Below are 53,934 nucleotides of genomic sequence, written 5' to 3' on the forward strand. Positions count from 1 at the left end.
GGTGTATTCGTTAGGCGCGAGATAATGGCTACGCCCTCGGCCGACGTGTCCAGACTGATTTTTTTACGGTAATTCCAATCATCATTCCACCACGCATGACCGGTGATGGGTAGCAATAATGTTGTCAACAACAATAAATACAGTATCAATGTTGGCTTTTGGGCTCTGTTCATCATTTAAACCACTTTTTTCATTGAAAAGTTTATTGGCAGTCTGCAACCTAATTGTTACAGGAGTTTTACAATGAGGGTGTATTGCATACGCTGTTACTCGATGTTCAAGTTTTTTAATTTAGTTCACTTAATGATGGCGAAAAAATTATCCGAATCATTTCAGTACGACACGCGAATCCAAAAGAGAGGGGCAATTATGAAAGATATTGAACAACGCGCCAGATTCGACGATTTCGAGCTGGAAGACCATTATGATTTTAGTGACGGTATTCGCGGACGTTTTTATGTCTTAAGAAAAAAAGCCTGTGACCTCGGTGCTTACGAACGATTACAAAACGTAACCCTACCTAATGACATGATAGCGGTGATGAATTTTCTGTCTGCACAAGTCGCCAATGGCTCAATCATAGGCATCGGCAACCCAAGCGTTGCGGCGGGCAAGCTGGATGCGTTAAAAAACCAGCTCTACCTGCCGCCCTGTATGGCATCCACAATAAAATAGATGGCTTATGCACCCCATTAACGCAAACCCTCAGACATATAGACACGGACAATACGCCAGATGGCAACGATTATGTGACTGGCACGGCGACGGGGAAATTAGCCAGTCAAATTAGTGCCTTACGCACTGAATGGCAATGTAAGTGAGATGCCCCGCAAGTTTAGCCAATGGGTAGCGATGCCTGATTGAAAGCTGTGGACGTGTTTTTTTTGGGGTGGGTACAAAACCAGTGCGTAGGCTGGGATGACGTAAGGACTCGAAGAGCACGATAGCGAATCCCAGCCTATTGGTCTGCTATTACCGGGATTACGCTATTGCTTCATCCCGGCCTACGGGCTTACCAACTTTACCAACTATTCCGCCATAAACAGCAACATCTCATCAGTACGGGTGTAATCGCTGGTTTTATAAATCAAATGGTCATCCGCATCGGCAATGATAAAAAATGGCAGGCCGACTTTTAATTCGGGATAACGCTTGTCGTTTTGGTACTGTTTAAACTCAGGATCGTTGTCGTAAATCTTCAGCAGGACAACTTTTTTCAGGCCATCAATCAATTCGCGGTCAGTTTCGGTCAGATGCTCAAATTCTTTGCAGTTGGCGCACCAGTAAGCGAAAAAATCCACAAAAATCGGTTTGCCTTGTTCGCGGGCGGCTGTTACGGCATCTTCGCGGTTTAGATACCAAGTCAACTCGCCCTTAGTTTCAGTCACAGGAGCCGAAGCCAGGTTTGTTGACGTATGGATTGTTGCCGTCGCGGATGGGGTGAGGACGCCTTGCGCCAAAACCAGGCCACCAACCAGCGCAAACAGTGCGAACAATGATTTTTCCATGCGCCGGAAACCGTGCATGTGTTCGCCTTCCCACAAATGGTAGAGCGAAAACAGCAATAACAAGGCGCCGAAAAACACCAACTGGATATGTTCAGGCTTGAAACCATAACCGGACAAGGCTTTTTCCAAATAGGTGTAGGCGAAATACAAGATCAACGCACCCAAGGCCCATTGCACATATTTCATCCAGGAACCGGATTTGGGCAGGCGGACGCCGAACAAGCCAATCAGTAAGAAAGGAACGCCCAGCCCTAATCCGAACGCCAGCATTTTCAAGGCAGCGGTGAGCGTGGCGAAAAAACTCAGGCCATCGGTTTGGCTGGCAATCCCGACCAAAATACCGACCACAAAAGGGCCGACGCACGACGAGGACAACAATCCTGCCCCCATGCCCATCATAAAAGTTCCGGCAAGCCCTGGCGTTTTGTCGCCGATACCATTACCGCTGAACAATGAAACATGCAGAAAACCCGCGGTCGCCAAAGCCAGCATCAGAAATAATAACGCCAGCATCAAATTGGTGATGGGCAGGCGCAACACATCGTTGAACGCACCGCCAGTCGCTGCGGCAATTAAGCCAAATAAAAAGTAAATGCTGGCAAGCCCGACATAGTAAACCGACGGATGCAAGGCGCGAGGCGCATCGCCCTGTGAACGTCCGGCGATAATGCTGGCGGTGATGGGGTACAAGGGATAGACGCACGGTAACAGGCTGGCGAGCAAACCACCCAACATGAGAAAAATATAGGCGGACAGGGATGACTGGTTCGATGCCAGTTGGCCTTCAACCCATGCGTTCATGCCGGTCAGGGAGTTTTCCGCGTGGGCAATACCGGTTGTCAGTATCAGTAAAGTAGCGGTGGCGACAACGGTGGAGACAATGATTGGTTTCATACACAGTTCTCAAGGGTGATGGTGCTTATCAAACCACGCCGGAGTGGAAGCAACGGCAGGACAGTAGTTCGTTACGTTGAAAATATAAAAAAATGGTGATGGTTGCAGTACAACTATTTTAGTCAAAGCCCGACATTCCTACCTACCTGAAAATGGAGTGCCGAGCCGTATACCACCAAGTGAACCCCGTCTACAAAGGCGCACCCAAATTGAAGGACAGCCTTCAATCAACCACCACCAAAAAAGTTATGGGCATCTTTTTTCCTTAGCTTTTGACTTGGGAAAGCATATAAAACATTTCCCGCCCAATTTGTTGGGTGCGCTCATCGTAAAGCGCGGTTTCGTTCGGCAAGTTATCGGCCACTTTAGGGTCTTCGTAATGGATGGGAATCCGCAACGTGCTGCCTTCGACGACCGGACAGTTTTTGTCCGCCTGTGAGCAGGTCATCAATGCCGCATAATTGTCTTTGGGATTGCCATCGGCATTGTAGCGTTTGGAGAAAGCGCGGATTTCCGGTTTGGTTTCCGAATACTTGACCAGATAAACCGGATTTTTGCCACCCGTGCTGTCTGTTAACGTAAAACCAACCCGACGCAGGGCATCAACGGCCCGTATATTCATCGCCGTGGCTTCGGTGCCGCCCGAATAAGTTTGTACGCCAGCAACACCATAAAAGGCGGCGGCGGTTTGCGCCCAAATCTGCCCCAAATGGCTACGGCGGGAATTGTGGGTGCAGATAAATGTCAGTTGCGCCGTCTCACCCGCCTGGATTTTAGAACGGATGAACATCGCCGCTTTTTTCAACTGCTTTTGGCGTCCGGCAGGAATCTGCTGAAACTCTTGGGTAAGCTTGGCGATAGATGGGCGAATGCTTGGCAAAACATCGTCTTCACTGGCATTTGCCGTACAAATGAAGCCGAAAAAAATCACGGCGGCAAAGCATGGCAACAAACGGTTTTTTAACATCATAAAATCCTCGGCTGATTAGGTTTGCGTGGGTAACGCCGACAAACCTAGCGGCCAGTAGCGGATTGATAAACCACTTGCGGACACTCTGCCAGATTATCGGTGTAGCGTTGAAGGATAGTGGAACGTGTTTGTAAATCTTCGGCGAAACACGGAAATTCATCGGAGCGGGCCTGCAAACAATGCAAATTTGCCAACAGCACCGGATGGACAGGCACAGGCAAGCTGTAAACCATCCAAACCCCTTCCCTCCGCACCCAAACAATCCCAAGCTTTTTCATGTATTGCAATTGCTTGGAAATTTTGACCTGGGTTTCCCCCAAAATCTCTTGGATGTGGCATACGCACAACGGGCCTTCCTTAAGCAAGTTAAGTATCCGCAAGCGTTGCACATCACAGAGGCATTTATATAGGCTAACTAATTCCATTTTCCACATATCCTTTCATGTGCATATATTATAAATCGAATATTAAATTTTGATTACAATTATCTCACTAAATTTTAGTGCATAGCCTGCGATGAACGTTATGGAGCACCTCGTTCGGATAAATAGGCGACTAAATATTTAATGCTTTTTTGGTAGCGGTTGTGATTTGACTGTTGCGGAGTACAAACCCAGGTTTGAGGGTATAGTTGCAAAAGTCATTGACTGCGTGTTCCAAGCTTGTTTTTTGCCAGACAATCGTTATATAGTTAATTACATAAATTTGTTAATCGCCAAACAAGCCACAATCGAAATTAATAGGATCGGGCGTCAACCTAAGCCTTTCCAGGAATTAGCGGCGATTGACGAAGGGCTTACATTTTCTTCCATCCTTGAAAAAAAAGACTTGGCAGAGTATGGTTATAACCTAAGCTCCATAAGCATTTTGCCTATGGGTTAGTTCACCAAGCCGCAGGCGAGGATTTTTCGTGCAGACCAAGCCCCTTTTGAACAACCCGCTTTTGAACAACCCAAAGACGTCTTTAAGCAACAAACCGTTGTCACCGATGTTGGTGGAAGGCGACATACGCTTGATAGGCGGTTTAGGCGGGCGGCTGTTCCGTTTGCTCGCTGCCATTGACAAATCCGGTTCCATCAACCAAGCCGCCAAGGATGTGGGCTTGACTTACAAGGGCGCGTGGGAAATGATAGAACGCGCCAATAATTTATCCCCCAAGATATTGGTTTCCACGGCAATTGGCGGGCGACTGGGAGGCGGCACACGCTTGACACCCGCCGGAAAAAGTTTGCTGCAATTATTTATCGAAATTCAGGCGGAACATAATCTCTTCCTGGAGCAAATCAACCAACGCCTGGCAAACAACCAGGATATTGTCTTTTTATTTAAGAGGTTAATCATGAAAGCAAGTGCGCGTAACCAATTTTTTGGCAAAATCACCGATGTCGCTATCGGAGCGGTGAATGTCACTGTTGTGGTCGGTTTGAAAGGAGGCGAAAGCATCGTCTCTTCCATTACTAAAGAATCGGCTGAATCCCTGGGTGTTAAAGCGGGCGTGGATGTCGTGGCCTTGGTCAAAGCCCCCAATATCATCGTCATCACCGATTTTGGCGGTTATCGCCTTTCGGCCCGCAACCAGTTACAAGGCACGGTGTCCCGTATCCAAAAAGGTGCGGTCAATTCGGAAGTGGTGATTGAGCTGGCCGGCGGCGATTCCATCACGTCGACCATCACCAATGAAAGCATCGAAACCCTGAATTTAACGCCCGGTTGCACGGCCACCGCAGCGTTTAAAGCGGGTGCGGTCATTCTTGGCGTGGCTGCCTGATCAAAACCAGCAATTCAGTAACATACATCGTGTCGCCCATGCCACTCGACGCATGGGCGACAAAAAAATGCCAACTTATTGCACCATTTCACAGCGTCCTCAAAAACAAAATCAAATCCAGCCGTTCCCGATTATCCAGGCCAAGCTGGAAACGTCTGTCGTAAAAATCCACGACATCCCCCAGCTCTTTGGCCATGCCATTATGGAAATAAGGCGCCCGCGCGGCAAGCCCGCGCAGGGTCGGGATTTTAAAGCGGCCTACATCCTGCCATTGTCCGGTAATGAGGGCACGGCCCGGATCAGTCGTTTTTAACATTTCAGCCGTCATTTTATTGCGCAGGGTATAAAGCGGCATATCCGCCGTGCGTCGCACCTCGTCGCTGATGCCGATATTCAAAAACCGGGCTACAGAATGGCTGCCTGCATTGGGTGATTCATGGCAAGTGCTACAAGTACCACGGATAACGCTCAAATTGCCCAGTTCCGACACCTCGTTAAGCCCCGAAACGCCAGAAATGGCAATAGGCCGGGTGTTAAAAAGCCGTTGCCCACGGGCTATCGCCGCCCGGATGTCAGCCGGTGCCGTAACGATCAAACCATTCCAGACATCGTACAAATTGAAGACTAGCGGGTCGCTGGGCAAGCCCGTTTTGCTGTCACCCAAAAAATCATTGATGCCAGGGCAAAAACCTTGTTTCGATAAGCTGACCGGCCCGCCTTCCGCGCCCAAGACATTGAGTGCTTTGGCATCTTTATCGTAGACTTGCGCGGTAAACAAGGCGGTTTCAAAGTCAACGATATGTTGGCGTTGCAGAGGAGTCAAAGGTAATCCCTGCGCGTGCCCTGTCGTGGCGTTATTGGCTTGCTTGCCCAAATCATAGCGCATGGACCGCCCGGAAACGGTCTCGCGTCCATCCCACATAACGGTGCTTAAAAATTTTAAATTGCTTGCCGGAAGTGGGCGACGGAATAAAGACAGCTCAAATGACGGGGTAATATCTTTTGCCGTGGCAAATCCATAAGGGTCGCTAATATCAAGCAATTCAAACTCAGCTTCATCAGGAACCTTTAGGCCAATCCGAATCACCCCTTTATTTAGCAACAAGCTATAGGCAATGCGGCGGGCTTGGAGTGTCGAAACTTTCGCTTTAGGTGAATTGCTACCATCATTGGTACGGAAAATCGGCGCAGTCCCACCCGTATCATTGAAGCGTTGCTGTACACCTGCGGGGGTGATGCTCCATCCCTCTTCAGGCAAATGGCAGGTCGAACAAGCCCTGCCATTGCTTCCCAAGGATTGGAAAAATTCGTTGTTCAAATCAATGCTGCCTTGCTTGCTGAACGTCGCGCTTAATCCCGAAGGATTGAGGAAGGTCGTGTTGTTTTCGATGGCTTTTTCGATGACCGATGCCGCATCAACGGTATCCAACAACAGCAAAGGAATAATCCAAACCATCGCCCAACCTAAGCAATGGTTCCTTTTCCCCAATCTGGATATTGGCGGATGTTGCTGGGTTTTAGGCGGCTGAAGTGTTGATTGCATGATGCGGTCTCCTTTGATATTGAAAGTAACGCCCGGCAGATATTGCTGGCCGGGCGTTTCAGGTTTTGCCGCTAGGGAGCTGAACGGACTGCAATGTTGTTCAGATGGAACACGTCGCGTCCACCCGCCTTGTCACCAGGCATCACCAGTTTCACCGCACCTTCGGTATCATCCAAAGGTACTATTGCCCCAGTTGCATCAACTGTCGCAAACGCCACCATAGCCTGTTCGCCACCAAACGAAGGCACGATTTCCGCAACAGCAACAATCACTTGGTAACAATCCGTGGCGTTGATGAGCAGGTATTTTCTGAGCATGTCATTTTTACGTGTTGAATCGGTTTTTATCACCGCTTCTGTAACCAAGTCATACAAAGGCACGCCGATGAAGGTTTTGGTGACCAATCCGGCACTACCGGAAAAATAAGTCACTGTCATTTTTGAAGTTTGGTATCCCGCCAAGATTGCCGGTGTGAATGATTTAGGGTTGTTGACCGCCCCACCCAATCTAAATCCTGTTGAAGGCCCGCCAAGGCAGCTTGGTGCTGCTTGGCCCAATGAGGCAAAGCCAAGGGCAAGAATAAAGATTAATACTACTTGTTGGAAAATTCGTGTTGTCATGTTTTGCTCCAAATCGTTATTTACTAGAGGTAATATCGTATAGCGACCCCAGCAAAAATGTCAACTTAAAACACTTCAAAACAGGCTCGGAAAAAAGCAAGATACAAAATACAAATTCCTTTTGTAGCAATGACTTATGTCATATTTATAACAATTGTTGTATTTCCAACAAAACACATGTGGCTATGAGCTTACACAAAGCTTGCCTTATACTTATTTATATAGTCAAATACATAGCGAATGCAGTTGGCATCATAGCTGCATTACAAGCCCTGTTACCGCTCACTGGCTTGTAACCACATCCCAATCCGGGGTTGTCTTAACTTTTGAAGGAAGGCTTATATGAAAAAACTCAACACACTCGCCGCAACCGTTGCCTTGCTCATCGGTTCACAAAGCGCGGACGCCCTGACACCTTGGGTGGATAAAACACCTGATGTCGGCATCTTCCTTTCGGGGGCCGTTGCCTTGAACAACGCCTATACTGCGGTTGTCACCAATACTTTGGCGGCGGCGGGCAGCGTGGACACGTTTAACGATGTTGACCCGGTCACCTTGTCCAAAGGTTCGCGCTGGACAGCCCACTACTTTACCGGAAATGCCAATCTGGGCACCGGGCTTGCCGGCAAGAAAATACTGTTGGTCAGGCGCACTGCCGGAGGCTCGGGCTATGGCGTCATCCCGCTAAACAGCAATATTGCCCTGGAGCATCTCAATATCGTAGGCACAAACCAGGCAGCTTGGGTTGCCGACGGGGCCAAGACATGGAAACAAACCATCAGTGCCACCAATGCCAGCAAATACCTCATCAAACGGATTTCTGATGGCGGTTCCATTGCAGTTGACCCTTTCATATTGTTAAAGCCGGGTACGGAGAATTATCCAGACCAACAAAACGAACTGATGACAGGCTTGCCTGAACCTGGCTGGCCCTTGAACACGACCCAAATACCAACGACTGGCAGCAATCCTTTTACGATCATACCGACGGGCGGACTGGTTTATGGTGTCGCCGTGACGCTGGATTTATATAAAGTGTTGCAAGCCGCCCAAAAACGCGCGGGCTCCTTGCCAAGCAGCACGGTTATCGGCAACTACAGCGAAGCGGGTATGCCGAACCTCAACCGCTTTATGGTCGCCTCCTTGTTGTCGGGCAAAATCGGTGCTTGGGATCAAATCAAAATAGTCGATAAAACGGACGGCAACAAAGTGAAAAGTTTGCTGGACCCCGGCATTTTGGCTTCTGCCGGCGTGGTGGCGCCGTACAAAGAATCGACCACCGGCAAAAACCTGACGCCAGTGGCACTGGGTTTACGCAATAACGGCGCGGCAACCAGCGTGATTGCCTACTCGGTGTTCATGAATTACCCAGGCACGAAAAACGCGTTTAAACCGGCATCTAAAACCGCCGACAATGCCGTCGATGAAGATGCTGCATTGCCTATCGTCAAGCAACCGATCATTGTTTCCGACACCGGGACTTTGCTCAAAGACTGGCAAAACGGCACCAATGTACTGGGCTTTAACAATGTCCTTGATGGCTTGAAGCCTGCCAAACGCTGGGGCATTGCCCTCAATACCGGCGACCGGAATAATGCCGTTACCGCTGCTGGTACGGGTGGTGATCCTTGGCGTTACATCAAGATTGACGGCTACGCACCCACCCTGGAAAATGTAGCGGCAGGAACCTACACTTACTGGGCGGAAGGCGTCGTACTTTACCGGACGAACAAAGCATCCGATCCCAAATGGGCGCTTAGAACCAAAGTGCTGAAAACCCTGGCGGACAATTTGGGCAGTCCGGTGATAATTGGCCCGGTCACCACCACCCAGGCCTGGGGCAAAACCGGTGCCTTTGCAACGACCGCCGACCCGCGCGGCTTCAAGGCAAGCCTTCCGTTCAACCCCGCCAATCCGGTCGTGCCTTTCACGCACAAAAATAATGGGGTGCACACGGAAATCGTCCCGGTCGCCGATTCAAATGCAACTGGCGGCCTTGTAGTCCAGATGAAATAAGCCCCAAACTGTTGCTGCATCAACATGAAATCAACATCAACTGTTGATACAGCAACACGTTTACGCCAGCTCTTTAAAGCAATAGCTAATAAAATCAATTAAATACATAATGGCATATTATTTGCTTTTATGCTTACATATCAACACACGATAAGCAATCCCACCGCACAAACCTCTTGACATTTTTATTGAAAAATAGCCAATAAGTATTCTGGTCTTATGAAGCAATTAGTACGATACGCATTGATAAGCACCAGCGCGTTGCTTTTTTCGCCTTATACATGGGCGGAAAATCCGCCAAACAGCACAACGGCACAATCCCCTGAAGCCCTGCCAAAATTCGACATGCTGGAAATGCAGGTCGATGGCAACACCGTGCTGGACCGGCAGTTGGTGGAAAAAACCCTGTATCCGTTTATGGGGCCGGGCAAAACCGTCGATGACGTGGAAAAAGCCCGGCAAACCCTGGAAGCCGTTTACAAGGAAAAAGGTTATCCGACCGTGCTGGTGGACATACCCGAACAAGATGTCGTGGACGGCCTGGTGCGCCTGCGTATCGTCGAAGGTGCGGTCGAGCGTTTGAAAGTCACCGGTTCACGGTATTTTTTCCTCGGCAAAATCAGGGACAAAGTCCCCGCGCTGGCGGCGGGCCAGGTGCCGTACATGCCAAAAGTGCAGGAACAAGTCGCCGAATTGGGCAAGGAGTCGGCTGACCGCCAAGTCACGCCGATTTTCCGGGCCGGTTCAACGCCGGGGAAAACCGAAGTGGAACTGCGCGTCAAAGACACCCTGCCCTTGCACGGCAGTTTGGAGATGAACGGGCGCAACTCGGAACATACCTCCCGTTCCCGTTTGATCGGCTCCCTGCGTTACGACAATCTCTGGCAAAGCTTCCACAGCGCGTCGCTGTCATACCAAGTGTCGCCGGAAAATGCTGACGAGGTGGATGTCTGGTCAGGCACTTATGTGTTGCCCACAGGGTGGGCCGACACCCGCCTGGCGATGTACGGCATCGGCATCAGCTCCAACACCCAACTGGGCGCGAGTATCGGCAGCTTGTCGGTGGTCGGGACCGGGGCGATTTATGGTGCGCGTTTGATCAAGCCCTTGTCTGGACTCAACGCGTACACCCACAGCTTGAGCTTCGGCTTTGACTACAAAAGCTTTAACCAAGGTGTCACCCAACAAGGCCAAGACCAACAAACTTCACCCATCAGCTACTTCCCTTTTTTAATCGGCTATGACGCGGCTTGGCGTTATCCGGGCGTGTCCACCTCGCTCAGTTCCGCGCTGCATTTCTCGCTGGACGGGCTAGGCAACGACCAACAGGAATTTGAAAACCGCCGCTTCAAAGCCAAAGCGGGGTTTGCTTACCTCACTTCCGAACTCAAACACCTGCGCGAACTGCCCAGGGACATGCGCTTGGCGGCCCGCGCTTCCGGGCAGATCACCAACACGCCGCTGATCAGCAACGAACAGTTCGCCGCTGGCGGCCCGCAAAGCGTGCGCGGCTATTTCCAAACCCAACAACTCGGCGATGACGGCGTCAATTTGTCCGTGGAACTGCAAAGCCCGATGCTAAAGCAAAACTGGGATTTCGCGCAGAACCTGCGTCTGCATGTCTTTTTCGATTACGCCTATTTGTGGATAGAACATGCCATCGCGCCTAACCCTGATTATTACCTGTTAGCCGGAACGGGTGCTGGTTTGCGCTTGCAATTCTTCAAACATTGGCTGGGCGAATTTGACTGGGCTTACCCTTTGGAAAAACAAGGCACGGTTGATGTCGGTAACCAACGGGTGGATTTCCGCCTGGCGTATGAGTTTTAGGGCATTGCCATGAATAAGAAAACGTTTTTCACAACGACGGACAGTGACCGTGGCTTCCAAACCAAGCCATTAGTTTTAGCCATCCGCGCCCTAATCGCCAGCGGTTTGGCAATCGGCGGTGGGCTGCCGCCCGCTTATGCCGAACTGCCCGTGCCATCCACCCCGGTCACGCTGTCCAACACCCCCGTCGATATTGCCGCCCAAGGCCACGCGGCGGCAGCGGTGTCCGGCAACGCGATGACCATCAAGCAAACCACCGACAAGGCCAGCATAGACTGGCAAAGCTTTAATATCGACGCGGGCAATAGCGTCCGTTTCGACCAACCAAGCTCCACCTCGGTGGCCCTGAACAACATCCACCAGGCCGATGCCAGCCGCATCATGGGTTCCTTGACCGCCAACGGCCAAGTTTATCTGGTCAACCAAAACGGCTTTGTGTTCGGCCAGAATGCGCAAATCAATGTCAACTCGCTAGTCGCCACCACCTTGGGCATCAGCGAAACCGCCTTTCAAAAAGGCCTGACCAAAGCCTTCGAGGATAACGGCGAGGCCGCGCTACAAGGCAATGGCGAAGTCTATCTCAAAGACAAGCAAGGCAACTTGGTTCACGACCAGAACGGGCAAAAAATCAAGATCCAGATATTTATCGAGCAAGGCGCAAAGATCAAAACCAATGCCTCTGGCGGCCGCGTCATTATCGCCGCGCCCGTGGTCAACAACGCCGGAACCATAGAAACGCCCGACGGGCAAACCCTGCTCGTGGCGGCTAAGGACAAGGTATATTTGCAGGAAGCGGGCGGTGATTCGGACATACGCGGCCTGCTGGTCGAAGTCGGCACGGGCGGTGTAGCCACTAACACGGGAAAAATCTTGGCGGAGCGCGGCAACGCCAGCCTGATGGGTTTTGCCGTCAACCAACAAGGCAAGGTTTCGGCGACCACCTCGGTCAACCTCAACGGCTCGGTCAGGCTGCTCGCCCGCGAAGGCATACAAGACCCATCCGGCACCGGCGGCAAGCTGCTGCCCAAATCCACCGTCAGGACGACAGCCCTTGATGACGGCCTGGGCACTAAAGCCACCGTGCATCTGGCTAGCGGCAGTGTGACCAGCGTGGATTTGGATGCCGACAAATCCGCCACGGCGATAGACGCCCAGGCACAAAACCGCTCAAACATAGAAATCAGCGGGCATGACGTTTATCTGCACAACCAATCCACGGTACAGGCAAAATCAGGAAATATTGGCATCACCGCCGTGGATGACCCGACTGACAGCAGCGTCAAAGGCAATGCACGGATTTTTCTGGAATCGGGCAGCGTGGTCGATGCGTCCGGCGTTAAAGACGTGAAAGTGGCGATGGAACGCAATGTCCTGACCGTGGAATTTCGTAAAAATGAGCTGCGGGACGCACCCTTGCAACGCGACGGCGTGCTTTACGGCAAAAAAGTCAATGTGGATATCCGTGACGCCAGCGTAAAGTACGATGCCGACGGCAAACTGGTTTCCGCCACCATCCCCGTCGCCGACATCAAAGGCGCGGTGGAGCGTATCGCCCGCAATATCGACGAACGCAGCACCAGCGGCGGCACGGTAAGCCTTAAATCCAGCGGCGATGCCATCACCCAATCGGGCAGCAAGATTGATTTTTCCGGTGGCTCGGTGGCGTACCAGGACGGCTACATCGAAACCACCAAGCTGCTTGCCGACGGACGGATTTATGACATTTCCGCCGCCGATGCCAACCGCCATTACGACAGCATCCTGGGCTTGGTGTCCGATAGCCATCCGAAATGGGGCGTGACCGAAACGTGGACGATCCCGGGTCTCGGAACCAGGCGTTTTGAATCCGCTTATATCGAAGGCAAAGCGGGCGGCGCCTTGACTATCGCCGCTTACGAAACCTCGTTGAACGGTACGCTGGACGGTTCCACCATCGCCGGAACCCTGCAAAGGACAAGCGGGCAACGCGCGGCGGGCGGCAGCTTGGCGATTGATTTAAACAACGGTTTTTTACTTAGCAAACAAGATGTTGTGTTCAACAAAAGCGAGAACCTGATCAATAAAGGGCTGGACATCGGTTTCAATGATGCCTTGCCAAGAAACGCGGACGGCTCCGGTGACGTGGCGGCATTAAACCTGGACGCCGGTTTGTTCAACCGCTCCGGCATCACCCATGCCAGCATCAAAACCAACGGCATGGTCAGCTTACAGAAAGGGGTCCGCTTGGACTTGCCTGTTAATGGCAGCCTGAACTTAGCGGCAACGGGCTTTAATATACGAGGCTCAATCATCGCGCCATCTGGCGACATCAGCCTGAAACCCGTCACGGTGGGCGATACGCTATTGCCCACTAAAATCACGCTGGGCGGTTCGGCACTGATAGATGTTGCCGGACTGTGGGCCAATGATGTCCTGGACAGCAAGCAAGGCAATCCCTTGGGCGCGATTGCCAGCGATGGAGGAACTGTCACACTGGTTGCCGAACAAGCCGATTTGCGCCTGGAAAAAGGCAGCCGCATTGATGCCAGTGGCGGTGCTTGGCTGGACAACCAATCCCAAATCACCGCAGGCCAAGGCGGAAGCATCCAACTGACCGCCGCTACCCACGATAGCGGTGGCGAAGCATCCACCCTGATATTGAATGGCAGCTTGGCGGCATGGTCGGTAAACCACGGCGGCAGTTTACAGCTAAGCAGCAACGAAGTGGTCATCGGCGCCGCCAAAGATGCGCCGGTACATGACGGTGCAAGCACGACACCGCTGATATTAGCCCCTGACTTTTTCCAGCAAAACGGCTTTGCTGATTACAGCCTCACTTCCACAGTCTATGGCCTGAAAGTGGCCGACAAGGTACAGCTCAAGCTCCAACAAAAGAATCTGGAATTGCGTCCATCGCTTAGCACACAAGCGTCCGGCAGCCATTTGCAAGCCTTCGGCACCGTTGTCACCTTGCCGAAAACAGAACGTAATCCCGCTAATCTGACCCTGTCTTTTCACGAACTGTTGGCCCAAAACCGCAAGGAAGCCCTTAATATCGGCAAAGGCGTACTGATTCAAACGGATGCAAAAGGAGAAGTGGAACTCAATTCCGACACCTCGGTTTTTGTTGACGGGGCCATCAACACGCCCGGCGGCAACATCGCCATCAACATCAACACACCGACCAGCGGCGACAAGGGCTTTTTTGCTTCCCAGGGCATCTGGCTCAGTTCGTCCAGCCGTTTATTGGCTAAAGGCGTGTTCAAACCCGAACTGAACGATCTCGGCTTAAAGACTGGCGACGTGTTGTCCGGCGGCACTATCGCGCTGAACGCCAAACGCGGCTACATCGTCACCCGTAGCGGCTCGGTCATAGACGTGTCCGGCGCCTCGGAAAACCTGGATTTCCAGCAACCTGACCCGTCCGGCGCAAATTTTAAGACCGTCTCGAAAACTATCGCATCGGCTGGCGGGACTATCCGCTTCAATGCCGGCGAAGGCATGCTCACTGACGGAAGCCTGAAAGCGGCGGGCGGCAACGGCGCGGCGGGCGGCACCTTATCAGTCGAATTGGACCGGGGCCAGCGCAACAAACCGCTAATTAAAATCCCCAGCGGCCTGTTCCCCGATGATGTCAATGACGCGTTGCCTCGCACCATTATTATTTCTGACGATAGACTAGCCTCCATCCCCAAAGGCTTGGCGCAAGGCGGTGGCATCGCCTCAAACAAATACAGCGGGCGGGCTTTTTTTAAGGACAGTCAAATCAATAGCGCGGGTTTTGATTCGTTGCTGTTCAAAACCGATGTCCTGGGCGCAAACGGCAAGTATGCAGGTAGCATCCAGTTTAAAGGCGATGTGCATTTGGCTGCGGCGCGGCAAATCGTGCTCGACACGCCCACGCTGCAAACCCAGGGCGGCCAGGTTAGCCTTAACACCGCCTACGCAGTGCTCGGATCCAGCCTAAGCCGTATCGACACCGATCTAGGCGACGGCAAATTTTCAACGACATTGACACCGGCCGCCAAAACCGGAACGGGCAAATTCAGCGTCATTGCCAAGGGCATAGATTTAATCGGCGGCCAGAGCTTCAACGGTTTCAACAAAGCCAACCTGACCAGCCTAGGCGACGTCCGCACGGTCGGTATCCGCCTGAGACCGGACACCAAGGATTATCTGGGCGAGCTGAAATTGGCGGGGAACTTGACCATCAAAGCCAGCCAGATTTATCCGGCGACGCTGACGGATTATCAAATTTCCGTGGGTGGCAAAGGCAATGAAACTGTCAATATCCTCAAAAACGGAGATTCGCCCGCTCCCGTTTATTCGGCGGACGGCAAACTGACGATCAACGCGCCGAACATCATCCAGCAAGGCGTAGTGAAGGCCCCCTTCGGTTCATTGACCTTCAATGCCGACAAAAAATTGACCTTGGCGGCGGGCAGCCTGACTTCCGTTTCGGGCAATGGACTCACCATCCCGTTCGGGCAAGGTTCGGATGGCTTGAACTGGCTGTATCCACTCGACAGCACAGGCAGCACGAATATTGTCATCGACACCCCGCCAGAAAAACGCCTGGCCTTGAACGGTAAAAACGTGGACTTGAAGGCAGGAGCTAAAGTTGATTTATCTGGCGGGGGCGATTTGTATGCTTACGAATTTATCACCGGCCCTGGCGGTTCAACGGATGTGCTGGATGCCAACACGTCAGGTTACACGCAAAAATTCGCCGTCATCCCCACGCTACGCAACGCGCTCACGCCTTATGACCCGCAAGAATTTTCCGCATCGGGCCTAAACGTCGGCGACAGCGTTTATCTCGGCAAGGGTTCCAATTTGGCGGCGGGTTGGTACACGCTGTTGCCCGCGCATTACGCGCTATTGCCAGGTGCTTACCTGATAACGCCTAAAGCCGGGACGCAAGATATGCTGCCCGGCACCGCCATCACCGATTTGGCGGGGGCGACCATCGTGGCAGGCCGTTATGGCGTCGCCAGCGCCGGAACCAAAAATGCCCGCTGGCAAGGTTTTGCCGTGGAATCCGGCACGATTGCGCGTACTTATTCCCAATACACCGATTATTTCGCCAATAGTTTCTTTACCGCCAAAGCCGCCTCAGATGGCGTGATAGTTTCGGCTTTGCCTCAAGACGCCGGAACACTGGCGATCACCGCACAAACGGGCTTGTCTTTAGGTGCAAAGCTGCTGGCGGCCCCCGCAGGCAAGGGCCGGGGCGGGCAAGTTGACATCAGCGCCGACCATCTGGCCATCGTCGGGCGGCGTGAAGATGTCACAAATGGAGATTCCGGCATCGTCAGATTGTTGGCGGATGATCTCAACCAACTGAACGCCCCTAGCCTGTTGCTAGGCGGTGTGCGCAATAAAACCCAAAACGGCCAGCGCGTGGCAGTCTCGTCGCAAAGTTTAAGCATCGCAGGCGATGTGCTGTTGCAAGGCGAAGAAATCCTGTTGGCGGCGAAAGACGAGCTTAAGCTTGAATCCGGTGCGACGGTGGAAAGCACTGGCAAAACCGGCAACGACGGCACGGATCTCGTGGTTTCCAATAAAGGCCAAAATAACAGCGATGGCGCATTGTTGCGCGTGTCCGCATCCGGTCAGGCGGACGTTAGCCGCGACAAGGCCGTGACCGGAAAAACAGGGACGCTGATCGTTGAAGCGGGCGCACTATTAAAATCCGAAAACTCGATGTTGCTGGATTCCACCAAAGACACGGTTTTCGATGGCTCTATCGCCATGCAGGGCGGCTCGCTGGCCTTGAAAGCCAGCAAAATCAGCCTGGGCGGCACGCCGTTGGGCACGTCCGGCCTAGTGCTGTCCGCCACGCAATTCAACTTGGATGAATTAAAACTGACCAGCGCCAGCGATTTGGACATTTACGGTGGTGTCGCCGTCAATACCGGCCTGCTCAGCATTGATGCCGCACAAATCAAAGGCTTTGACAATGCAGGCGCCACGGCGTCGCTGACGGCGAAGGTCATTAAATTGACCAACACCGATGCAAAAGCTAACGGCATAGGCAACGGCACCGGCATCTTGTCGCTCAACGCCGACGAGATACAGTTGGACAGCGGCAACTACGCCATCAACGGCTTTGGGCAAGTCAACCTGAACGCGGCAACCGCCATCAAAGGTTTGGGACAAATTCTCGATGCCACCACCGGACAAAGCTCGCTGACCGCCGCCGGAAACCTGGGCGTCGCCGCCGATTTGAACCTCAATGCCGGTCATTTCATCGGCGACATAGGCGCGACCACCCGCGTGGACGCCAGCGGACATCAAGTGACGATAACGTCCCCAGATGCCGGAAACCCATCGTGGACCAGCGGCTTGGGCGCAAGCTGGACTATCCAAGGCGATGCCATCAGCAGCACCGGACGTTTTGATCTGCCTTCCGGCCTACTCAAATTGACGGCCTTGAAAGGCGACCTTGCCTTAAACAACGGTTCCCGTATTGATGTTTCAGGCCGCAGCCTTCAATTTGCCGAGCTATTGACAGCCTCGCTAGCGGGCAGCGTGTCACTGTCGGCGGAGCTAGGCAATATCACGCTTGCTTCCGGTGCCGGCATCAATCTGGCGGGGGCTATTTATAACCATCAACAAACCAGTGATGCAGGTGCATTGACCATCCACGTCCCTAAAGGCCAATTCAATTGGGACGGCGGCATTACCGCATTGGCTAACGCCCAAGCCAATACGCTATTGAAGCAAGGCCAATTCAAACTAGATGCGGATAGTTTCGGCTCTGGCGGTTTTTCCACGCTCAACAACAAACTGGCGGCGGCGGGTTTCACCGAAACAGTAAGCTTAGAACAGCACAGCGGCGATGTAACGATAGCCGCGACCGACACCGTCACCGCCCGCCAATTTGAATTGCTCGCCGACCAGGGCAAGGTCACGCTAGCCGGAACCATCAACGCCAGCGGCAACAAAGCGGGTGAAGTGTCGATATACGGACGCAACGGCATTACTGTGGGCGCATCCGGCAAAATCATCGCCACGGCAAGCACGGCGGGAGCCGATGGCGGCAGTGTCACGCTGGATACCGTCCACCGCGACGACACCGGCAGCGGCTTGCTGGATTTGTCACAAACGGGCGGCGTGATTGATGTGTCCGGTGGCAGGTTACAGGATTCTGAAGGTAGCGCGGGCGGTGCGGTGCATCTGCGTACCGGACGTGACGACGCGTTGCACACCGTCAATGCCACCGGCATCCATACCCGCATCACCGGGGCCGATGCCCAGCGCACGGCATTGGAAGCCACCCGCGTCTACGATGGGCAATCGGTCATCAAAACCGCCACTATCAACGCCTGGCAAAAAGACACCCGCCATTTTATGGATGCCGCGCCGATCTTGGCGAACTTTTCCGGTGCAACCATCAATTTATTGCCAGGGCTTGAAATTCGCGGCACCGACAAATTGACCTTGGCAAACTCATGGGATTTACTGGGCTGGCGTTATGCCGATGCCCAAGGCGGCAAAACTTTGCCGGGCTTCCTGACGCTACGATCTGAAGGTGATTTGAACATCAACGCCACCTTGACCGACGCCTTCGCAACCGCGTTTATCCCCGGCCAATCATCGACCAAATTGCAAGATTTGCTGCAAGGCGGACGCTCGTGGAGTTATAACCTGATCGCTGGCGGCGATGTCAATCTGGCGAATAGCTATCTTGCGCCCGACCCTTTCGGAACGGGCGAAAAAGTCAGTGCCCAGGTGATGGTCAGGACGGGTACGGGCAGCATCGGCATCAACGCAGGCGACGATATTCAATTTGTCGGCAACCCCGGCGATGCCACCGCCTCCGCCGCCGTTTATACGATGGGCAGGCCCGCCGAATACACCCGTGGACAATTACTGGGCGGCGCGGTGCCGGGTGTTCCGGCAAAAGGGGCGGGCGAGAGCGATGCGGATTATCTGAACCGTCTGGATCCGGCACAAATGAATACGCTGCTGCGCTACGGCTATTTTGACGAAACCCGCTTAGGTTTGGTGTTTGCGATTGCCGAATACCCCACCCAAGGCGGTTCCATCAGCCTGAACGCAGGCGGCAATATCAGCGGCATCAATACCGGGCAAGAAATCAGCGACTGGCTGGTGCGTAGCGGTGTCATCGACGAAAACAACCGCCCCACCGCCTGGGGCATCAATATCAGCGGCGACCGCACGGATGCCGTCAACGATATTTCCTCCAAGGGCAAACATACATTCAACTTGAACGTGGGGACCCTGGGCGGTGGTGATGTTACGGTTGATGCAGGCGGCGATGTGCGTAACCTGTCCGTGATGTTGCCGACCACGGGCAAGCCGTTCGGCAAGTTGGGCGATGCGACCAACCAATGGGCGCAGACGGGTACGGTCATTAACGGTGGCGGTGATTTGCACATCACGGCAGGCAACGACATCGTCGGTGGCGAATATTACCTTGGACGCGGCACAGGCAATTTGAATGCAGGCGGCAGTGTGGCGCGTTCGTCAAACCAGCTCGGCGCCATTCTGGAATTGGGCGATGGCAGCTTTACTATCCAAGCACGCCAGAATGTCATTATCGCCTCGGTGTTCAACCCCACCGTGCTGAAACAAAACAACTTATTGCCGCAAGCCGCGGGTGGCGATTCGAGGTTTTTCACTTACAACAGCTCCAGCGCGGTCAATCTTGCCGCCACCGCCGGCAATATCGTGCTGGACAATGATGTTGATGCGCTCAGGCTGGCAAAAAATATCGACATCAGCAGCTCATCGGGCTTCGAGTATGCCGTTTATCCAGGAAGCCTCTACGCGGAAGCCTTGTCCGGCGATGTCCGCATCAACCATTCCATGACCTTGATGCCATCGGCGCAAGGCGAATTGTTGCTGCTCGCAGGCCGCAACGTAAGCACCGACAGCGATGCGGCGCAGTTGATCAACATCAATATGTCCGATGCCGACCCGTCGTTCCTGCCCGGCGTGGATACGCCCGCGCAACAGCTAGAAGGCAGCCTGAGCGACGGCCTGATCAGGGCCAGGGAACGGCTAGACCCCTCGACACCCGATGCCACGCTCATCCATGCGGCGACACCCATCCACAGCGGCGATGCGTCCAGACCAACGATCATCGCCCAACTGGGCGACATCAGCTTTGCATCCAACTCCGAAGTGACCTTTTACCTACCCCAAGCGGCTGAATTTATCGCCGGGCGGGACATCAACAACCTGAGTTTGTCCGGGCAGAATTTGTCTTCGGGTGACATTACCCAAGTCAGGGCCGGACGCAACCTCCGCTTCGACGCCTTAATCGACGGCGACGGCATCGTGCAAGCCAATGACAAACAAATTGAACTGGGAGGGCCCGGGCAATTGCAAATCCAGGCGGGCCGCAACATCAGCCTGGGCGGATCAAATGGCGTCAACACCATCGGCAACACCAAAAACGCGGCGTTGTCGGCGGCGGGCGGCGCGGGCATCGACGTGTTGACGGGCATTTCCGGCCCCGTGGATTACGCAGGATTTATCAACAAATATTTTGCTATCGGCAGTGGCTATCTGAATAAACTGAAGCTGATCGACGATAACGGCAATGACGCGCTGGCCGGTTTGCCGCCTGAATCCAAACTATTCTTTTTGCAAAGCCTGCCCGATGCGGTTAAGCAGCAGTTCTTGCTAAGCGCCTTGTTCAATGAAATCAAACAATCCGCAGCCGCCGCAGCCGCCGCACCGGAATCCCAACGCAAGGCTTTATATCAACAAGGCTTTGATGCGATTGCCACGCTGTTTCCGGGTAGCAAATACCAAGGCGATTTGTCGCTAGTGTTCAGCCAAATCAAAACCCTGGCGGGCGGCGGCATTAATCTGGCCGTGCCGGGCGGCGGCGTCAATGTCGGCCTGGCCGGAAAAGTCGGTGGCATTTCCAAAGGCGCGGACGAACTGGGTATCGTCGCCCAACAATCAGGTGACGTGAACGCCATCAGCCTGGGCGATTTCAATGTCAACCAATCCCGTGTCTTCACGATGGGCGGCGGCGACATTGCCATCTGGTCATCCAAAGGCAATATCGACGCAGGTAAAGGCGCGAAATCCGCCATTTCCGCGCCAGCGCCGATCACCAGCGTGGATTCCAAAGGCAATATCATCACGATATTTCCGCCGATAGTGTCGGGTAGCGGCATCCAGACCATCAACCCGCAAGACAAAAACCAAAAACCCGGTAATTGCTCCCTGCATTACTCTACCTCTGTCCATAGACCACCCTTTAGTGGTGGCATCCCTACAGTCGAAGGCAATGTTTATCTCGCCGCACCCGTGGGGGTTATTGATGCAGGGGAAGCGGGCATCAGCGGCGGGAAACTGTTTATCTCGGCGCCCATTGTGCTCGGCGCTAACAATATCTCATCATCCGGCGGTTCGGTCGGTGTGCCGACTGCCGTGACCACGCCTGTCGTGCCATCAGGAGCGGCGGGTGCCGCCGCCAGTGCCGCCAAACAGGCGACGCAGGCAAATGAGGGCCAGGAATCCCAAAATAGCGACAACGACAAGAAAAAATCCGCAGCCAGCATGATCAGTGCCGATGTGGTCGGTTACGGCGATTGTAGCGTCGCCGATGTGCGCGAGGGCAAGCCCGGATGTGGCGGTTAGTTTTATCCAAATCGTTCCCGCGCTCCGGCGTGGGAATGCCGGATGTGACGCTCCAGCGTCACGGGACGCAGAGCGTCTCTGGCTGCATTCCCACGCCGGAGCACCACTGCCATTAAGTTAAGAAAACATGCAAATAAAGCAGATAGTTATGTTGATAAATCCCCCCTAGCCCCCTTTTTCAAAGAGGGGAATTACTGACTGGGAATTGAAATCAGCGGAGGTGTTGCCTTCCACCCCTAGCCCCCCTTTTTCAAAGAGGGGAATTACTGACTTTTTCGCTGATATTGTAAGGAAACGGTCTTCCCCCTTTGAAAAAGGGGGATTGAGGGGGATTTTTAAAATCTACAACATAATGATTTTATGGTCTTATTCCTTAACTTAATGGCAGTGACGCCGGAGCGCGGGAACGATAGTATTTTTTTAATTTAAGAAAACCAGACCCATGAAAAAAAACACCCACCCCCCCCTAAAATTCGCCCTGCTGCTATTGCTGTTGCTAATCCCCACCGCCGCATCAGCCTGGTGGAACAACGACTGGTCATCACGCAAGCCCTTGACGGTGGATGCCGGAACAACGGGCGCGGACATCCAGGAAACCCTAACCGATGTGCCAATGTTGCTACGTTTGCACACTGGCAACTTCGGTTATTTCGCCGAACTCGCAGAAAACGGCAAAGACTTGCGCTTCATGCTCGATGACAAAACCGCGCTCAAACACCATGTCGAAAAAGTCGATCCATTGGCGGAATTGGGCTTGGTGTGGGTGAAACTGCCGACCGTGCGCGGCGGCATCAGCACCGATTCGTTCACGATGTATTACGGTAATGCCAATGTCGCCCTTGTGCCCCAGGGGGTAGACGCCTCTGATCCGCAAGGCATTTACGACGTGAACCAGGCTTTGGTCTACCATTTCAGCGAAGGTGAAACCCTGCCGCAGGATGCCACGGCTTACGCGCTGAACGCCCAAGCATCGAAAATCACTGTTGATCCGGCGGGCTGGATAGGCGCGGCGGCGAAGTTTGACGGGACTGGCGGCATCAGTGTCAGTGCCGCGCCGCCATTGGCAATTACGCCGGATAACGGCTGGACATTCAGCACCTGGGCGAAAATCGACCAGGAACAAAATGTCGCGCTGGTGCAAGCGGTGGACGGTGACAATAAGCTGGCGCTGACCTTACAGGGCACGGCCTTGACCGCCGTGTACCGCAATGCCCAAGGCGAAGCGAAAACCGCCGCCGCACCGGTCACGCTGGGGCAATGGCAGCACATCGCCGTGACCGCGCAAAAAGACAAGCTCATCTTGTACCTGAACGGGCAAGCGGTCGGCAACACGCCAATCAGTTTAGCCGCAATGAATCCGTCATTGCTGATTGGTGAAGGCTTGGTCGGCCTGCTCGATGAAGTGCAAATCGCTAAACAGGCGCGTAGTGCCGATTGGCTGAAATTCCAGTTCCGCAGCCAAAGCCCCGATTTCACGACCGTCAATTTTGGTCAGGACGAGTCCGGCGGCGCCGCCGAAGGCCCGAATTATTTCGTCATCATCCTGCAAAGCTTGACCGTGGACGGTTGGGTGGTCATCGCCTTGTGCGGCGTGATGTTTGTCATCAGCTTGCTGGTGATGGTCGGCAAGGGCTTGGCCTTGAAACGCGCCAGCAAAGACAACGCCGCTTTCCTGAAACAATACCGCAATGTCGATGCCGAGCATCTGGGCGATTTGGACAGGGACGAAAGCGAGGAAGACGAAGAAATCAGCGAATCCGAATTTTTGTCTTCGCTGGTCGGCAAGCACGACCATTTCCAAGGCTCGCCGATTTACCACATCTACCATGCGGGTGTGCATGAGCTGAAAATCAATTTCACGGATAGCTCAGTATTGTCCGCCGAAGGTTTGAATTTAGTCCGTACCCGCCTGGATGCGGCGGTGGTGCGCGAAACCCAAAAACTGAACAAAAATATGGTGTTGCTGACCATCGCCATTTCCGGCGGGCCGTTCTTAGGGCTATTGGGCACGGTGTTGGGGGTCATGATCACCTTCGCCGTGATTGCCGCGACCGGCGATGTCAACATCAACTCCATCGCCCCGGGTATTTCCGGTGCGTTGCTGGCGACGGTCGCGGGTTTGGCGGTGGCAATCCCGGCCTTGTTTGCTTACAACTACCTGCTCACGCAAATCAAGGACATCACCGCCGATATGCACGTTTTCACCGATGAGTTTTTGGCGATGGTTTCCAAGCGTGTCGCTGACCGCCAACGTAGCGATAATAGCCTAAACGTCATGTTCACCGAGGAATTTATCAACCTGATCGCCGAGCGTGTCGCCGCCAAACAACTGGGGCAAGCATCATGAAACATAACGGAATTTTGGTAGGTTGGGTTAGCGATAGCGTAACCAGACAAAATCTGCATAGTAATCGTTGGGTTACGCTATCGCTAACCCAACCTACAAGACTTACGGAACGGGTAGCAAACCCGTTCCGGCTTTCGTCCTCGGACGTATCGCCACCAAACAACTGGAGCAAGCATCATGAAGGCGAATGAAGAAGGCAAGGTTTACGACGACATCAACATCACGCCCATGCTCGACGTGGCTTATGTGTTATTGCTGATTTTCATCATCATGACCACGGCGACCGTGCAGGGCATCACCGTCAACCTGCCCAAGGCCAGCAGCACGCCGTCTTTGTCGAAACCCAAGACCAAGGCGATTTCCATCACCAAAGACGGTACGGTGTATCTGGACACCTATCCTATTTCACTGGCGGATTTGGAAACCCGTTTGGGCCAGTATAAAGCCGCCACGCCGGATTTGCCGGTGGTGGTGAAAGCCGATGCCGCCGTGCAATACGAGAAAGTCATCGAAGTGCTGGACATCGTCACCCGTTTGGAAATCAGCCAACTGGGATTGGTGACGCAGAAACTGGTGAAGTAGGCTTATGAAGCAAATGTTTATTGAACAAAAGAATTGTCCACGAAATGCACGAAAAAGCCTTAAAAAATTTTGGGATAGTGATACTCCCTGGTTTTTTCGTAGGGCGGGCAAACCGCTTTATCGTTTGCCCGCCTTTGCTATGGATAACGGCGGGCAGAACAGCGTTGCCCACCCTACACATCTAAAATTTTCAGGCCAGTTTTCATTCAACCATGACCAAAATTCTTTTGATTTTTTTCGTGTCCTTCGTGTTTTTCGTGGACAAATTATAGGAAATGCTGGATGGCGACATTACCCAAACATCAACGCTGGTTACGCAACCTGCCGTTGATCATCGGCATCGTTCTAGCCTTGGCTATTGCGGTGGCCGTGTATTTTCTGCAAGGCCTGTTTCCTAAACCCGCGCAACCGAAAAAGCAGATGCAGCAAATCACGATGATCCAACCGCCGCCTCCGCCGCCCCCACCACCGCCGGAAGTAAAACCGCCGGAACCTGAGCCTGAACCGGAAAAAATGCCGGAGCCGGAACCAGAGAAAGAACCGGAACCTGCACCGGAATCCGCCGAAGAACCGGCGGGTGAGGAATTGGGCGTGGATGCCGAAGGCGGCGCCGGTTCGGACGGTTTCGGTTTGCTCGGCAAAAAAGGCGGGCGCGGTTTATTGGGCGGTACCGGGGGTAGCGCGATTTTATGGTACGGAGGGCAAGTCAAGCGTGGCCTGGAAGAAGAATTGCAACGGGTGTTGGCGGACAGTCCGGCGCGTAAAGCCGCTTACAGTGTGCAGATGAATGTTTGGGTGAGTAGCGACGGTAACGTCAACCGCGCCGAACTGGCGGCATCCAGCGGCAAGCCGGATGTTGACCAGGCGATACGCGCCGCTTTGCCAAGCTTGCGTTTTAGTTTGCCGAAAGCACCGCCGGAAAATATGCCGCAACCGTTGAAAGTGCGGGTGACTTCTAGGATGTAACTCTCGTTCCCACGTGCTGTGTCACTGCCCACAGTTCGCTGGTTTCGCTCGTTCCCAAGCTACAGCTTGGGAATGCGGGATGGGAAGCTCCAGCTTCCCGTCATTCTCGAAGCTAGAGCTTCTGAGACTTGGGTTACCAAGCCAGAGCAACCAGCGGACTGTGGGCAGTGAAGCTGGAGATTGGGAACGAGCTAACTAAAATAACGGGAATAATGATAATGACCAAAAAAACCCTAGCGGCCTTACTGGCCAGCTCGTTGGTGACGCCGATCATGGCGGACGAGAAAACCGAATTGCTCAAGCTCAGGCAAGACATTGCCAAGGAGCGTGAGGAGCTGCTCGACCTTAAAAACACCACGGCCAATCTGATTGAGGTGTTCGTGCAGCAAGGTTTGTTGGACAAACAAAAAGCGCAAACCCTGATGAAAGCCGCCAAAGCCAAAGTGGCGACAGAAAGCCGGCAGGAACTGGCAACAACGGCGGCTGACGGACAAACCGCCACCGAACCGGACACCGCAACCCAACCCAAAAGCCCCAAAAGCATCCGTTTTGCCTACGTCCCCGAATTCGTCAAGGAAGAAATCCGCCAGGAAGTCATTGCCGGCCTGACCAACAAAGTCGTCACCGAAGTCAAGGCCGATGCCAGGAAAGAACAATGGGGCATCCCCGCCGCCTTGCCGGAATGGGTCAACAACATCAAAATTTCCGGCGATGTCCGTTTGCGTGCCCAGGATGATTTCTTCGGCCCGGCAAACACGCAAAACGCCTATCTGGATTATCTCAACATCAACCAAGATGGCGGTCATTTGGCGGCCCACAACAAAAACCAGGAATACCTCAACACCACCAATGACCGCTTACGCTTGCGTGAACGTTTCCGGCTGGCGATTGACGCCAAAGTCACCGACGGCCTGAAAGCGGGGTTCAGGCTGTCCACCACCAACGAATTCAGCCCGGTTTCCAGCAACCAAACCCTGGGCAACACAGGAAAAACCTTTGAAGTCACCATAGACCGCGCCTTTATCCAATACGATTTTGTCGATAGCCGGCACAACGATTGGTTCACTCTTTGGGGCGGGCGTATCGCCAACCCGTGGCTGTCTACGGAAATGCTGTACAGCTCTGATTTAAGTTTTGAAGGTTTTGCAGGCACGTTCCGCTGGCATAGCAACCAGGACAATCCGGTGGTCAAAAACTATCAGGCCGCAAACCCCAATTCACGTTTTGGTTTGCAAATGGGCCCGCAAACCCCCGATTCGTTGTTCATCACCTTGGGCGCATTCCCGATACAAGAAGTCAATTTCTCGACCACTGACAAATGGCTGTTCGGCGGGCAAATCGGTGCCGACTGGCTGATCCATAACGATTCACGCCTGAAAGCCGCCGCCGCGTTTTACGATTACGAAAACACCCGCGCCCGCGCCAATGCCCGCGACAGTTTCACTTACGATTGGACAGCGCCGCAATACCTGCAAAAAGGCAACACCTTGGTGCCGATCAACGTCAACGACGGTTTCAACAGCCGCTGCACCGACAGCCAAAGCTTGCAAGGCCAGCCCTGCCTGTTTGGCCTGGCTTCGGATTTCAAAATCTTCAACGCCACGGTGATGTACGATTTTGCCGGTTTTGCCCCGACCCACGCCTTGGTGTCCTTGGATTACGCAAAAAACCTAGGCTATGACGCGGGCCGTATTGAACGGGAATTCCCCGGATTCCTGAAAGGCAATAACAAATCCCGAACGGATGCTTTCCAAATCCGGCTGGATGTCGGCAAACAAGAAATCAAATATTTCAAAGACTGGAGCGCGATTTTGGCTTACCGTTACATCCAACGTGACGCGGTTTTGGATGCGTTCACCGACACCATTTTCCATCAGGGCGGCACAGATGCCAAAGGCTGGATGATAGGCGGCAATTATGGTTTGGCGAAAAACACCTGGCTGATGTTCCGCTGGTTCAGCACCGAAGCCATTGACGGGCCGCCACTGGACATCAATACCCTCTCGATGGATCTGAACATGCGTTTGTAACGGAGACTGACATGAACCAGAATCCCAAGATTTATGGCTTGCTAATGCTATGCCTGCTGGGCGTGCAAACCATCGCCGCGCCTAAACCGGAATCTTCCGGGCAACAGGCGTTAAAAAAAGCCCAAGGTGTCGTCCGGCAGCTAACCGAAGAAAAGCAAGCTTTGGAAAACGAAAAAGCCGCGTTGCTGGAGCAGGTGAAAAAGCTTGAGCTTGCCGCGAAACAAATCGAACCTCTGCAAGGTGAAATCCTGTTGCACAAAACCCAGGAAGATTCTTTGCGCAACACCAACGGCGCCTTAGAAACGCAGTTGCAGCGCGAACGCGGGAAACAACAGGAACTGCACCGCAAAATCAAAGACATTGTCGCCCAGGCCAAGCAAATCCAGAACGACAACCAGCTTCTGGTTTCTGCGATCGGCGAGCGCGAACGCTGGATAAAGCAATGCACAGACAAAAACGGTAGTTTGATTGAAGCCAACCGCGCTTTGGTCGGCAAATATCAGGACAAAGGCTTCTGGGACAAGGCTGCGGAACTGGAACCGTTCACGGGCATAGCCAAGGTCGAAACCCAAAACACCGTCGAGACCTACCAGTTTAAATTGGAAGACCTTAAAGTCACGGATTTTGAAGGCAATATGAATCCCGTATCGCAAGGCAAGGATGGGGACGCTACGGCTTCGGGTGGGTCAAGCGCTAGTAAGGAGAAATAGAGGGTAGAAACTTATCGGTATTTTTCCAAAAAAACCAAAGGAATTCAGGCAAGGTAACTTTAGTGGCTGGCACTTACTTAAAAGATTGCCCGCAAACACACTATGAAAAGCTTATCTCTTATATAATCCCCAGTTTTTATTGGTCAAAACCCCACATACCAACATGGGCATCCTCAAAAAACTGGCCTCGCAAACGGCAATTTACGGACTCAGCAGTATTTTCGCCCGTTTTCTTAACTACCTATTGGTACCGCTGGTCACCTATGCGTTCCCGGCGAAAGAATACGGGGTGATTTCAGAATTTTATGCATATTCAGGCTTTTTCTCCGTCTTGCTGTTGTGCGGTTTTGAAACCGGTTATTTCCGATTTCGCGATAAGGAACAAACCACACCTGATGTCGCCTATTCCACCGCGTTACTTTTTGTATTATTACTTAACATACTGTTTTTTATAATTATTTTATTAAGCAACCAATCCTTGTCGGCAGCCCTCAATTACGCGCAACACCCTGAATATGTGCTGTGGTTTGGGATCATTTTGACATTGGACGCCATCGCCTCCCTGCCGTTTGCGCGTCTGCGGGCGGAAAACAAGGCGTTCCGTTTTGCCGGTATCAAAATGGCGGAAATTTTGGTGATCGTTTTGTTGACCTTGTTTTTCATCGTCTATTGTCCAAAAGCCTATGCCGATAATCCGCCGTCTTGGCTGGCTCTTGTTTATCATCCAGCTATCGGCTTGGGTTATGTGTTCATAGCCAATTTGCTGGCAAGTACCTGCAAATTTTTGCTGTTGGCCCCACAATTGGCGGGTATTGTTTGGGGATTTGACCGCCATTTGTTCGGACGTATGCTGCGCTATTCGGCTCCGATGGTCGTCATCGGTTTTGCGGGCATCGTCAATGAAATGATAGACCGGGTGTTGCTGAAATACTTGTTGCCTTATGATTTCTCCACGAACATGAAAATGTTGGGTATTTACAGTGCCTGTTACAAGCTGTCCATGTTGATGTCGTTGTTTATCCAGGCGTTCCGCTACGCCGCCGAACCATTCTTTTTTGCTTACGCCGACAAAAACGACGCCCGTGACATTTACGCAAACGTGCTGAAATTTTTTGTGATTTTTTGTGTGTCCATCTTTTTGCTAGTGACGCTGTATCTGGATTTTTTCCAATACTTTCTGGGTAGTGAGTTCCGAACCGGCTTAAATGTCGTGCCGATTCTGTTGCTGGCAAACCTGTTTTTGGGGATTTATGTCAATCTGTCGGTTTGGTACAAGCTCACTGACCGCACCTTAATGGGCGCGTGGGTGTCGTTGTTTGGGGCGGCGTTGACGATAGGCTTGAATATCTGGTGGATTCCGTTGTACGGTTACGAGGGTTCGGCATGGGCGACGCTGGCCTGTTATGCCAGCATGTCGGTGCTTTCCTATCTGCTGGGACGTTGGTTTTATCCGGTCGCTTATCCAATCATACGCATCTTGGGCTATATCCTGTTAGGACTCGGCTTGTATTTTGCGCGGGACTTCTTGCAGGTTTATCTGGTTTGGCCTGGGTGGTTATTGTCATCAGCCTTGCTGGGTGAGTATTTGCTGCTGGTGGCTTTGCTGGAAAAGCGTTAGTCACCCAAAAAGCTTAATCGCCACTTATAGTAGACAGTGTGTTTTCCCAGTGTGTTCGGTGTTAGAATGCCCCATTGTTTTAACAACCTGTAATCCGTCATGACCGATCCACTGCAAATTCGGGCGCGTTTTATCGCCGCCGCCATCCTTATTTTATTGGGGGCTTGGTTCGTCCAGGGTTTCTTGCCTTTATTAGCGTGGGCGGTGGTCTTGGCAATCAGCACTTGGCCGATTTATCAACGCTTATTGATCAGCAAAGAACTGCATGGCAAAGTCACTTGGGGAGCGGTGGCACTAACCTTGCTCATCGGCGCAATTATCCTGGTGCCTTTGAGTTACGGCTTGGTGAAGTTGTTTGCCGAAGCCGAATCGCTGGGACAATGGTTGATGGAAGCCCAGAAAACGGGCATTCTACCGCCTAATTGGCTGGAACATCTACCTATGGTTGGCGCGTCCGCAAAAGAATTCTGGATCAATTCATTAGGCAGCAAAGAAGCCGCCAACAGCACTTTTCACTGGCTAAGCACCAGCGGGGCATTGGGCTATACCAAAACTTTCGCGGGCCACTTGATGCAACGTTTCGTCAGTTTCCTGATTATTTTGCTGGTGCTATTATTTGTTTATCAGCACGGCGACACCCTGAGCCGTCAAGTGCTGGCCAGCAGCCGCCGTATCTTTGGCGACATTGGTGAACGTTATCTGCGCCATGCCGCCGCTGCCGTGCGTGGAACAGTCAATGGCATGATGCTGATAGGCATCGGCAAAGGTTTGTTGATTGGGGTCGGTTACCATTTGGCGGGCATGGGGCATCCGGCGATTTTAGGCGCGTTGACGGGGCTTTTTGCGATGATCCCCTTCGCCGCCAAGCTGATTTTTGGAGCCTGCTCACTGGTATTGGCAGCCGAAGGCCATTATACCGCCGCTCTGGTCTTGTTCACTTACGGCATGGTGCTGACGTTAATCGCGGATAATTATGTGCGCCCGGTGTTAATCGGCAACGCCGTAAAACTGCCGTTTATCTGGACCTTGCTGGGTATTTTCGGCGGCATGGAAGCGATAGGCTTGCTCGGCCTGTTTTTAGGGCCCACCCTGATGGCGGTGCTGATGTCGGTATGGCGTGACTGGATTGAAGACCTGGAAAAATCGGCGTAGCTTTTAAAAATCGAAAATTCAGTTTTAATTAAGCATGGCAACCTATATTGGCGGCCTCCAATAATGGCATTTAAAAACAACATGACGACCCGGTTGGATGTCATGGAAACAATAACCACAACTTAAAGGCGATACCCTTATGAAAAAAATTTTAATATTAGGCATAACTTCCGCATTGCTGACCGCTTGCGTAACCGATCCCTACACGGGCCAATCCAGCATGGGCAACACCGCTAAAGGCGGCGGTATCGGTGCATTGGCAGGTGCTGGTGCCGGTGCGCTATTTGGCGGCAACAAACTGGAAAACGCCGGCTGGGGCGCGTTGGCAGGCGGTGTCGTCGGTGCGGCGGTCGGTGCCTACATGGACAACCAGCAACAAGAAATGCAGCAATCCCTGCAAGGCACGGGCATCGAAGTGCAAAGGACCGCCGAAAATACGCTTAATCTGACCATGCCCAGCAGCATCACGTTTGGTTTTGATTCCGCCAATTTGACCCCGCAAGCACAAACCGCATTGGATTCCGTTGCCAGAGTATTAAACCAATACGCTGATTCTTCAATCAAAATCACCGGGCACACCGACGATAGCGGTGCCGATAATTACAATCAAAAACTGTCCGAACAACGCGCCGCCAGTGTTTCCGGTTATTTGTCCCAGCACGGGGTCAACTACGCGCGTTTGGCAACCGAAGGCATGGGCGAGAAAATGCCGAAATTTCCGAACACCAATGAAGCCAACCGTGCCCAAAACCGCCGTGTTGAATTGGCGATTATCGCCAATAATAACGCAGGGGCTGGACAGCAAAAACAACAGCAGCAGCAACAGCAACAAGGCTATCCGCAACAGCAGGGTTATCCACAGCAACAAGGCTACCCGCAACAGCAGGGTTATCCCCAACAACAAGGCTACCCACAACAGCAGGGTTATCCCCAACAACAAGGGTACCCACAGCAACAAGGCTACCCGCAACAGTAAAGCTATCCGCAATAAACCAACCATTATTATCCATATTTAACCTCCCCCTGAACTAGCATCCACAGGCAAGCAGACAACCCTTAATCGGGTTTGTCTGCTCCGAAACCAAACCGCCCGCTACGGATGGGTATATGACCACACGGAACTATACACATACAGAATCTTTTGCTTGAGCCTTTAACCCCTGAGGTTGCGGCGGTTATTAATGCCAGTCAGTAATCATGCCGAACGGTATTGATCGCCAACCCGACTAAGATTTTTCGTGCTTTTCGTGGACAACCAATAAAATCAACAAGGAAATACTATGGACAACATAACCTTAATCGCCATCGCTTCAATCATCACCGCCGGTTTGACCACCAGTTTCGGTTGTCTTGGCCCGGCACTGGCGGAAGGCAAGGCGGTTTCGACAGCCCTCACGTCATTGGCGCAGCAACCCGATGCGTCCGCCACCATCACCCGAACCTTATTCGTCGGGTTGGCGATGATCGAATCCACCGCCATTTATTGCTTCGTGGTTTCCATGATCCTGATTTTCGCCAATCCGTTTTGGAACCATGCCATTGCCCAAACTGTAGGAAAGTAAGCCATGTTGATTGATTGGTTCACGGTTGGGGCGCAGACGCTCAATTTTCTGGTTCTGGTCTGGCTGATGAAGCGGTTTTTGTATCAGCCTATTCTTCATGCCATTGACGCACGGGAGAAACGGATTGCCGCTGAACTGGGCGACGCCGCCGCAAAAAAGGCTGAAGCCCAACAGGAACGTGATGAATTCCAACAAAAAAACCAAGCGCTTGCCCAACAACGTGCCGCGCTCTTAGAACAAGCCATCGCAGATGCCCAAGCCGAACGCCAGCGGCTTATTAATGAAGCCAAACAAGCCGCTGATGCCTTAAGTGCGCAACGGCTGGCGAGTTTGCGCAGCGATGCCAAAAATCTGAAAGAAGCCATCCGTAACCGTACCCAGCAAGAAGTGTTTGCCATTGTCCGTAAAGTCTTGGCTGATCTTGCCGATACTGCTTTGGAAGCGCAATTGTGTGGACACTTCATCCGCCGCTTACATGCGATGGACGCACAGGATAAGGCGGTGCTGGCGGAAGCCATCAAAACCGCATCGGAACCCGCCCTCTTGCGTAGCGCATTTGCCTTGCCTGAAACGCAGCGTGAAGCCATACAACAAACGCTCAATGACATTTTCTCAACACAAGTCCCGCTTAATTTCGCGAGTTCAGCAGAATTAGTCGCTGGCATAGAGCTGAGCGTCAACGGGCAAAAAGTGGCGTGGAGTGTTGCCGATTATTTAGGTTCAATGGAGCTAGCCATAGACGAATTGGTGCCAGCGGACGCAAAACAACAAACGAATCCCAATCCCGAATGAACAACGAAGCCGAAAGCCTGCAAAACATGTTCGACCATACGTTTGCAGACATAAGCCAGACGTTAAAAACCTTCACGCCGCAGCTAAAACCACGCGAAGTTGGCACGATCACCAGTGTCGCCACAGGTATCGCCAAAGTGTCGGGTCTGCCCGGTGTGGGCTTTGAAGAATTGGTCAAATTCCCCGGCGATGTGTTTGGCATCGCTTTCAATGTCGATGAGGACGAAATCGGCGTGGTGTTGCTGGGCGAGCACTGGCAATTGCATTCAGGCGATGAAGTCGAACGCACCGGACGGGTGATGGACGTGGCGGTGGGCGATGGTTTGATAGGCCGCGTCATCGACCCGCTAGGGCGGCCTTTGGACGGCAATGGGCTTATCACCGCCAGCGGACGCTTGCCGATAGAACGCCCCGCCGTCGCCATTATGGATAGATCGCCTGTCACCGTGCCGTTGCAAACAGGCATTAAAGTCATTGACGCGCTGATTCCCATCGGGCGCGGTCAACGCGAACTGATATTAGGCGATAGGCAAACCGGCAAAACCGCGATTGCCATCGACACCATCCTCAACCAACGCGGGCAAGATGTTTTGTGCGTATATTGCGCCATCGGCCAACGGGCTTCCGCCGTCGCCAAAACTGTGGCGGTTTTGCGTGGGCAAGGGGCGTTGGCTTACACCGTTGTCGTCGTGACCGAAGGCAATGATCCGCCCGGACTCGCCTACATCGCTCCGTATGCGGCAACCAGCATTGCCGAGCATTTCATGGAAAAAGGCCGCGACGTGCTGATTGTTTATGACGATCTTACCCAACATGCGCGTGCATACCGCGAGCTATCCTTATTGCTGCGTAGGCCACCCGGTCGTGAAGCGTTTCCGGGCGATATTTTTTATATCCATTCGCGTTTACTCGAACGGGCGACGCATTTGCGCGAAGAATTGGGCGGCGGTTCGTTGACAGCTTTGCCGATTATCGAAACCGAAGCGCAGAATATGTCCGCTTATATCCCAACTAACCTAATTTCGATTACCGACGGGCAAGTCTATCTGTCGCCGTCGCTGTTTGAATTGGGCGTGCTGCCTGCGGTTGACATTGGCAAATCGGTGTCGCGGGTCGGCGGTAAAGCGCAACGGGCGAGTTACCGTGTTGTCGCGGGTAACCTCAAATTGGCTTACGCCCAATTCGAGGAACTGGAAACATTTGCCCGCTTTGGCGCACGGCTGGATGAAAATACGAGAAAAATCATCGAACATGGGCGGCGTATCCGGGCCTGCTTTAAACAACCGGAATTCGCCCCGGTCTCCGTACCCGCGCAAATCAGCATTTTATTGGCTTTGACGGAAGGGCTTTTTGATCCTATTCCGCTTGAACAAATGCAAGCCGCCGAACAGTCTGTCCAAAAAGCCGCCACCACTATTCCGGCGGCGGTATGCGGACGTTTCGCAACAGCGGAACAGTTAAGCGACGAAGACCGTAAGCTATTGCTTGAAATAGCGCGGCAAGCACTCGCCAGTTTCCAAGCAACGCTGACCGTATAGCCATGAGCGACAGCCAGGCCAGCTTAAGCCGAAAAATCAGCAGTGCGAAAGAACTCCAGTCCGTTGTCCGCACCATGAAAGCTTTAGCGGCATCCAGTGTCGGGCAATATGAAAATTCGGTACGGGCTTTGGTGGATTACACGCGGACGGTGGAATTGGGCTTAGGCGCGTGTTTTCGCAAAAACCAACTTGGCATCTTAGGAGCGGCAGAGGAAAAAGCTACGGCGACTACTTACGGGGCCATAGTTTTCGGTTCAGATCAAGGTCTGGTCGGGCAGTTTAATGATGTGATCGCCGATTTTGTCCTGAAAACACTGGCCGAGTTGCCTGGACAAGCGCAAGTCTGGGCGGTCGGTGAACGCGTCCATGACCGTTTGGCGGCAGCGGGTTTACCGATGTTAGGGTTGTTCGCCGTCCCCAACTCAGTCAAAGCTATCGCGCCGTTGATTGGACAAATTCAAGTCGACAGCGAAACTCATCGCGCCCAACAGGGCTATGCACATCTCTATGTTTTCCATAACCACCCGCAAACCGGATCGCTTTACGAACCCAGCAGCCAGCGTTTATTGCCACTGGATTTGGTATGGCAACAACGTATGGCAAGCATCCCTTGGCCTAGCAAAAATTTGCCCGAAACCCTGTGCGGTGGCACGGCGACCTTACGCTCCTTAATCCGTGAATACCTGTTCATCTCGCTGTTTCAAGCCTGCGCCGAATCCTTGGCAAGCGAAAATGCCAGCCGTTTAGCGGCAATGGAACGCGCTGAAAAAAATATCGACGAATTGCTGGAAAATTTGCATGGCACGTTCCACCGTTTGCGGCAGAGTTCGATTGATCAAGAACTTTTTGATGTCGTATCGGGCTATGAATCGTTGACGAAATGAGAGATAGTGCTAACAGACAACAACATGATGCCGTTCGTGGTATATCAATCACTTTCCAAATGTAGATATAATGCCCTATGGGAGCGGGCTATAAAGTTAAGATGTAATTGATAAAAATCAAAAGATTATGAGAATTTCTAAAAAACAATAAGCCTATGTTTTTTTAAAGCCCGTTCCTGCAGGCTCGAACCTTGGCCTGCTGGAACGGCTCCCATCTATATCACTGAGCCAGGCTTTTCCCATTTTTATGTTTTAATGGGTTTCCTAGGGATATTAGATTGGTTCTGACAAAAAGCCCGCCATCGATTAATGCCGACGGCCTTTTTTGGCGGCAGGCTCTTCAAATTTGACTTTCAACGGCTTGCCGCAATACAAATTGCCGTCCAATGCCAAGATCGCCGCGCGGGCCTCATGGCCTTCCATGCCGATAAAGGCAAAACCACGGCATCTACCGCTAAAAATATCCGACACCAGTTCAATGGAGCGGACTTTCCCATATTGGGCAAATAAAGCTTGAACGCTGGTTTCAGTCGCGTCGCTAGGTAAGTTTCCTACAAAAATTCGTTTCAAAAGACATATCCTAAATTCAGGGGGTGGGTTGATGAGCCGGATAGCGCCGGTTTTGCCACGATCCCGCAACACGGGGCGTGGGTTGAGAAAATATCCGCTGTATGCGGCATATATATGATTTGCTTGCAAATCTCCGCCTAGTTTCCCTATAAAACTGAGTACCGCTTGGGTATCAATAGGTAGAAATAAAGCCGAAACTATTGGCTCCGTTAAATCGCTTAACCGTATTTGTTGCCATCCAATACCCACAGTTAAACCCGTTTATGAAAAACGGGTTGCGTTTGCATAGGGCACGAAGGCAAAAAGTGGGGGAGTTTCTGGAAAAGTGCTGATGGACTTGCAAAGCGTAACTAAAAAGCCACCATGTTACTGGTAGCTCTCTTGTAGCCTCAACATTATAGAGATAACGTTCTAGTATGGCTATCTAAAAGTTTTGAAAGCTTACGTTTTAGGGGGATTTTAAGGACAATGTTTTCTAAATATGCAGAGCTTTGCTTATAGGGTGTTAAAAAAGCCCACCAAAGGTTTAGTGCTAAAACCTAACACATGGTTTTATCAGAATCATCGTTGATGAGTGTCTGAGATTATTTAGAGCTTAAGCTAAAGCCTGCGATACCATAAAATTCGTTTCCTGAATTTGTTTCAGGTACACCCACGCCTAGGTAGATCTGCGTTTTGGGAAGGCATTGGTAAAACAGGTTGACGACAGCACCGGAAACGTTCGAATGACCACTAAAATAGTCGCCTTGAAATGATAGTGTGTCCTTTATCAGTTCCAGGCTGAATCCCGTTGTATATCCCGCAACATCTGTCGTTGTTGATAGGGCCTTGTCAGCCCAATATCCACCGCTGCGGAGGCTTAAAAAGTGGCTTGGCTGGTAAATCAGCAATCCGTAATCAAAATTATGCCATTGCTGAGTGCTTGAAAATAAAGTTGTTCCGTTCTGGGTACCGATTAGTGTCTTGACGTTTCCATCCAAATTGAAAGTTTTTGAGAGATTGAGATAGCTGTCCCATTCGTAATTTTGGGCACCACCGCCATAGACGGGAATGTTATAAAAGGCCATTTGTATATCCCAGCCATCTTTTGATGAAAAATCTACGATGGGATTTAGATATGTCGTTGCTTCATAACTATCAGATTCCAGGGTGAAAGACCAAACATCGTCATCTTGGATACTAGGTGTGGCATCCACTTTTTTGACAGGATGTGCTTTTTTCCCCGGTCTGGCCAACGCTGTTCCGGGGGCCAAGAAAAAACAACTTAAACAAAGCATAAGCCAGAACTGGGGACAATAATGGCTTTGGCTAGATCGTCGAAAAGTTTGCATTAAAAAGTTTCGGTTTCAGTAAAAGTGAGGGCTTGAACTGATAATGGAAAAGGCTGGCAATAGGGGAAAATGGACATCGAAAGTGGCTATTCTTGCATACGGTTAATGGATTTAATTAACCGAAGGATGGGATAACCGTAATGGTGTTTTAGAAAAAACGTTAAGTTGATGAAGATTGCTTGGATAGCGCAGAAATTAAACTATGTTGGAGGTAAATAGGGCGTCAAACAAATCGAGGTGGGGAAATCCCACCTCGAAATAAGTCAATTAAACTAAACGATTAGTTTAATTGTGGCAATGCTTGAGTGCCTTCTATTTTGACGGCTTTCAACTTTGAAGGATCAAGACCCAGTGTTTTCAAGATAGTAGGGGCAATTTGCGTTGTCTCTACAGAATTGGTGACGGTTTTGCCGGAAGCGATACCTGCGCCCCAAACTATGATCGGGACATGACGGTCGTTTTCTGCCATGCCGCCGTGTTCAGCGATTTTGCTTAATTTGCCACCGCCGTAAACACTGCCTTCTTTGGCAATCCCGACAACATCAGGCACCCGTGGGTTATGCCAGTTGACATTGAATAATTTGGCCGCATCGTGGCCCGCGTAAACCGTGCTCAAACCGGCATTGGTAAAAGGAACTGCGGTTTTGTTGCCCAAGCTATCGGAACCTATGCCGATTCCTGAATAGTTCATCAGGAAATTCTTGACAAATTGGGTGGCTGTTTTTGATCTGTCTTTAAGCCATATCAGCACCCCGTCATCATCAAGGGAATGAGCAACCAGGCCATTTGCCCCAGGATGGGCCGTGTTCCAGGCCGCATCCAATGCCGCCAGCATATCGCCGTCGTTGATAATGACTAACTTGGAGCGGTCTTCAGGGGATTGGCCATGTTTGGCAGAAATGATAACGACGGTATTGGCATCCACCGCATCGACGATTTTGCCTATAGATTGGTCGACAAAGCTCAAGGCGCCGCTAAGAACCATGCCTGGCACCAATTTGCCGCTGACGGCATCAATCGTATAGCCACCCAAACCATTAGGGATAATGTTAGCCGGGTTGCTTGGGTCGTAATAACTGGAAAAATTAAGTTTTTGTGCCGTTGAAACCGACTGGAAATTCAAACCATAAATAGCAGGTACGCCAACTGTGCTGGTGCCGGCATGGTCTTTGCCCTTTGCCCAGTTCAATACGGCATTCACTTTCAAATTGTCGTAAGTTTGGGTGTCAATGTTATTTTTAGTAAAGTCAACGGAACCGCCAGTAACGGTAAGGCCATTGATTTCCGGGGTAAAAAATTCATTGGCACCTTTATCGTTTCGGCCATTGACAATTTCATAGGCGGGATGTTTATCCGACCAAGCCGTGCGTAAATGATGTTGATGCGCGACATTGAAAACGGTGTTGACTTTCAGGTATTGATGCGGATAAACAGGTGTGCAAGTACCAGGATCCACGGGTAAAGATGCTGTGTTAATCAGCGTCTTAGGATCGCCGCTCAATGCAGGGATTAGCGCGTAGCTGCTTGGGACATTATCGTATAAACCAGGGATATTTTGACCCGCGTCTAGGCGGTCTGGATTCTTGTCGATGGATTCATCAAAAGCGACTATTGTTCCGGGTGTGGCACTAACACAATCCGTAGTGCCGGGTGCCAAAAGGTCGCGGTTATAGCTGACATCGTAATAGATACCGGTGGAGTGTGGATTGCCGCCAGTGATTTGGCCAATCAAGCCAGGAAATGAATCGGCTGGGAATGGTGTCATGGCATTGGCGAATTGAACGCCGTTGTTTACCAAGCTTGCCAATGTAGAAGCAGGATTGTTTTTTACGAACCAATCGAGGTCATTTTGATGTAGGCCGTCTACTGAAATCAAAACCACATGTTGGGCTGGTGTCGCCGCGTTTACTCCAACTGCATTGAAAGCCATCGCAATAGCTAAAGGTAAAAGAGCTTTTTTTATTTTCATCTTTGTGCCTGTTTATAAGTGGATAAAGTTTATGTATCTGAAATCGCCCACTTTCAGTAGGTAACGGACAATTGGTATCGGGCCGTTACTCTGAAAATGAATGCTGCAAATACAAAAAACTTAAGGCAATATGCGAGCCAAAAATAAACAATAATAAAACCATTGGCTTATTTTTTTCTAACGAACAATCAGATGTTATAAGGTTGATAAGCACCATTATTGAATGGTTCTGTGGGGCAAAACAACCACTAATTGGGCGCCTCTTCTGAGGTTTATGGCTTAACCCAAGATTCGCCATCTCCCCTGCGCATCAAAAAATAAACCACTGGCGTGGCGATCAGTGATAACAACACCGACAGCGTCAACGCGCCAATCACCGCAATTGCCAACGGTTTCAACATATCAGAACCCGCGCCTATACCATACGCCAGCGGCAACAAGCCTAAAGTTGCCGCTAAGGATGTCATCAGCACCGGACGTAAACGCCGCCGCCCGGAAGTAATCAAGGCTTGTTCCAGCGTATCGCCTTGGGTAAGGTAGTGGTGCACCGAATCCAGCATCAAGATGCCGTTTTTAGCCACCACGCCGATGCCGATGATCGCGCCCAATAAAGACACGATATTCACCGAGGTTCCGGTCATATACCAAGCCAGCACCGTACCGCACAAGGCTAAAACCGAGCCGAAGACGATGGCGATAGGTTCGAGAAACGTCCCGAATTCAATCAGCAATACGGTAAACACCAAAAAAACCGCAGCCAACAGCACAATCAGCAAATTATGGAAGGATTCCTGCTGTTGTTTATACAGTCCGCCGAATTCCAAAACCCCAGGCGGCAAACTCGGGTCGTTACTAAGTTTGGCCTTGATTTCGGCAATAGCACTGCCCAAATCCCGGTTTTCCAGCCTGGCAGAAACGGCGACCAATTGCCGCAAATCTTCGCGGTTGAGTTGCAATTGCCCCGGCTCGGTGACAACATCGGCGACTTGCGACAGCTTCACCGTCCTGCCATCCGGCGAACGTAAAGGCAGCTCGCGCAAGTCGGCAATCTGCTTGCTGGCATCGGTGTCCATGCGGACGCGGATGTTGACGACGCGGTCGCCTTCCAACACATAAGACGCTTTTTGTCCCAGCATGGCGGTGCTGACTGCCAAGGCCACATCGTTGGTGGTCAGGCCGAAACGCAGCGCATCCAGCGAACGCACCCGTAAATCCAGCGACGGGCCGGTGGTTTCCAGGCCGTCAAAAGTATCGACGACACCGGTGATTTTGCCCAGCTCGGCTTCGATTTGCGGGGCTTTTTGTTTCAGCCACTCGACATCGGTGGAAAACAATTTGATTTCTATCGGGCGTGGCGACCAGGTCAAATCACCGATCAAATCATTGAGGATGCCGGCAAACTCCCAATCAACCCCAGGTACTTGTTCGTGCAATTGCTGGCGCAGTCCGGCGATAATTTCATCGGTTTTGCGGCTGCGCTCAGCCTTAAGTTTGACCAGAAAATCGCCGCCATGCGCTTGGGAAATGCCTAGTCCCAATTGCGCTCCGGTGCGCCGTGAATAACTGTCCAACTCCGGCAACTCATGCAGCAGTTTTTCGGCTTGTTTGAGTTGGCGGTCGGTCTCGCTTAGATTCGTCCCCCACGGCGTGTGGTAATCCAGCACAAACGCGCCTTCGTCCATAAACGGCAAGAATTCGCTTTCCAGTCGCCCGTATAGCCAGATGCCCAATGCCAAAACCGCACAACATCCCAGCAGGATTTTCCAGGCTTGGTGCAGCGCGATACGCAAAGCTTTTTCATAAAATCCCATCAAGCTATTTAACCAGTTTGATTCCTCAGCTTTGACCGGCATATGCGGATTAACAGGCAACCACGAGGCGGCTAAGGCAGGAATCAGCGTGACCGCCAACAGCAGCGAAGTCAGTAACGATACCACCATCGTTAACGATAAGGCGCGGAAGAAATTGCCCGCCACACCATCCAGGAACGCCAGCGGGATGAACACCACCACGGGCGTTAGCGTTGACGCCAGCAAGGGCCTGAAAATTTCCGCCAAGGCTTGTTGTACGGCGACCAGGCGCGCAATGCCTTGGTTAATTTTGGTATGGATGGCTTCCACGACGACGATGGCGTCATCAATAATCAGGCCGATGGCGGCGGCAATTCCGCCTAGCGTCATCAGGTTAAAACTCAGGCCCAGCACCCGCACCGCCAGCAACGTCATCAACACCGTGGCGGGGATCACCGTGGCGGCGATCAGCGTCGCGCCCCAGTTTTTCAGGAAAACATACAGGATGACCACCGATAAGATCAGCCCTAGAATAATCGCTTCCCAAACGCTTTGTATCGAATCGCCGACCAGCAAGGATTGGTCATAAAAAACTTCCACCTGCATACCTGGCGGCAGGGTTTTGCCCAGCAATGCCAGTTCTTCTTTGAGTTGCCTGGCGATGTCCAGCGTACTGCCGTTGGGTTGGCTGTAAACATTCAGCAACACGGCGTTTTCGCCTTTGGCGGTGACGATATTGAAGACCGGCTCGGGCGCGCGTTCGACACGGGCGAAATCTTTGATACGCACCGGATGGCCGAGAGCGGCAGGTATTACCGTTGCATTCGGTGCAGCGGTAATGGTGGTGACGGTCATATTTTCAATATCGGCGAGGGTATGGACGCGCCCGTCCACCAGCGTCAAATACAGTTGATAATTTTCCTCCAACATGCCGGTCGGTGTGACTTGGTTGTTGCGGTTCAGCGCGTCGGTGACTTGCGCGAGACTCAAATTCACCGCCTGCAAACGCAGAGGATCGACGATGACATGGTATTCCGGTGCGCGTCCACCGACGATGCCGACCCGCGCCACGTTAGGTATGCGTAGCAAATGCGGTTGCAGCTTATAACGGGCGGTTTCCCAAAGTTCGGTTTGCGCATAATTTTTCCCCGTCAAACTTAAGCCAACCACCGGAAACGCGGCGAACGTCAACCGCCAAACCGCCGTACCCGCCGTGGCAGGCAAGGCTTTCTGCACTACTGCCAAGCGTCCTTGCACAAACAATTCTGCTTGCACCATGTCGGTTTTCCAGTTGAAAAATACGTTGACTTCTGCCGTGCCGCGTCCGGTTTTTGACCGTATGGTGGTCACGCCCGGAATGTCTTTAACGGCCTCTTCGACCGGGCGGGTGATGGTCGCCATCATGTCATTGGCGGGCATCACGCCGTTGTCGATGAGGATCACAACACGCGGAAAATTGGTTTGTGGAAAAATTGCCGACGGCATATCTAGTGCGGCATAGGCTCCCGCCAGGCATAGCGCGATGCAAAGAAAAAATATCGCCTTGTGGTGGCGTAGCGCAAAGGATAAGTTCATTTCAACACCCGAATGCGCGTTTCCGGCGGCAAGCCATAAGCCCCTTGCGTCACCACCGTCATGCCGGCTTGCAAACCATCGCCGGACACTTCAATAAGATTACCGTCGCGCAAACCAGCGGTCACTGCCTGTTGTTTGGCGCGGTCGCCTTCGACGATGGCGATAGTTGCGGTGTTATCGACTGTCACGACACTTTCTACAGGCACAGCCAAGCGGTTTTGCCGCGCTTCCACGACGATGCTGACACGAGCGGATTGCCCAGGACGCAAACACGGGGTTTGCCCGCAAATAGTGGCGGTCGGTGTGGCGCGTACCAATACCGTGTCAGTCAGCGGATCAATTTGCGGGCTGATGTAGCTAACCGTCGCCGTTTGCTGGCTACGCGTGTTGCCCGTGCGGATTGTCACCGTTTGTCCCAAGCGCAAATCGGCGGCTTCGGGGCTGGGCACATGCAGGACAATAACGAGGCGGTGCAAATCGACCAAATCAGCCAACACGCTGCTGGGGCTGACCGCTTCGCCGAGCCGGAAATGCAACGCGGTTATGGTGCCGGACAAGGGCGCGGTGACATTCAATAAAGCGCGTTGGGTTTTGGCGGTTTGTAAATCGGTACGCGCCGTTTCCAGTAACTGTTGTGCGTCGTCATACAATTTACGCGAGATGGTTTCGCCAGGATTGAGTTGCTGTTTACGGGCGAAGTTTTTTTGCGCGAAATCTAACGCGACGTTGGCTTTGGCGATCTGGTCGTCGGCGGCGCGGCTGTCCAGCGCGAACAGCGGCGCATCTTTTTTTACCCGCTGGCCTTCTTCGCAATACAGTTGGCTGATGATACCCGCCACCGGCGCGGCGATTTTCGTACTGGCGGCCGGTTTGCCGTGGCTGGCCGGTTCGGGTTCTACCACGCCGTAAGCCAGGACATAGCGTTGTAAGGTCGTTTGCGTGATTTTGCCGGTTTGGACGGCGACTTCGGTGACGATTGCGGGTTCGTCTGCCTGGACGGGGACTAAACCAACCAGACACGATGATATGGTGACGATTTTTAGCTTATTAAAAAAATTCCGCCGGGACGGGTTTGTTACCCGTTCCGTAACGTTTTTATTGGCTGGCAGGGTCAGGAAACGTCGGAGACGGGGTTTCAAACCCTGTCCCGCCGTGGATTCTAAACATTTTATAGTTCCGCCCCAGAGGATACGCTGGGGCACGGAAACGATATTGATGTTTTGCGTTGTAAAGTCATGCTTCATGGCAATGGTTTCCGAAGTGCTGGTATGGACATGGCGTTTGTTAATGTCGGTGTTAAGGGCTGGCGTAAGGAAGCTTCCAGCATTGCCAAGCTTTGCTGGCTTTCCACCAGCACATCCAATCGCGCCCGTTCGGCGACGGATTGCTCCAGCTCGGCGACCGCCACGGCATGGGCATCCAGTTCGCCCGCCTTTGCCAAATCCCGCACCAAGCGCAGGTTGGCCTGGCGGTTCTGCACGGTTGCCCCGGCGGCTTGCCAGCGGGCGGACATTGCCAAGGCACTGGCATGGGCGTGGTCAATTTCACCCAATATCCGCAATTGCAAGGCTTCAAAACGTACTGACGCTTCTTGTCGTTTCGCTTCCGATTCGGCGATGGGCCCTTGATTTTGATGAAATATAGGCAATTGCAGTGCGTTTGCGCCCAATACCCAATAATGGGAACCAATGTCCCAGGTATAACCGGGATTGACCTGGATATTCGGATACTGGTTAGCGATTTCCAACTGTAAAGCTGATTGTACGGCGGCGTAATCCGCCAAGCTTGCCAACACATCAGGACGTTGGCGTAGGGCGATGGTTTGTAATTGGGCGGTTGGTATGGCGTTGAAATCGGGCAAGTGGGTAAACTCGCTGAAATCCAGCTCAATGCCAGTCAGTGCGGCAACGGGCACGCCAATGGCGGTAGCGAGCAGGGTTTGGGTGTTGGCGAGTTTTTTTTGCGCGGCGATCAGGTTGAGTTGGGTTTGCTGTAAACCCAGTTGCGCGGTCAGCACATCGGTTTCGGCAAGTTCTCCGGCGGCTTGCCGTTGTTGCAAATATTGGTTTATGGCCTGTTCTAAATCACACTGCTGTTGCAGAAAACGCACGGACTCTTGGGCGGCATACACATCCAGCATCGCCAAACGCAACCGGCCGCGCACCAGCCACGCGGCATCAGCTATCCGCAAACTTGCCGCGTCAGTCAGGTGTTGGCTTTTGTCGATGCGATAGCCACGTTTGCCTGCGGTTTCTATGGGAATGCTTAGCGAACTTGCTATTATCCACGGAATGGCGGGAGCGGCTAAATTACTGATCCACGTTGGTGTCAGGGTAAAATTGGGATTGGGACGTAGTCCGGCGGTGACGATGGAGGCATCCGCCGAGTCCGCTTGGGCGCGGGCGAGGGCCAAATCGGGATGGTAAAACAAGGCCGCCAAAGTCAGTTTATCTAAATTCCAAGCCCTATTTTTAGGGCTGTTGCTGCTGTCGATAAACTGTTGAAGTTCGCTATTGTTCAAGCTACGCGCTTCAATTCGTGTTGCCGAAGCCGATGCGTTAAGCGGACGTTCCTGATAATGGGCGCAACTGCTCAGCATTGCCAGAAGTGTCAATCGTATGAGTGGGTGCATACTAGCCTGTATGGGAAAGTTGGGGAAACCGCTAGTATTGGGGGACAAATAACAACACTAGCCTAAGCCCCGGTTGGTTATCCAGCAGGGTCAAGCTGCCACCATGAAGTTCGACAATGGCGGCGGCGATGCTCAGGCCCAAGCCATTGCCCGGCGTGGTGCGACTTTGTTCCAGCCGATAAAAACGCTGCAATACTTTTTGGCGATCAGCTTTCGCAATGCCTGGGCCGTTGTCGGCAATCATCAGTTCCAGATGGCTGCCGGACACCTGTAAACCGATGTCGATGCGCGTTTGTGCCGGTGTATGCAATATGGCGTTTTCCAGTAAATTAAAAACCAGTTGCGTCAATAATTCCTTATCGCCAATCATCGTTAAATCTGGGCTGATGTCGGCATGGAGGGCTTTGCCCTGTTCTTCTGCAACCGGAGACAGCGCGTCGCTTACGGCTAAGACAAGTTCGCTAAAATTGACAGGGCTAAATCCGCTGCGCCGTGTCCCCGTTTCAATTTGCGCGATTCTGAGCAAGGCGGAAAAAGTCGCCAGTATGGTATCGACTTCGGCGCTGGCGCTGGCGATATGCTCTTGATATTGCGCGGTTGCCAGCGGTTTTTTCAGCGCGTCTTGCAAGCGGAACTGCAAGCGGCTGATAGGGGTGCGTAAATCATGGGCAATATCGTTGGATACTTGCTGGACGTTATCCAGCAACGCACCGATTTTATCCAGCATCTGGTTTAGTAACGCCGCCAACTGATCCAGTTCATCACGATGGTCGGTGACGGGTAGGCGGCGATGTAAGTCGCCGGAAATAATGGCTTCGGTAGCCAGGGTGATCGCCTGGATTTTTCTCAAAAAGGCGTGGCTTAGATAAAAGCCACCGCCCAGGCCAAGCACAACCACTAACAGGATGCCCGACAAAAATGCTTCAATAATGGCTGTACCAGTGTTTTGTATGGTGCCGCCAGAATGCCCAACTGCGAGCCAATGCCGGTTGGGTAGCGCGATGACAAAAACATAAAAACTGTCTTCAGAGAGCATCTGCCATCCGGCGTTGGCTTTAAAATTTTTCAGGCTGCCCGCCAGATTGCGCCCTTGTTGATCCATAAGGCCGTAATTATCCATTGCCCCGCGTTCGTCTTCGGCAATTTCTTCAAGCAATGCCTCCATGCCGCCGACGGCATATTCTGCTTGTAAACGCTTGGCTTCCGTCACCACACCATCTTTAAGTTGTTGTTCCAGCGAGTGGATGGTTAAAAAATACACACTGAGGCCAATCGCCAAAAACGAGCATAAAAACAGGCCCAGATATAAGGCTGACAGTTTAAAACTGGAGGCGCGGATAAAATTAACCCGTTTCATGGATGATGTAGCCTGCGCCGCGCACGGTCAGAATCAAATCCGGCTTGCCACCTGCGTTAAGCTTGCTACGCAAACGGCTGATATGGGTTTCGACCATATTGGTTTTGGGGTCAAAATGGAAATCCCAGACATGTTCTAACAGCATGGTCCGCGTCACCACTTGTCCGGCATGGCGCACCAGATATTCCAGTAAGCGGAATTCGGTGGGTTGCAATTCCATCACTTGCCCGTTACGTTTGACTAGCCGTTTTAACAGGTCAATTTCAAGGTCTTGTACTTGCAATAGGTTTAATTCTACGGTGGCCCTGGGCCGTCGTAACAGCGCGTTGACCCGTGCGGCAAGTTCGCTGAATGCGAATGGTTTGACCAAATAATCATCCGCCCCGGCATTCAAGCCTTCGACCCGGTCATCAATGCCGCACATCGTGGTCAAGAACAACACGGGAACTGTGCAGCCTGAACCGCGCAACAGTTTGACCAGCGTCAAGCCATCCAAATGCGGCAACATTCTGTCAATAATCAAAACATCGTAGCCGCCGTCCTTGGCAAGCAACAAACCTGTGTAGCCATCATCTGCCGAATCGACCATAAACCCCGCTTCTTTCAGTCCATTGCTGACATAGCTTCTGGTTTCGGCATCATCTTCAATAATGGCTATTTTCATGGTATCAACGGCATCGGTATTTAATCGTCGTCATCGTCAGTATTGCTGTTGGGTTCATGATCCAAGCCGGCTTTCAGCACTTGCCCGGTTTTGCCATCGACCATGACTTTGTGAATTTTACCGTCTTTTACAACCTCGACTTCAAATTGGACGGCGTTTGCCTCATCGGCCAATTCCGCTTCCAGTGCTTTGCCGCCGATTTTTTGTTCTGCGGTTTTAATCGCTTCGGATAGGGAAATTTGGGTTTGGCTAAAAAGCGTCAATTCTTTTGCTTCTTGTTCTTTAGGTTCTACGCTTTTTGCCACGGTAACAACGGTGTTTGTCATGATGGTCATGGCAAATACGGTGACCAGCGTTAGTTTACATCTCTTGTGCATTGATCAATCCTCTTTACTATCAGGCGGGATTACCTGACTTGGGAGATAAGATAACCTGAGCCACCTTGCAGGAAGCCTTCCAAAACTATACATTTTTGTAAGAATCGCTAAAAAGGCCGGCACCCTGCATTATCAATCGGGTTACAAATTTCACCCATAACCTCTCCCGAAAAACTATTGCCGAATCTGAAAACCACGGTATAGGGGATGCTTGAGCCGTGAACCCCTTATTCCGTATGGCTCTTACTGGCTATCTCGCTTACAAAAAGGATGGCAAACCCTTATAATGCCGAAACACTTATTTAGGGGCAGGTCTTACATGAATTTCATACTCTTGAGCCTAGCGGTGCTATTTTTGCCGGGTATGGCTATTGCTGATGATGTGGTGGCAAATGCCCCTGGTAATTTGGATTTGACCCATCATGTTATCGGTTATCTCTCCCTCCTCGTCACGGTAGCGGCTTATATCGCCGCCATGTCGGAAGAAGTGACGGAGCTACGCAAATCCAAGCCGATGGTGCTAGGTTCGGCTTTAGTCTGGCTTGCGATTTGTATTTACTATGCTTTGCATGGGGACGCAAAAACGGCGGCCTTGGCATTTGAAAGCAATCTGCTCGCTTATATCGAGTTGCTGCTATTTATTCTGGTGTCAATGACTTACCTGAATACGATGGAAGAGCGCGGTGTTTTCAACGGTTTGAAGGTTTATTTGCTCAGTAGGAAGTTTAGTTATCGGCGGTTGTTCTGGATTACCGGCGCACTGGCTTTCGTGCTTTCCACGATTATCAACGGCCTGACGATAGGCTTGTTGATGGGTTCCATCGCGCTGGCGGTAGGCAAGAAAAAACCTGAATTTGTCGCCTTGGCTTGCGTGAATATCGTGATTGCCACCAACGCGGGCGGTGCGTTCAGTCCTCTGGGCGGTATTTCGACATTGTTTGTCTGGCAACGGAAAATTTTGCACTTCACTGAGTTCTTCTCGCTGGCGATTCCCTGTCTGGTCAATTTTCTGGTGCCGGCTTGCGTCATGCACTTTTGGGTACCTAAAGAAACTCCTGAAGCACTTAATGAAAAAATAGTGCTGAAACGTGGCAGTAAGCGCATTATCTTTTTGTTTATATTGACTTTAGCAATTACCGTCAGCGCGAATGTGTTGCTGGAGTTACCACCCGCTGCGGGCATGATGGCAGGCTTGGGTTTGTTGCAGTTTTTCAATTTTTACCTGACCAAGACTGCACATATCCAAGAAAGCGATTTTGCCTATGTGTACCGGTTTTATCATTTGGAAGTGCCTAAAGCCAATAATAACCGGACGTTTGACGTATTTAAAAATGTCGGTAACGTTGATTGGGATACCTTATTGTTTTTTTATGGTGCGATGATGATTATCGGCGCCATCAGTTTTGTTGGTTATCTGGACGCGGTTGCCCAATTTCTATTCGGTCAAATCAGCCCGACCTTGGCTAACATCATGATCGGCCTGTCATCGGCATTTGTCGACAACGGCACCTTGATGTTCGCCGTGTTGAATATGCACTCGAATCTTCCGCCAGGCCAGTGGTTATTGTTGACTTTGACCTTAGGTGTCGGCGGTAGTTTGCTGGCAATCGGTTCGGCACCAGGTGTCGGTATGCTCGGCCACATCAAAGGCCATTATACCTTTACCGCCCATTTACGCTGGATGCCCATGATATTGCTAGGTTATTTTGCCAGTGTCGCCGTGCATTTCTGGATTAACGCCCGTTATTTTTAGCCTAGATTTTCCGCGAAGATCTATAGTTCTGTTGGGTATGCTGTTTATGCCTGAGATTCCACTCCCCGTGTCGGGCAACCGTTTTTTTGTTGCCCGAAACTTGGAACCTCGGCGTATTGGAATGTTATGAACAGCATATCAATTTTTAACTGATGTTACGCATTGTCCACGACCCGTAGAGCGCGAAGCGAAAAGCACGAAAAAAAACTCACTAACGCCTTCGTGAGCAAAATTAAGCGGCAACTTGAAATGCCCCCTAGCCTTTTTTCGCTTTTTAGCGAAAGCAGGAGCGGACTTGTTCCCACAGTAGGCGCCACGGCGACCCCGTCCCGCCCCGGGCAATCAAAAACAAATAAATGCTCAGTACCCTTTCGTGTTTTTCGCTTCGCGCTCTACGGGTCGTGGACAAAAAAAGTCGTGCGTAACATCAGTTAAGGAATGGGCATGAAATAACTTATGCAAATGCGTTCGACATGTAGGTGCGGGTAAATCCGCACCTACATGTCGAACTTGCTTCATGCTCATTACTAGGCAATATTTATGCCGAATTGTATTGGTTGGCGATAGTCATTTTCGTGCTTTTCGTGCTTTTCGTGCTTTTCGTGGACAATCATTTCAAACCTTGGCGACTGGCTCAGATTTAGCTTTACGGGTACGCATGGCGGCGGCGATGTAAACCGCCGCCAGGATACTGAAAATATACGCTTGCACCATGCCTGTGAGCAGCCCCAGTAAGGTCATGACAATCGGGAACAGAAATGGCGTGATGGTCAGCAGGATGGCGATAATCATCGCCCCGCTCATCATATTGCCGAACAAGCGCACAGCCAATGCCAAGGTGCGGGAGATTTCGCCGATGATATTAAAAGGCAGCATAATCCACGTCGGTTCGAAGTAGGATTTAAGATAGCCGCGCAAGCCTTGGTCTTCAATGCCGAACAGCGGCACGGCGACAAACACGCACAGCGCAAGTGCGGCCGTGGTTGATAACGATCCGGTCGGCGGCTCATAGCCAGGAAAAATCGTCCCCAGATTGGCGGCGGCGATAAACAGAAACAGCGTGCCCAAAAAACCCAGATACTTTTTAGGATAAGGCAAGCCCACTTCAGCAATTTGCTGCACGATGCCAGTGACAATAATTTCCAAAAAATTCTGCCAACGGCTGCGGGTTAAATCCGTGGACAAGTTGCGGGTGATGAGTGTTGACCCAATGACCAACACCAACATCAATCCCCAAGTAAATACAATCGTGGCATTGAGTTTGATAAAACCGTGTTGCCAGAAAATCATTTCATCAGGGCTTAGGTGCATGGCAGGTCTCTTGTGTTAAGTCGGTTTTCGGCCGGGTCAGCCTAGTTACGAGCAGGCGCGCCATGATAAATCCCAACAAGCACAGCAACAGCCGTTGCCAAGCATCGCCGGAAACGTAGTAAAAGCCAGCTAAGGTAATGCCCGTCCGCAATAATAGGCTAATGAAAAACCACCGTGCCGGATGCTGCGAGGCTAGACCCTGACGCACTGTCCACCAAAGCCCGCCGAAAAACACCACGCCCAGCAAAACACCCGCCAGACCAGCCAGTATCAATAGCCCTGTCTCATTCATTGTTATCTTCCTGATCTTCGTGCATGGCTTTGTCTTCGCTATCCACCCAAACCCAGGCATTAAAACAACCAATGACTAAACCCGCCACCAATAAGGCTAAGGTCCAAGAATGTGTGCCAGGATAATGTTTGTCCAGCCAAAGTCCCAGTGCCGCGCCTAACAATGTCGGCACGACCACCGACCAACCGATCAGCCCCATCATCCCCAAACCGATCCAAATACCCTGGGTACGGTTACGCCGCGCTTTGATTTTACGCGCGGCTTTCACACCCACTTCTTGGCCCAGGGCATTGGTTTTTTTGCTGTCTTTTTTAACCATGACCTAACTCCACTAAGCGGCGGATAAAGCCGCTTTCCAATTTTGCCATCACCGAACGCACACTTTTCTCGTGTTCGTCCAAGTTCAAAAACTCCTGCTCGACGGAGTGGCGTAGTTGGGCAAGATCCGCCCCTGCTATTGCCCGGCGCACCGAAACCAGTACGTCTTTACCCGTTTTGACCAGTATGCCTTCATCAACGGCAAGGTAAGTTTCGCCGTCCGCCGCTGTTTCGTAAATCAGAATGCCTGGCGGCAGGGCCGCGACACAATCGAGCCGATGCGGCAACAGCCCGAACGAGCCTTGGTTGGTTTCGGCAACTATGCGCAATACCTGGGATTTCTCCAGGAAAACCTGGAAGGGTAACAGCACTTTAAGCTGCATCGGCGTTCTCGTGTATAGTTTGCGTCACTGTTTGTTGCGGTTTGCTTGCGCTTATTGCCTCATCTATTGTCCCGATCATGTACAGCGCACTTTCGGGATAATCTTTAAATTCATCACGCAGAATCCGCTCGCAGCCATCCAACGCATCTTTCAGGCTGACCAGCTTGCCTTTCATGCCCGTGAATTGTTCGGTCGTGAAAAACGGTTGGGTGAGGAAACGCTCCAAACGGCGGGCGCGGGCGACGACATTGCGGTCTTCCGAGGAAAGTTGTTCCAATCCCAGCATGGCGATAATGTCCTTGAGTTCTTCGTATTGCGCCAGCGTCCGCCGGATGTCTTGCGCCATACGGTAATGCCGCTCGCCGACAATGCCGGGTGTCGCCATTTTGGAACTGGATTGTAATGGGTCAATCGCTGGGAACAGGCCTTCGCTGGCCCGTTTGCGCGATAACACGATGGATGCGGACAAATGCGAAAAAGTATGCACCGCCGCCGGATCGGTAAAATCATCGGCGGGGACATACACCGCCTGGATGGAGGTGATGGCGCCAGTATCGGTGTTGGCGACGCGCTCTTCCAAGCCTGACAGCTCCGTCCCCATCGTGGGTTGATAACCCAAACGTGACGGCATCTGCCCCATCAAACCCGAAATTTCCATACCTGCTTGGATAAAGCGGAACACATTGTCGATCAACAACAACACATCACGGTGTTCGTCATCACGGAAATATTCCGCCATCGTCAGCGCGGCATGTCCAACCCGGAAACGTGCGCCCGGCGGTTCATCCATCTGCCCGAAAATCATCACCATATTCGGCAACACGCCGGCTTCTTTCATATCGCGGTACAGCTCTTCACCTTCGCGGCAACGCTCGCCAATCCCGCAAAAAATACTGACGCCTTCTTGATGCCCAAGCATATTGTGGATCATTTCCGTCAGCAGCACGGTTTTGCCGACCCCCGCACCACCAAACAAGCCCGCCTTACCGCCCCGCTCCAACGGCATCAGCACATCAATGGCCTTAATGCCGGTTTCAAACACTTCCGATTTCGTCGAACGCCGTGCCAACGGCGGCGGGGCATTGTGTACGGAACGCCATTGCACATCGGTTAGCGCGCCTTCACGGTCAATCGCATTGCCGAACACATCGAACATGCGTGAGAGCAAGGCTTTGCCAACAGGCGTTGTCAACGGCCCGCCCGTATCGTGAACCGCCATGCCACGGGCGAGGCCTTGGGTCGGTGTTAAGGCGATGCCCCGCACATGACGCGCATCGCGTTGCGCCAACACTTCAATCAGGATGCGGTTGTCCTTGCCCGTGCGTAGTAAGGTGTAAATCGCTGGCAAATGCCGATTAAATTGTATATCGACAACGCCACCACGAACGGCGGTTATCACACCAGAATTCACTGCCAGGGTGCTCTTGTTTTCCATATTATCTCCAGCTAACCAGCGGGTGCTGAATCATTTTTTTGTAAATTAGGCATATCCGCCCAGCCGAACCTCAATGCACCACCCTCTTCCCAGTCCCGTCCACCTGAATAATTGTTTAGTCCCGCATTTAAATGGTTAGGATTAATAATAAAAATATCTGGTTTTTCATCATACCATTTTAGGACGGCATCAAAAGGGGTCTTACGTCCAACAGCCCTGAGTTTCAGGTTGAAGTT

General features: G+C 52.0%; 39 protein-coding genes and 1 pseudogene (1 of these 40 running past the window's edge). 19 read left to right on the forward strand and 21 right to left on the reverse strand.

Annotated features, from left to right (window positions below; genetic code table 11):
* On the reverse strand, positions 1–173 hold the beginning of the coding sequence (locus tag PHH59_RS01165; protein WP_300009888.1) for a DUF2341 domain-containing protein. 1,663 nt of this gene lie to the left of the window's left edge; the window shows 173 of its 1,836 coding nt (coding positions 1–173); it begins with the start codon at positions 171–173; the stop codon falls past the left edge of the window.
* A 196-nt stretch (positions 174–369) separates the two neighbouring features.
* On the opposite strand from PHH59_RS01165, the gene PHH59_RS01170 reads away from it, so the two are divergent.
* Positions 370–675 carry a hypothetical protein gene (locus PHH59_RS01170; RefSeq protein WP_300009891.1) on the forward strand — a complete coding sequence of 102 codons (306 nt, stop codon included), beginning with the start codon at positions 370–372 and terminating at the stop codon, positions 673–675.
* 353 nt (positions 676–1,028) lie between these two features.
* Here PHH59_RS01170 and PHH59_RS01175 read toward each other — a convergent pair whose 3' ends face one another.
* The 3 genes from PHH59_RS01175 to PHH59_RS01185 all read right to left on the reverse strand — a co-directional run bounded on the left by PHH59_RS01175 (position 1,029) and on the right by PHH59_RS01185 (position 3,797).
* On the reverse strand, positions 1,029–2,402 hold the full coding sequence (locus PHH59_RS01175; protein WP_300009894.1) for a cytochrome c biogenesis protein CcdA: 1,374 nt from the start codon (positions 2,400–2,402) through the stop codon (positions 1,029–1,031).
* A 265-nt stretch (positions 2,403–2,667) separates the two neighbouring features.
* Positions 2,668–3,372, reverse strand: a complete 705-nt coding sequence (locus PHH59_RS01180) for a hypothetical protein (RefSeq protein ID WP_300009897.1) — start codon at positions 3,370–3,372, stop codon at positions 2,668–2,670.
* A gap of 44 nt (positions 3,373–3,416) precedes the next feature.
* On the reverse strand, positions 3,417–3,797 hold the full coding sequence (locus PHH59_RS01185) for a metalloregulator ArsR/SmtB family transcription factor (protein ID WP_300009900.1): 381 nt from the start codon (positions 3,795–3,797) through the stop codon (positions 3,417–3,419).
* Positions 3,798–4,315: 518 nt separating this feature from the next.
* Between PHH59_RS01185 and PHH59_RS01190 the strand changes: the two genes are divergently transcribed.
* Positions 4,316–5,140 (forward strand): TOBE domain-containing protein, encoded by an 825-nt coding sequence (locus tag PHH59_RS01190; RefSeq protein ID WP_300009903.1) that lies wholly within the window; start codon positions 4,316–4,318, stop codon positions 5,138–5,140.
* Between the two features lie 88 nt (positions 5,141–5,228).
* Here PHH59_RS01190 and PHH59_RS01195 read toward each other — a convergent pair whose 3' ends face one another.
* Entirely contained in the window at positions 5,229–6,683 is a 1,455-nt protein-coding gene (locus PHH59_RS01195; protein ID WP_300009906.1) for a hypothetical protein, read from the reverse strand.
* Between the two features lie 71 nt (positions 6,684–6,754).
* Positions 6,755–7,303: a hypothetical protein gene (locus PHH59_RS01200; RefSeq protein WP_300009909.1), complete on the reverse strand. Its 549-nt coding sequence runs from the start codon at positions 7,301–7,303 to the stop codon at positions 6,755–6,757.
* 342 nt (positions 7,304–7,645) lie between these two features.
* On the opposite strand from PHH59_RS01200, the gene PHH59_RS01205 reads away from it, so the two are divergent.
* From PHH59_RS01205 to PHH59_RS01280, 16 genes are all read left to right on the forward strand, one after another.
* Positions 7,646–9,319, forward strand: a complete 1,674-nt coding sequence (locus PHH59_RS01205; RefSeq protein WP_300009912.1) for a hypothetical protein — start codon at positions 7,646–7,648, stop codon at positions 9,317–9,319.
* A gap of 219 nt (positions 9,320–9,538) precedes the next feature.
* Entirely contained in the window at positions 9,539–11,149 is a 1,611-nt protein-coding gene (locus PHH59_RS01210) for a ShlB/FhaC/HecB family hemolysin secretion/activation protein (protein ID WP_300009915.1), read from the forward strand.
* Positions 11,150–11,158: 9 nt separating this feature from the next.
* On the forward strand, positions 11,159–21,760 hold the full coding sequence (locus tag PHH59_RS01215; protein ID WP_300009918.1) for a filamentous haemagglutinin family protein: 10,602 nt from the start codon (positions 11,159–11,161) through the stop codon (positions 21,758–21,760).
* Positions 21,761–22,202: 442 nt separating this feature from the next.
* A complete protein-coding gene (locus PHH59_RS01220) occupies positions 22,203–24,107 on the forward strand; it encodes a DUF2341 domain-containing protein (RefSeq protein ID WP_300009921.1) in 1,905 nt (634 codons plus the stop codon).
* A 177-nt stretch (positions 24,108–24,284) separates the two neighbouring features.
* Positions 24,285–24,689, forward strand: coding sequence for a biopolymer transporter ExbD (locus PHH59_RS01225; protein WP_019867937.1), 405 nt, complete (start codon positions 24,285–24,287; stop codon positions 24,687–24,689).
* Positions 24,690–24,693: 4 nt separating this feature from the next.
* The gene (locus PHH59_RS01230) at positions 24,694–25,020 is read left to right on the forward strand and encodes a hypothetical protein (RefSeq protein WP_300009929.1); all 327 of its coding nucleotides are present in this window, start codon (positions 24,694–24,696) and stop codon (positions 25,018–25,020) included.
* Entirely contained in the window at positions 24,972–25,655 is a 684-nt protein-coding gene (locus PHH59_RS01235) for an energy transducer TonB (protein ID WP_300009932.1), read from the forward strand. Before PHH59_RS01230 ends, PHH59_RS01235 begins: the two co-directional genes overlap by 49 nt.
* 218 nt (positions 25,656–25,873) lie before the next feature.
* Positions 25,874–27,685, forward strand: a complete 1,812-nt coding sequence (locus PHH59_RS01240; RefSeq protein ID WP_300009936.1) for a putative porin — start codon at positions 25,874–25,876, stop codon at positions 27,683–27,685.
* A gap of 11 nt (positions 27,686–27,696) precedes the next feature.
* Positions 27,697–28,395: a hypothetical protein gene (locus tag PHH59_RS01245; RefSeq protein ID WP_300009939.1), complete on the forward strand. Its 699-nt coding sequence runs from the start codon at positions 27,697–27,699 to the stop codon at positions 28,393–28,395.
* 163 nt (positions 28,396–28,558) lie between these two features.
* Entirely contained in the window at positions 28,559–30,013 is a 1,455-nt protein-coding gene (locus tag PHH59_RS01250; protein ID WP_300009942.1) for an oligosaccharide flippase family protein, read from the forward strand.
* A gap of 99 nt (positions 30,014–30,112) precedes the next feature.
* Positions 30,113–31,165: an AI-2E family transporter gene (locus PHH59_RS01255; RefSeq protein WP_300009945.1), complete on the forward strand. Its 1,053-nt coding sequence runs from the start codon at positions 30,113–30,115 to the stop codon at positions 31,163–31,165.
* Positions 31,166–31,304: 139 nt separating this feature from the next.
* Entirely contained in the window at positions 31,305–32,141 is an 837-nt protein-coding gene (locus PHH59_RS01260) for an OmpA family protein (protein WP_300009948.1), read from the forward strand.
* A gap of 304 nt (positions 32,142–32,445) precedes the next feature.
* Positions 32,446–32,727, forward strand: coding sequence for a F0F1 ATP synthase subunit C (locus tag PHH59_RS01265; protein WP_300009951.1), 282 nt, complete (start codon positions 32,446–32,448; stop codon positions 32,725–32,727).
* A gap of 3 nt (positions 32,728–32,730) precedes the next feature.
* A complete protein-coding gene (locus PHH59_RS01270; RefSeq protein WP_300009954.1) occupies positions 32,731–33,519 on the forward strand; it encodes a F0F1 ATP synthase subunit B in 789 nt (262 codons plus the stop codon).
* Positions 33,516–35,057 carry an alternate F1F0 ATPase, F1 subunit alpha gene (locus tag PHH59_RS01275; RefSeq protein ID WP_300009957.1) on the forward strand — a complete coding sequence of 514 codons (1,542 nt, stop codon included), beginning with the start codon at positions 33,516–33,518 and terminating at the stop codon, positions 35,055–35,057. Before PHH59_RS01270 ends, PHH59_RS01275 begins: the two co-directional genes overlap by 4 nt.
* 2 nt (positions 35,058–35,059) lie before the next feature.
* Positions 35,060–35,941, forward strand: coding sequence for a F0F1 ATP synthase subunit gamma (locus PHH59_RS01280; RefSeq protein WP_300009960.1), 882 nt, complete (start codon positions 35,060–35,062; stop codon positions 35,939–35,941).
* A gap of 306 nt (positions 35,942–36,247) precedes the next feature.
* Here the strand turns inward: PHH59_RS01280 and PHH59_RS01285 are convergent, their stop codons facing one another.
* The 9 genes from PHH59_RS01285 to PHH59_RS01325 form a co-directional block, all read right to left on the reverse strand.
* The gene (locus PHH59_RS01285) at positions 36,248–36,511 is read right to left on the reverse strand and encodes an RNA-binding protein (protein ID WP_300009963.1); all 264 of its coding nucleotides are present in this window, start codon (positions 36,509–36,511) and stop codon (positions 36,248–36,250) included.
* Positions 36,512–37,095: 584 nt separating this feature from the next.
* On the reverse strand, positions 37,096–37,842 hold the full coding sequence (locus tag PHH59_RS01290) for a hypothetical protein (RefSeq protein ID WP_300009966.1): 747 nt from the start codon (positions 37,840–37,842) through the stop codon (positions 37,096–37,098).
* A gap of 280 nt (positions 37,843–38,122) precedes the next feature.
* Complete coding sequence (locus tag PHH59_RS01295) at positions 38,123–39,811, reverse strand: alkaline phosphatase family protein (protein ID WP_300009969.1); 1,689 nt, start codon at positions 39,809–39,811, stop codon at positions 38,123–38,125.
* A 272-nt stretch (positions 39,812–40,083) separates the two neighbouring features.
* The gene (locus PHH59_RS01300) at positions 40,084–43,176 is read right to left on the reverse strand and encodes an efflux RND transporter permease subunit (protein WP_300009972.1); all 3,093 of its coding nucleotides are present in this window, start codon (positions 43,174–43,176) and stop codon (positions 40,084–40,086) included.
* On the reverse strand, positions 43,173–44,420 hold the full coding sequence (locus tag PHH59_RS01305) for an efflux RND transporter periplasmic adaptor subunit (RefSeq protein ID WP_300009975.1): 1,248 nt from the start codon (positions 44,418–44,420) through the stop codon (positions 43,173–43,175). Before PHH59_RS01305 ends, PHH59_RS01300 begins: the two co-directional genes overlap by 4 nt.
* On the reverse strand, positions 44,417–45,808 hold the full coding sequence (locus tag PHH59_RS01310; protein ID WP_300009978.1) for a TolC family protein: 1,392 nt from the start codon (positions 45,806–45,808) through the stop codon (positions 44,417–44,419). The genes PHH59_RS01305 and PHH59_RS01310 overlap by 4 nt, the downstream gene beginning before the upstream one ends.
* A gap of 31 nt (positions 45,809–45,839) precedes the next feature.
* Positions 45,840–47,165 (reverse strand): HAMP domain-containing sensor histidine kinase, encoded by a 1,326-nt coding sequence (locus PHH59_RS01315; protein WP_300009981.1) that lies wholly within the window; start codon positions 47,163–47,165, stop codon positions 45,840–45,842.
* Positions 47,152–47,829, reverse strand: a complete 678-nt coding sequence (locus tag PHH59_RS01320; protein ID WP_300009984.1) for a response regulator transcription factor — start codon at positions 47,827–47,829, stop codon at positions 47,152–47,154. Before PHH59_RS01320 ends, PHH59_RS01315 begins: the two co-directional genes overlap by 14 nt.
* Before the next feature lie 20 nt (positions 47,830–47,849).
* Positions 47,850–48,206: a PepSY domain-containing protein gene (locus PHH59_RS01325; RefSeq protein WP_300009987.1), complete on the reverse strand. Its 357-nt coding sequence runs from the start codon at positions 48,204–48,206 to the stop codon at positions 47,850–47,852.
* Positions 48,207–48,525: 319 nt separating this feature from the next.
* On the opposite strand from PHH59_RS01325, the gene nhaD reads away from it, so the two are divergent.
* Entirely contained in the window at positions 48,526–49,959 is a 1,434-nt protein-coding gene (gene nhaD / locus PHH59_RS01330) for a sodium:proton antiporter NhaD (protein WP_300009989.1), read from the forward strand.
* A 615-nt stretch (positions 49,960–50,574) separates the two neighbouring features.
* Here nhaD and PHH59_RS01335 read toward each other — a convergent pair.
* The 6 genes and pseudogenes from PHH59_RS01335 to PHH59_RS01360 form a co-directional block, all read right to left on the reverse strand.
* Entirely contained in the window at positions 50,575–51,270 is a 696-nt protein-coding gene (locus PHH59_RS01335; protein WP_300009992.1) for a F0F1 ATP synthase subunit A, read from the reverse strand.
* Positions 51,254–51,562 carry an ATP synthase subunit I gene (locus PHH59_RS01340; protein WP_300009994.1) on the reverse strand — a complete coding sequence of 103 codons (309 nt, stop codon included), beginning with the start codon at positions 51,560–51,562 and terminating at the stop codon, positions 51,254–51,256. The genes PHH59_RS01335 and PHH59_RS01340 overlap by 17 nt, the downstream gene beginning before the upstream one ends.
* Positions 51,555–51,881: an AtpZ/AtpI family protein gene (locus PHH59_RS01345; RefSeq protein ID WP_300009997.1), complete on the reverse strand. Its 327-nt coding sequence runs from the start codon at positions 51,879–51,881 to the stop codon at positions 51,555–51,557. The genes PHH59_RS01340 and PHH59_RS01345 overlap by 8 nt, the downstream gene beginning before the upstream one ends.
* Entirely contained in the window at positions 51,874–52,263 is a 390-nt protein-coding gene (locus PHH59_RS01350; RefSeq protein WP_300010000.1) for a F0F1 ATP synthase subunit epsilon, read from the reverse strand. The genes PHH59_RS01345 and PHH59_RS01350 overlap by 8 nt, the downstream gene beginning before the upstream one ends.
* Complete coding sequence (gene atpD, locus PHH59_RS01355) at positions 52,253–53,698, reverse strand: F0F1 ATP synthase subunit beta (RefSeq protein ID WP_300010003.1); 1,446 nt, start codon at positions 53,696–53,698, stop codon at positions 52,253–52,255. The genes PHH59_RS01350 and atpD overlap by 11 nt, the downstream gene beginning before the upstream one ends.
* An 11-nt stretch (positions 53,699–53,709) precedes the next feature.
* Positions 53,710–53,934, reverse strand: a pseudogene (locus PHH59_RS01360) (hypothetical protein); the annotation flags it as partial.

The sequence above is a fragment of the Methylovulum sp. genome (genome assembly GCF_028687615.1).
In the GTDB taxonomy this organism is placed as follows: Bacteria; Pseudomonadota; Gammaproteobacteria; order Methylococcales; family Methylomonadaceae; genus Methylovulum.

What these genes read in the sequence shown, in the direction of transcription:
- PHH59_RS01170 (WP_300009891.1), top strand. Translation starts at nt 370, where the DNA reads ATGAAAGATATTGAACAACGCGCCAGATTCGACGATTTCGAGCTGGAA.
- PHH59_RS01175 (WP_300009894.1), bottom strand. Translation starts at nt 2,402, where the DNA reads ATGAAACCAATCATTGTCTCCACCGTTGTCGCCACCGCTACTTTACTG.
- PHH59_RS01180 (WP_300009897.1), bottom strand. Translation starts at nt 3,372, where the DNA reads ATGATGTTAAAAAACCGTTTGTTGCCATGCTTTGCCGCCGTGATTTTT.
- PHH59_RS01185 (WP_300009900.1), bottom strand. Translation starts at nt 3,797, where the DNA reads ATGGAATTAGTTAGCCTATATAAATGCCTCTGTGATGTGCAACGCTTG.
- PHH59_RS01195 (WP_300009906.1), bottom strand. Translation starts at nt 6,683, where the DNA reads ATGCAATCAACACTTCAGCCGCCTAAAACCCAGCAACATCCGCCAATA.
- PHH59_RS01200 (WP_300009909.1), bottom strand. Translation starts at nt 7,303, where the DNA reads ATGACAACACGAATTTTCCAACAAGTAGTATTAATCTTTATTCTTGCC.
- PHH59_RS01205 (WP_300009912.1), top strand. Translation starts at nt 7,646, where the DNA reads ATGAAAAAACTCAACACACTCGCCGCAACCGTTGCCTTGCTCATCGGT.
- PHH59_RS01210 (WP_300009915.1), top strand. Translation starts at nt 9,539, where the DNA reads ATGAAGCAATTAGTACGATACGCATTGATAAGCACCAGCGCGTTGCTT.
- PHH59_RS01215 (WP_300009918.1), top strand. Translation starts at nt 11,159, where the DNA reads ATGAATAAGAAAACGTTTTTCACAACGACGGACAGTGACCGTGGCTTC.
- PHH59_RS01220 (WP_300009921.1), top strand. Translation starts at nt 22,203, where the DNA reads ATGAAAAAAAACACCCACCCCCCCCTAAAATTCGCCCTGCTGCTATTG.
- PHH59_RS01225 (WP_019867937.1), top strand. Translation starts at nt 24,285, where the DNA reads ATGAAGGCGAATGAAGAAGGCAAGGTTTACGACGACATCAACATCACG.
- PHH59_RS01230 (WP_300009929.1), top strand. Translation starts at nt 24,694, where the DNA reads ATGAAGCAAATGTTTATTGAACAAAAGAATTGTCCACGAAATGCACGA.
- PHH59_RS01235 (WP_300009932.1), top strand. Translation starts at nt 24,972, where the DNA reads ATGGCGACATTACCCAAACATCAACGCTGGTTACGCAACCTGCCGTTG.
- PHH59_RS01240 (WP_300009936.1), top strand. Translation starts at nt 25,874, where the DNA reads ATGACCAAAAAAACCCTAGCGGCCTTACTGGCCAGCTCGTTGGTGACG.
- PHH59_RS01245 (WP_300009939.1), top strand. Translation starts at nt 27,697, where the DNA reads ATGAACCAGAATCCCAAGATTTATGGCTTGCTAATGCTATGCCTGCTG.
- PHH59_RS01250 (WP_300009942.1), top strand. Translation starts at nt 28,559, where the DNA reads ATGGGCATCCTCAAAAAACTGGCCTCGCAAACGGCAATTTACGGACTC.
- PHH59_RS01255 (WP_300009945.1), top strand. Translation starts at nt 30,113, where the DNA reads ATGACCGATCCACTGCAAATTCGGGCGCGTTTTATCGCCGCCGCCATC.
- PHH59_RS01260 (WP_300009948.1), top strand. Translation starts at nt 31,305, where the DNA reads ATGAAAAAAATTTTAATATTAGGCATAACTTCCGCATTGCTGACCGCT.
- PHH59_RS01265 (WP_300009951.1), top strand. Translation starts at nt 32,446, where the DNA reads ATGGACAACATAACCTTAATCGCCATCGCTTCAATCATCACCGCCGGT.
- PHH59_RS01270 (WP_300009954.1), top strand. Translation starts at nt 32,731, where the DNA reads ATGTTGATTGATTGGTTCACGGTTGGGGCGCAGACGCTCAATTTTCTG.
- PHH59_RS01275 (WP_300009957.1), top strand. Translation starts at nt 33,516, where the DNA reads ATGAACAACGAAGCCGAAAGCCTGCAAAACATGTTCGACCATACGTTT.
- PHH59_RS01280 (WP_300009960.1), top strand. Translation starts at nt 35,060, where the DNA reads ATGAGCGACAGCCAGGCCAGCTTAAGCCGAAAAATCAGCAGTGCGAAA.
- PHH59_RS01290 (WP_300009966.1), bottom strand. Translation starts at nt 37,842, where the DNA reads ATGCAAACTTTTCGACGATCTAGCCAAAGCCATTATTGTCCCCAGTTC.
- PHH59_RS01295 (WP_300009969.1), bottom strand. Translation starts at nt 39,811, where the DNA reads ATGAAAATAAAAAAAGCTCTTTTACCTTTAGCTATTGCGATGGCTTTC.
- PHH59_RS01300 (WP_300009972.1), bottom strand. Translation starts at nt 43,176, where the DNA reads ATGAACTTATCCTTTGCGCTACGCCACCACAAGGCGATATTTTTTCTT.
- PHH59_RS01305 (WP_300009975.1), bottom strand. Translation starts at nt 44,420, where the DNA reads ATGAAGCATGACTTTACAACGCAAAACATCAATATCGTTTCCGTGCCC.
- PHH59_RS01310 (WP_300009978.1), bottom strand. Translation starts at nt 45,808, where the DNA reads ATGCACCCACTCATACGATTGACACTTCTGGCAATGCTGAGCAGTTGC.
- PHH59_RS01315 (WP_300009981.1), bottom strand. Translation starts at nt 47,165, where the DNA reads ATGAAACGGGTTAATTTTATCCGCGCCTCCAGTTTTAAACTGTCAGCC.
- PHH59_RS01320 (WP_300009984.1), bottom strand. Translation starts at nt 47,829, where the DNA reads ATGAAAATAGCCATTATTGAAGATGATGCCGAAACCAGAAGCTATGTC.
- PHH59_RS01325 (WP_300009987.1), bottom strand. Translation starts at nt 48,206, where the DNA reads ATGCACAAGAGATGTAAACTAACGCTGGTCACCGTATTTGCCATGACC.
- nhaD (WP_300009989.1), top strand. Translation starts at nt 48,526, where the DNA reads ATGAATTTCATACTCTTGAGCCTAGCGGTGCTATTTTTGCCGGGTATG.
- PHH59_RS01335 (WP_300009992.1), bottom strand. Translation starts at nt 51,270, where the DNA reads ATGCACCTAAGCCCTGATGAAATGATTTTCTGGCAACACGGTTTTATC.
- PHH59_RS01340 (WP_300009994.1), bottom strand. Translation starts at nt 51,562, where the DNA reads ATGAATGAGACAGGGCTATTGATACTGGCTGGTCTGGCGGGTGTTTTG.
- PHH59_RS01345 (WP_300009997.1), bottom strand. Translation starts at nt 51,881, where the DNA reads ATGGTTAAAAAAGACAGCAAAAAAACCAATGCCCTGGGCCAAGAAGTG.
- PHH59_RS01350 (WP_300010000.1), bottom strand. Translation starts at nt 52,263, where the DNA reads ATGCAGCTTAAAGTGCTGTTACCCTTCCAGGTTTTCCTGGAGAAATCC.
- atpD (WP_300010003.1), bottom strand. Translation starts at nt 53,698, where the DNA reads ATGGAAAACAAGAGCACCCTGGCAGTGAATTCTGGTGTGATAACCGCC.